The sequence below is a fragment of the Spirosoma terrae genome (assembly GCF_010435915.1).
Lineage (GTDB): Bacteria > Bacteroidota > Bacteroidia > Cytophagales > Spirosomataceae > Spirosoma > Spirosoma terrae.
In genome coordinates this window covers 115,343-173,013 of the sequence record NZ_JAAFZH010000014.1, presented here as the reverse complement: position 1 = coordinate 173,013, position 57,671 = coordinate 115,343, and the positions used below count along the sequence as shown (strand labels likewise).

Here is a 57,671-nt window from a genome sequence, read left to right as displayed (position 1 = left end):
CGTATCTGATTTCACGCCAGCCGTCGGGCAGGGCAGCATTGCTATCGAAGCGGCCGATTCGCTGGCAATCGACAAAATCAATGCCATTCGGCAATTAACCAATCATTCTTTAACCGAATCCTGTCTGCTGGCCGAGCGCGCTTTTCTGGCCAGACTGGAAGGGGGCTGCAGCATTCCTTCTTTTGCGCTGGCCCAATGGACCGACGAAAAAACAATTGAGCTGACAGGCGGATTGGTTAGTCTGGACGGTAGCCAGCTTCTGCGGGAGAACTTTACGGGTGCGCCCGAAGAAGCCTCATCACTGGGGCACCAGTTGGCGGAACGTATTTTAGCGCAGGGAGGAGACGTATTACTGGCTGATATTCGCGCAAAACTATGACCGTAACAATTGCCCAATCTGACGAGGCTATTCGTCGTTGCATTCCCGCCATGCTGGCATTACGTACTCATTTGACGCCTGAACAGGCGTTTGAGCAGATCCGCTTCCAGCAGGAAAACGACCGGTTTGAACTAGCTTTTATTGAAGAAGGTGACAACACCAGGCCATCGCCCGCGGTTGTTGGCTACCGGACCATGAATCTGCTATACAGTGGCAAAACGCTCTATATCGATGATTTATCGACGCTGGCGGAAGCGCGGGGCAAAGGGTATGCCAACGCTTTACTCGATTTTGTTATCGACAAAGCCCGTCATGAAGGCTACCAGTGCGTATCGCTCGATTCGGGTCAGAACCCAGCTCGTTACGATGCCCACCGACTGTATCTGAACAAACGATTCAACATCGCCAGCCACCATTTTAAGCTGGATTTATACTAGTTTTCATTCGTAGAGTACGCTTGCCTTTTTCTGATCAAATAGCATTCATCAGCCACCATGAATTTATTCCGAATTAGTTGGAGCAACCTGAAAGACAAACCCCTGAGCAGTTTCCTGAGCGGCCTATTGATGACCTTTGGCATCACCATTATCTCGCTGCTTTTGCTGCTCAACAAACAGTTAGACGACCAGTTTCGGAAGAATATTAAAGGCATCGACATGGTGCTGGGCGCGAAAGGTAGCCCGCTCCAGCTCATTCTGTCGAGTATTTATCAGATCGATTCACCAACGGGTAACATTCCGCTCGAAGAGGCCGAGAAGCTGACTCGTAACCCTATGATCAAGAACGCCATTCCGCTGTCGATGGGCGACAATTATCGCTCATTCCGGATTGTTGGTACGAATAAAAAATACCTCGATCATTTTGGCGCAACAGTTGGTCAGGGACGACTATTTCAGGGAGATCTGGAAACGGTTATTGGTCCCCGTGTTGCCGAAGTTGCCGGTCTGAAAATTGGCGATACCTTTTCAGGCTCTCACGGCTTAGATGCCGAAGGCGAAGTACACGCTGATACGAAATATAAAGTAGTCGGTATTCTGAATCCCAGCAATACGGTTGCCGATCAGCTTATTCTCACGCCCCTATCCAGTGTATGGGCCATCCATGAACACCATGAGGAGCACGGCGAAGAACACCATGAAGAAGGAGAAGTCCACGAAGGCGAAGACCATGAGGAAGCCCCCCGCGAAATCACCAGTATGCTGATTCAGTTTCGGAATCCGCTGGGTATGATGATCGCTCGGGGCATCAATACCAACTCCAAACTTCAGGCTGCGTTACCCAACATTGAAATCAACCGGCTGTTTTCGCTGCTGGGCGTTGGCGTTGAAACACTACGTGGTCTGGCGGTTGTGATTATGCTCATTTCGGGTATCAGCGTATTTGTGTCGCTCTACAATTCGTTAAAAGAACGTAAATACGAAATGGCCTTAATGTTGTCGATGGGTGCCACGCGAGTCCAATTATTCAGTATGCTGCTGCTAGAGGGTCTAGTATTGGCACTGATTGGTTTTGGATTAGGTATTCTGCTCAGTCGGGTTGGCCTGTGGTTGTTCTCCAATAGTGTCTCCTCCGAATACCATTATAACCTGGCCGCGTTCAGTATTTTACCCGAAGAGTGGATATTGCTGGGCATAGCTGTACTCATTGGACTCCTGGCAGCAGCCCTACCGGCATTAGGCGTTTACCGCATGAATATTTCCCGGACGCTGGCCGAGGAATAAGCTTATCTATACCCGGTGGACTAGATCGCTCAACGCTACGTTCTACATAAATACCAATATGATTCAAGTGCGTTTCATTTTCTGTTTTCTTTTCCTGCTACTGACCCAAGGTGCGTTTGCTCAACTGCCCAGTTATGCAGCTCGCTATATGCAACCTGGCGTCGACGTACAGAACTACGCTTTTTCCATTACGTTAAGTGACTCAACCAACGAGATAAAAGGAGAAACCATTATTCGGTTCACCCGCGCCGACGACCGCCAAAGCGTCTGGTTCGACCTGATAGGTGGTAAGAGCGATTCAACGCAAACGGGTATGAAAGTTCGGGAAGTACGTCTGGCCGATGGCAAAGCCGCTCCGTTCAGCCAACGTAACGACCGTGTTTTTATTAATCTGCCAGCCGCTCAGCCCGGACAGGCAACGGAGGTAACGATTCGGTATGATGGTACGCCGGCCAGAGGCCTTATTATCAGTCGAAACAAATTTGGCGAGCGTACCTTTTTTGGGGATAACTGGCCCAACAATGCCCGTAACTACTTGCCCGTTATCGATCATCCTTCCGACAAAGCCACTTGTTCATTCGCTGTCAATGCCCCTTCTACGTATCGCGTCATAGCAAACGGGAAGTTTATGGGTGAAACTAACGTGCCAAATGGCCGTAAACTGACGCGCTGGCAGGAAAATACACCTATTCCAACGAAGGTGATGGTTATTGGAGCTGCCCGGTTTGCAGTCGATGAGGTGGGTTCCGTGAGTGGCATTCCCGTCCAAAGCTGGCTTTATCCGAAAGACAGCCAGAAAGGCTTTATCGATTACCGGCCTGCCAAAGAAATCTTGCAGTATTTTATTGATAAAGTAGGGCCGTATTCCTACGAGAAACTGGCAAACGTAGAGTCGACTACCATTTTCGGTGGAATGGAAAATGCCAGCTGTGTTTTTTACAACGAAAAGATTATTGTCGGTCATAAAGATTCGGATGTAGAAGCCTTGTTGGCGCACGAAATTGCGCACCAGTGGTTCGGCAACTCAGCAACCGAAGCCGACTGGTCGCAACTCTGGCTCAGTGAAGGTTTTGCTACGTACTTCTCAGCACTTTATCTCGAACATGCTTACGGCAAAGACACGTTAAATGCGGTCTTGAACCAGAACAAAGGGCAGATTTTCCGCTACACAGCGCTCAAACCAAAAGGAACGATCATCGATTCCACAGCATCGAATCTGATGGATTTGCTGAATCCGAACTCCTATCAGAAAGCGGGCTGGGTTCTGCATATGCTACGTCATGAACTAGGCGACGACGTATTCTGGAAAGGTATCCGGGCTTACTACGCTAAATTTCGGAATGCCAATGCCCAAACCAACGATTTGCAAGCCATCATGGAGAACGTATCGGGCAAGAAATTGGGAACGTTTTTTAACCAATGGCTCCACCAACCCGGCTACCCTGAAATCGTCTGGGGTTCGAGTTATGATGCCACTAAAAAAGCACTGATCATTGACGTCAGACAGGCACAACGTAGCGGTACCATTTTCACGATACCACTCACTTTCAGCATTCGTGACCGTAGCAACGGACCGACCCGTGGCCGCGAGTTGTCCCGTACGAACCGCCTTATTCTGAACGAACAAAATCAAACGTTCACTATTCCGCTAGCAACCAAACCCGCCCAGGTCGTCATCGACCCCGATAATACCGTATTGATGCGAGCCGTAGAAATGGGTAAATGAGTAGTCTATTCTACAGACAGCTTAGAAGTCGAACAGCCACGGTAACGTACCGTGGCTGTTCCAGTTCTAAGCTGTCTGCGAATTAATTCAGTGTTATCGTACGTGTTGTCTCTTGGGCAGACTGAGTTTTCAACGTAACGGGATATAACGCTACGTCATTCCCGCTGATTACTTCAACACTGTAGTTTCCGTCCTGCAGCGCCGACAGGTCAAACTGAAACCGGAACGTGCCCTGCTTTTTATCGACTAGCTGCTGCCCCAGACGGTGGCCATTACTGTCTTTCATTGATACAACCATCATTTGCCCAGGCTGACGTTCTACGATTACGTTCAGTTTGTTAGGCGTAATGGCGGGATAAACGACGACTTTATAAGAGTTTGTCGTAACGGTTGGATTGGTCGATGCTGGAATAACATCGGAGGCCAGCGTAGCTGTACTAAAGAGCAGAGCGGCTACTAATGATTGAACAATTGTTTTCATGTTTTCTTCGTATTTGTTGTTTTTGGCTAAAAGCTTGGGTCAAAAGTAGACCACGCTTCAACCAGACAGAAAACGTAATTGCATGAACTGTTCAAAATGCATACTGAATAGGGAAAAGCCGCTTACCAAATGCGCACGCCACTCCAGGACACCCTATAAAAGACTGACTTACAATAACATACAAACAAAAAGACAAATCACTCATATAATATTTGGCTAAATAGGCCTGCAATCAGGTGAATTAGGCAGGTAAAAGGCAAACGAAGTCCTTACTCGTTGGTTTACTAAATAGACAACAACCACATATAGCCTAACACGCACATGAACTACCATAACTCCATCATCGACACGATTGGCAATACGCCATTGGTCAAGCTCAATAAAGTGACTAAAGGCATTCGAGGAACCGTATTAGCTAAAGTCGAGTACTTCAATCCTGGCAATTCAGTTAAGGATCGGATTGCGATCCGTATGATTGAAGACGCCGAAGCGCGCGGTATTCTGAAACCCGGCGGAACCATCATTGAAGGAACCAGCGGCAACACGGGTATGGGTCTAGCTCTGGCCGCTATTGGCAAGGGATATAAGTGCATTTTCACGATGGCCGACAAGCAATCGAAAGAAAAGATTGATATTCTCCGGGCAGTCGGTGCGGAGGTGGTTGTATGCCCTACCAACGTAGCGCCCGATGATCCACGCTCCTATTATTCCGTAGCAAAGAAACTCAACCGCGATATTCCCAATTCACTCTATCCAAACCAGTACGATAACCTGGCCAATACGGCCGCCCACTACGAAACGACAGGTCCCGAAATCTGGCGCGATACCGATGGAAATATTACCCACTTCGCGGCTGGGGTCGGAACGGGTGGGACGATTTGTGGTACGTCGAAATTTTTGAAAGAGCAGAACCCCGCTATTGTTTCCATCGGTCTGGATACCTATGGATCTGTTTTCAAAAAGTATAAAGAAACGGGACAGTTCGACGAAGGTGAAATTTATCCGTATCTGACCGAAGGCATCGGTGAAGACATCCTCCCTCAGAACGTCGATTTCAGCCTGATCGATTATTTTGTGAAAGTAACGGATAAGGATGCCGCCATCATGGCGCGTCGGCTAGCGCGCGAAGAAGGGCTGTTTGTTGGCTGGTCTTGCGGTACAGCGGTTCATGGCGCATTGGAATGGGCCAAAGATCATCTCAATGACGACGACGTACTGGTTATCCTGCTTCCCGATCATGGTACTCGTTACCTGGCTAAGATATATAGCGATACGTGGATGAAAGATCACGGTTTTCTGGAAGATCGCGCCTTTAAAACGGCACGGGATATTATTCACAACAAAAATGGAAACGCTACGTATCGCCAGTCGCAGTTAACAACTATTGGTTCAGGGGTTTCGGTAGGGCAAGCCATTCAAGTGCTCAATCGCCATAGCATTTCGCAGATTCCGGTCGTAGATGACAACAGCCACATTATTGGTAGTCTTACCGACTCTACCATTCTGACCAGGCTAATTGAAGATCCATCGATAAAAGATAAACCAGTAAGCGATGTTATGGACAAACCGTTCAAGTTCGTTGGCCTCGACAACACCATCGACTCGCTATCGTCGTTAATCGACCGGGACAATAAAGCCTTACTCGTTCGCGACGAAAAAGAGCAGATTCATATCATTACCCAGGCCGATTTACTGGCCGCTATGACTAGTTGATCTGTCCGCCCCGTAGAGACGCCCCCCTGCGTCTCTACAATCAATTCTCTGGAAATTTTTGTATCATTGTAGTAAACCGCAAGGCTATGGCAACAGAAGCAGCAACTCCGGCGCTTGAAGCCGTTCAGCAAATACCTTCCTATCTGATTTACGAAACGCTCAACGGCCGTCCGCTGTACCGGAAAGGCTACAAGGATGTATTGGCGAAACGGAAAACTCCCGGCGAAGTTATGGGTTGCAGCGACCTACAGGCGATCATTGTATCTGCACTACATGCATATTTATATAGCCATGCTAATCGCAAGGCTTATTGGGTTGTTACGAACGAACCCGGATTGCATATTCAGTTAGGTGACAATCTCTCTAACGATATTGCTCTGTACGAGAAAGAAAAGGTTACGCTCAAAGGCAAGTTTTTCGACGTAGCGCCTAAAATTGTTGTAGAAGTAGACAGTAAGATAGACCTGGATGCTTTTCCAGCTATGCAGCAGGACTACGTGCATCAGAAAACGCAGACTATGCTCGATTTTGGCACGGAGCGCGTCATCTGGATTACGACACAATCCCGTAAAGTAGTGGTTGCGACAAAAAACGAAAACTGGATTACTGTCGATTGGGACGTAAGGATTCCTGTACTGGATAACGTAACACTAAACGTAGCTGGTCTCCTGACCGAAGAAGGCATTCTGTAGAGACGCAATACCTTTCGTCTCTTTTCCTTACCGACGATTATCCTCGCCTTCCATCATGCTCAGATAACTCATATACCGCGACTCTGCAATGTCTCCTTCCGCAACGGCATCTTTTATGGCGCAACCCGGTTCGTTGATATGCAGACAGTTATGAAAACGACACTGATTCAGTCGCTCGCGCATCTCAGGAAAATAATGACCAATTTCTTCCTTCTCAGTATCGATTAACCCAAGTTCTTTAATACCGGGCGTGTCGATAATGAACGTATCGGGTGCTAATTCGAACATTTCAGCGAACGTAGTCGTATGCACGCCTTTGTTCGCAAACGTCGACACTTCATTGGTACGTAGATTCAACTCCGGCGATATGGCATTGACAAGCGACGATTTCCCTACGCCCGAATGCCCCGACAACAATGTAACCTTGTGGTCCAGCAGTTGCCGAAACGCATCGATCCCATCTCCTTCCGTAGCCGATGTTGATAAACACTGGTAGCCTATCGATTCGTACATATCCATAATTTCCTGCTGATAGGCCAGCCCTTCATCGTTCAAAATATCGGTCTTATTGAAAACAATAGTGGTAGGAATCCGAAATGACTCCGCCGATACCAGAAAACGATCAATAAAACCCAGCGATGTTCGGGGTAAGGTCAACGTAGCCAGCAGCACCGCCTGATCGAGGTTGGCGGCCAGAATATGTCCGTGTGCCGTTTTATGAACCGACTGACGGATAATATAATTCTCGCGGGGATCAATATCGGTAATGACAGCCGTATTCTCAGCTTCATCCTCAATCTCGAACGTAACGTGGTCGCCCACGGCAATCGGATTGGTAACCTTCAGCCCTTTAATTTTAAACTTGCCCTTCAGTCTACCCTGAAAAATATGACCATCCTCATTCCGGATGTCATACCATGAGCCTGTAGATCGTATGATTAAACCTTTTTTCAATGCTGAAGGATCAAATTTATCAATACAAACGTATCGTTTATTTGTCTATTAATTGCTTTACAACTTCCATAACCTGCGCCGTTGCACCAACGTTCCGCTGAACGTAACGGCGACTAACACTGGACGACACGGATCGGTCCTGATATTCCTTATCGAACGCTGCATTTAACTCCGACGTATTCCCAATAGGAAAGGCAGCGCCTTCTTTGACCAAATCAACGGCTTCCTGAAATTTCTGGTATTCGGGGCCGAAAAACAAGGGCATTCCGAACGTAGCAGCTTCCAGAATGTTATGTAAGCCTTGTTTAAAAGCTCCCCCGATGTAAGCAAACTCGCCATATTGGTAAAGCGACGAAAGCATGCCAACGTTATCGATGAAAAGTACATCGAACTCCGCCAGGGTGAATAAATCAAATGCACTATCCTGCGTTTGCGAAAAGCGAATAGAGCTTTTTATCAACTCACGGCGCCATTTTTCGATATCGTGATCCTGAATCTCGTGCGGAGCAATTATGACCTTTAACGGTTGGCTGAACTGATTGATAAATGGAATCAGTACGTCCATGTCGTCTGGCCAGGCGCTACCCACCACAAGAACAGGTTTTTGCTCTTTAAAAAGACGAGCAACCGGAATATCTTTTTTAGCTGACGCCACCTGAGCCACTCGATCGAAGCGAGTATCGCCAGCCAACGTAACGGAGTTGACACCGATACTTTTCAGTAAGTCAACCGACTCCTGGTTCTGCACCAGAATGTGACTAAAATAAGTCAGTAGTTTCCTATAAAAGCCGCCATACGGCTTAAAAAACAACTGATCGGGACGAAAGATCGCCGAGAATGAAATAACTGGTATATTCGTTACAGTCAACTCTCGAAGATAATTAAACCAAAACTCATATTTAATGAAAAAGACAAGTACTGGCTTCACCGTAGCTACAAATGTTCTGGCATTATGAGGTGTGTCGGCGGGTAAATACATGACCCAATCCGCGCCATCATAATTCTTGCGAACTTCGTAGCCGGAAGGAGAAAAAAACGTGAGAAGGATTTTATGGTCAGGATAGTTCAGCCGAAAAGCCTCTATAACCGGACGCCCCTGCTCAAACTCTCCCAGCGATGCAGCATGAAACCAGACAATAGGGTTCTTATTATTAGCCAGTTTCTGCGACAGATTATCAGACCAGTTGCGCCGACCATCTATCCACTGTCGGGCCTTTTTGTTAAATGGAGCCGCTGCCCGCACCAAAACCTGGTAAATAGCTATGCCAGCGTTGTAAAATCCCGGAAACAAGCGAATAAATGATTTGTTAATACTACAAAGCTAAACACTTACTCTCAAACCATTCAAAACTATGCAATCGTACGACACACTCACTGAAGCCTTAAACGGACTACGCGACCAAGGATTCACTCGCGATTATAACCTGAAGAACGATCGATTAACCTGCCAGCAGGATGACCTGGAACTACATCCGGGCGATTTCGACATTGTGAATGTATTTCGCTTTGAAGGCGAAACCGACCCCGGCGATGAAGCAGTTCTATACGCTGTGGAATCTAAAGATGGCCAAAAAGGCACCCTTGTTGATGCGTATGGCCCCTACTCGGAAGCTATTACGCCCGAAATGGCCGAGAAACTGGCTATTCGTCAACAGGATTAACGAACTTTTTGTCTAAAAGATTGATTTTACGCCAACAGAATGCGTGTTGATACAATGAACTGGAATAAACTAACTAGCGACGCCCAACTCGACGTCATTAAAGAAGAGTCAGCGAAGCAGCCGGTGCTAATTTTCAAGCACAGCACGACCTGTTCCATCAGCGCTATGGCTCTTAGCCGTATGGAACGCAATTGGAACGACCAACTGGGCGTAAAGCCTTATTACCTCGACCTTCTGGCAAACCGGCCAATTTCCAATAAAATCGAAAATGAATTTGGTATAGAACACGAATCACCCCAGGTACTTTTGATTCGTAATGGAGAATGTGTTTATGACGCATCTCACATGTCCATTTCATTTGCCGGTTTACAGCAAGCGGTGTAAATAAAAAAGGAGAGACGATGTTCTCTCCTTTTTTATTCTTTTAACGTAATCCTGGCCCGGTGGCAAACGCCACCAATTGGCGGATTGAATTTCGATACGCTGACTTCAACGGATAGTAAGTCAACGTACTTCAACCGTATTTCCTGAATAATACAATGAGCAATATGCTCCAGTAAACGAGCGGGTTGCTGCATCACCCGCGCCGTGATCTGATATAAGTCTTCGTAATTAACGGTGGCACTTAAACGATCGCGCCGGGCGGCTTCCGAAAAATCGGCCGTTACAATTATATCAACGGAATATTTATTACCTATTTTCTGCTCCTCATCATAAAACCCATGATAGGAGAAAAACTCCAGTCCTTCTAACGCAATTGTTCCCATAGTACGTAGCAGCGCCTGCTACCTGCCGGCAAGCGGATAGATATAGTGCTACTTAAATCTGATCAAAAAATGATCCGCCTTTTTTCGGTTGCTCTTCCGACTCTGTAGCCACATCTGTTGACTCTGGCGTATTCACTTCGGCCAATACCGACTCCGAGGTCGACTCGTCAATAGCTACGTCTGATTCTGCTGCAGGCGAAGCTACTTCCGGTGAGCTATCAGCCGACTGCGTTTCATGATGAATTGCTTCGTTTAGCTTCTCAATAACAGGCTCATCGACTGGAATAGCTTCTGGTATCGATGTTTCCCGCTCACTTAGTAGAGGCAATTCAGCCGCTGGATTAGCCGAATTGCCGTTCGCGGCATTCGTATGTTCCTCGGCTTCATTAATATCTTCCTGAATTTGGTTAGATACTTCGTCCAGTTTTCCTTTCAGATTCTGCCGGGCAAACTTCTTCTCAAAACGGTCGACGCTATCAACGGCATTACTAGCCAACGTACGAATCTGATTAGCCAGATTTTCTTTGTAGTCTTCAAGGGCCTTAAAGTCGTGCTCCAGCGTTTTCAGATCGTTAATAATATTATCTTTCAGGAAACGAGCCTGATTTTCAGCGTCCTGAACCATTAACGTCGACTTTTTACGAGCCTCGGCCAGCATGTCTTCAGCTTTCTGACGAGCTTCGGCTAAGTACTGCTCAGCCGCTTTGTTAGCCTGATCGGTAATCTGCGTACTGGTGTCTTCCGCTGTTTTCAGGGTACGAAACAACGTCATTTCAACTTCCTTCAGCTTACCCAGTTCCTTCTCGGCCAGTTCTAGCTGCATTTTCAGCATTTTCTGGTCACCGGTTACGCGTTCCCATTCCTGAGAGAGCGATACCAGAAATGCGTCAACATCTTCGGGTTTATAGCCACGTAGCACACGGTCAAATGTATGCTGCCGGATCTCGATGGGAGTAATTTTCATCGGTGCGCTTCGGTTAAGGTAGTTTTATACATACCTAATAAAGGTGAAGTAACATTCATTATACGTATTTACCAATAAATACAAGGAGAAATCCGCTTTTTCGGTCAAAAAACTACGTATCAGGCTACTTTCCAGACAGAAATTGTTCGGTCGTCGCTGGCCGAGATCAACTGGCTTTCGTAATCAGTCCACAATAATTTATTAATAGAAGTACCGTGTCCTGCGTGCCGGGCCCGATCAACTACTTTTAACAACTTGTATGTTTCGGCATCCCAGATTTTAATAGCTTTATCCATACTAGCCGTGGCAAACAACGTACCATCTGGACTAAACACTACGCTGTTTATAGCAAACATATGAGCTACTATGCTCTGATAAGCCTCGTATTGCCTTTCCACCTCCCAAACTTTTAGGTGGGCATCCCGACCAGCCGTCAATAAAAACCGAAAATCGGGCGAATAGGCCACGGTGAAAACCGAGTTCGTATGGCCCGTTACGATCCGTTTCAACTCATAAGTCGTTAGATCAAAAATACGTACTACGTTATCGCTATACCCGACAGCAAACTCCCGCTCCACGGGATTTATAGCAATACTTCGCGCGGATTGCTCAGATGCTTTCAGGTGCTTTTTGACAGCCAGTTGTTCTATATCAACCACAGCAACGATCCCATCGGACAGTGCTACAAAAGCATCGTTCTTATAAAATTTAATATCAAAAATAGCGGCCGATGTTAGCTTTAAGGAGCTGACTTCCTGCTTCTTGTCAGGATCGATCAGATGTAATCCCTCGTAGTTCTGACCTACCCATAATAAACCACTTGACCAATGGAATGCCAAAGCATAAACAGAAGCCGGAACTTTGGCAATCAGATCACCTAGGTCAGGACGGCCCAGATTCCAGCGTACAACTAATCCATCGGCACCAGTTGAAAAAAACTGGTTGCTTTGTGGTCCTTTTTCCAGGGAGTATACACAATCCCGATGCCCACCAAACGTATCTATTTTTTCAACAATCACGTGCTATCAATCAAAAGTCGAGATCAAAGGTCGTCAATCCTTTCTTTTTCTCGAACGACTTCCGAATTTTGACTTGTGACTTTATCGATACCTATAACTAGTGAGTGCGTAGCCGTACTCCACCCAATTACCGAAGATGAATCCACGCTTCGTGCCAACCTCCCTTTAACGATACCTGAGCAGGCCGATTTAGCGGGCATTAGTCATCCAGCCCAACGGGTCGAATGGTTGGCCTGCAGGGCGGCTATTCGGCAACTGGTGGAAGAACAGGGCGTAGTCTATACCGGACTTTATAAAGATGAGTTTGGCAAACCCCATTTACTTAATTCGTCCTGGCATATTTCCCTTTCGCATACAGGCGGTTGGGCGGCTGCGGTTTTGCACAGAACGCGCCCCGTCGGGATTGATATTGAACCGATCAGAGATCAATTCCGACGGGTGGTTCCCCGTGTTTTATCGGAAAGTGAAATTGCTCATGCCGAAGGCAAACCAAGTCGTCTGGCGGTTTACTGGTGCGCCAAAGAAGCGTTATATAAACTTTATGGTAAACGGCAACTTACTTTTCGGGAGCACCTACATGTTGAGCCATTTGCTGACGGCGCAGAAAACTTAACGGGCTACGTCCGTTTGCCCGATCAGGAAGCCAAATTGACAATTCGTTGTTTTCAGGCAGGCCCCGGCTTACTGGCGATTGCCTTTTAGTTTACCGTTGCGTATAGTCTGACAATGGCAATCCATCGCCATCATCTTTAACCATATCAAGAATACGATCAACCTCACGAACTCGGTCAGTATCGCCGTTTTTCTCAAACGCCAATGTTAAATTACGTAACACCCGCCGTACAATATCAACATTCGTACAAGGCTGGTAGAACGTATCAAGGCGTTTCAAATTCAACTGGTCGATATACTGATCAATGTCTTTTTTAGTAAAAACCAATCCTCGGTTAAATACATTAATGTAGAACTGCACGCCATTATCGTTCTTGTAGGTCAGCACAAAAAGGTTTGGCAGATTAACCCCATAAACTGGCAGATTCAAGCGCCGGGCGATGAGCATATAAAGCACACAAAGCGTAATCGGATTTCCCCGGCGGCTCTCCAACACCTGATTAATCATTGAATTGGAGGGCGAATGAAAATGCTTCGTGTTGGGAGCAAATTTCAGTTTCGTAAAAAAAGCATTGTTCATGGCCCGGATTTGCTCGTCGGGATGCATATCCGCCTTGATATCTATCCAGACTTCATAATAGAGCTGTTCAACATCCTGCCTGAGTTTGTCCAGTGCCAGATCCGGGTATTGGTAGGTAGCCACGATCCATAGCCCTTCGAGCAAATCCATAGCACCTCCATTTTTCCAATCTCTCATTCGTTCCAATACAGATTCGTACTGTAAGTCATGAATGATTTCCTCTATCTTTTTTTGAAGCGCTGGGTTAAAAGCTCCCTCCCATTCTGTTTCCAAAAGTGGGATCATTTGTCCGCCAATTTGCCGGATTTGCTGTTCAACATGCTCAACCACTTCCATGTCCTCGTCGTCCAGCAAGGAGATCAAAGCCTTTAATTCGTTGTCGCTCATGCTATTTTCTTTCTTTTTTGTGAACCCTTAGAATAAAAACTCCTTTTGGAAACCTCCTGAATATACTACTTTTGTCTGGGTTTAAGGGCTTATTTCTAAAAATAACAACAAAAATTTTATAAAAAACGGTTTGAATCCTACAGGCAATTCCCCAAAGATTCTTGTAACTGGTGGAGCAGGCTTCATTGGCTCCCATACAGTTGTTTCCCTGGTTGAAGCTGGTTTCGAGCCGGTTATTGTGGATGATTTTTCCAACTCCGAGCGCTCTGTTCTCGATGGGCTCCGAAAAATTTTAGGTCGCGACGTAACATACTACCCAGCCAACTGCAACGATGCATCGGCTATGGAAGCGATTTTCCAAAATGAATCATTCACGGGAATCATTCATTTTGCCGCCTACAAAGCCGTAGGCGAATCGGTTCAGCAACCGCTGAAGTATTATCGTAACAACCTCGATTCGTTAATGCTGCTGCTCGAGCTGATGCCTAAATATGGCGTTCAGAACCTCGTATTTTCGTCATCGTGTACGGTTTATGGCCAACCTGAACACTTGCCCGTTACGGAATCAACACCTCGGTTACCAGCTCAGTCGCCATATGGTAATACCAAGGCCATTAGCGAAGATATTATACGCGATACGGTTACGGCCAACCAGCCCATTAAGGCGCTGGCACTACGCTATTTTAATCCCGTAGGTGCCCATCCATCAGCCGAAATTGGCGAACTGCCTCTAGGAGTTCCGGCAAATTTAGTCCCCTTCATTACACAGACAGCAGCTGGCATTCGTCCAAGCCTTACTGTTTACGGTAACGATTACAACACACCAGACGGTACGTGTATTCGTGATTATATACACGTAGTAGATCTCGCCGAAGCCCATGTTCAGGCGCTACGTAAGCTAAGCGAATCGTCAGCCAATGCCAGTTATGATGTCATCAATATTGGTACGGGCCGAGGAGAAACGGTTCTGAATATTATTAAGACATTTGAGCAGGAAACCGGCGTTACGTTAAATTATACAATTGGCCCTCGTCGCCCCGGCGATGTCGAACAAGTCTATGCCGATGTAAGCAAAGCGAACCAAATGCTCGACTGGACAGCCAGCCGTTCTCTGGCCGAATCGTTACGTGATGCATGGCGCTGGCAACAAAAAATCAGTTAAACATAAAATTCGGTTTTCAGTCCTTGCATCCTCTGCTTTAAGCACTAATGCCTGAAAACTGACATTTGACAACTTTCAGACAATGAAACTTCTTATTACAGGCGGTGCTGGCTTTATAGGATCACACGTAGTTCGCCTATTCGTTACGAAATACCCCGAATATCAGATTTATAATCTCGATAAACTAACCTACGCTGGTAATCTGGCCAATCTGTCCGACATTGAAAACGCTCCCAATTATACGTTTATCAAAGGCGATATTACGGATGCGAAATTTCTAGAAGATATGTTCGCAGAAATTCCGTTCGATGGCGTAATACACCTGGCAGCAGAGTCGCACGTTGACCGGTCTATTTCCGATCCAATGGCTTTTGTTTTGACGAATGTTGTTGGAACTGTTAACCTTCTCAATGCAGCAAAAAACAGTTGGAGCGGGAATTTTGAGGGTAAGCGTTTCTATCATGTGTCGACAGATGAGGTCTACGGTTCGCTCCATAATCCGGAGGATTTCTTCACCGAAGAAACTTCCTATGATCCTCAATCGCCCTATTCTGCGTCAAAAGCGGCTTCCGATCATTTTGTTCGGGCTTACGGTAATACCTATAAATTACCAGTTGTCTTGTCAAACTGCTCGAACAACTATGGCCCAAATCATTTCCCAGAAAAGCTGATCCCATTAATGATCCATAATATTCAGACCAACAAGCCTTTACCTGTGTATGGCAAAGGTGAAAATGTTCGCGACTGGTTATTTGTGGTTGATCATGCACGAGCTATCGACACTGTTTTCCATAAGGGTGTACTGGGAGAGACCTATAATATCGGTGGCTTCAATGAATGGAAGAATATCGACCTTGTGAACCTACTTTGTTCTGTAATGGACAAAAAACTAGGTCGCCCAGAGGGTACTTCAGCCAAACTCATTACGTATGTTACTGATCGGGCTGGCCACGATTTGCGATATGCCATCGATGCTAACAAGATTATGAATGAGCTAGGCTGGCAACCCTCCCTTCAGTTCGAAGAAGGACTTGAAAAAACGGTTGACTGGTTCCTGGCCAATCAGGAGTGGCTCGACAATGTTACGTCTGGAGCTTACCAATCTTACTACCAGGAAATGTATTCAAATAGATAAAATTCCGAATAAGCGAATGCCTGGCTAGCTTAGTCAGGCATTCGCTTATTCGCATAATTAAGAACATGAAAGGAATTATTCTTGCCGGTGGGTCTGGTACCCGGCTTCATCCGCTCACATTGGCCGTTAGTAAGCAGCTTATGCCTGTTTACGACAAACCAATGATTTACTACCCACTTTCTATTCTGATGCTAGCGGGAATTCGTGAGATCCTCATTATTTCTACCCCTCACGATTTACCTCATTTCGAAAAGTTACTGGGTGATGGCAGTCGAATTGGCTGTAGTTTCAGCTATGCCGTACAGCCTAGTCCAGATGGCTTAGCTCAGGCATTTATCATTGGCGAAGAGTTTATTGGCAACGACAAGGTAGCTCTAGTGCTGGGTGATAACATTTTTTATGGATCCGGTCTTTCGAAACTATTGCAAGCCAATAATGATCCCGATGGTGGGGTTGTTTACGCCTATCAGGTAAATGATCCAGAACGTTACGGCGTTGTCGAGTTCGATGACAGTTTTAATGTGCTTTCAATTGAAGAAAAACCAGAAAAACCGAAGTCAAATTACGCTGTTCCCGGTCTATACTTCTACGACAATGACGTAGTGGAAATAGCCAAGAACATTAAGCCATCGCCTAGAGGAGAGCTTGAGATCACTGACGTAAACCGTGTTTACCTAGAACAAGGTAAACTGAAAGTGGGTGTACTTGACCGGGGAACAGCTTGGCTTGATACCGGTACATTTGCATCCCTAATGCAGGCCGGGCAGTTTGTACAGGTAATCGAAGAAAGACAGGGCCTGAAGATTGGCTGTATTGAAGAGATTGCCTATCGTATGAAATTTATTACTGCCAGCCAACTGGCTGATATTTCGAAACCTCTGGTTAAAAGCGGCTACGGCCAATATCTGTTAAATTTATTGAAATAAGCGTCATTTTCTTTTAATCTAAAAAAGCGCCAAGGTAATCCTGGCGCTTTTTTAGTGAATTTAAGGTACTGAAACTACCGTTTAATAAATGATAAAATATACATAAATTACTAGTAAAAGCTATTAAGTCATTCAAAAAAATAGCTAAGAAAATCATAACTAATTCATTGTCAGAAAATAACACAAAAACAAAAAATAAACATATTACTAATATATGTATACCAACTATACTATGTGTATAAATAATTGAATAATATATACATCGATACTAATCATTATGTAAGTCGTCATAAGCATCAAGCTTAGTCAAGCTACCAATAGGTAACAATTATCAATTCCACAATCAACCCAATACTATCACCGTAATGAGATCTATTCCATCATTGCAAGACGCAACTACGCTTACCAACGAACTTCAGGCATTTCAGGAGAAAGCAAAAACTGTTATCATCCAACTATACCAGAAAAACGTTAGAGATCATAAAGGCAACGTACTACCAGAAGTTTTCCTAACAGAAGAATGGGAATGGGAAGGAGCCACTTTTAATGCATTGACCGAACAAGGTTTAGCATATATTAGTAATGGCGAAACGCTTGAGTTATTTACCTGGGATGAACTGGACGCAGAATCTCTCGTCGAAGTAGTACATATTCTGGAAGACAAAGATTTTGATTAAATCAAAAAAACACCTGTCAATCAATACGTTGACAGGTGTTCCTTAACCTAACCTATGAGATGAGAAAATAACGTTGCTGTCGATGCTCAACAGCTACACAACAAAGGTAGGCAGTAACGTAGCGTTTCTGTAAGCGCAAAAACCCGGATTTTAGCGGCAAAACTCAAATTAAGCAGAAGCCCGTACTTTACTACGTAAAACTACCTGATTGTATCCCTTTTGTAACCATATAGGCTACAACTCCCATCCTACACGTTGAAAAACCCAAAGTTTGGTTATAGTTTTCGCAGACAAAACTTCACAATGTAGTATGGCTTCTATATTCACAGAAAACGCAGGACGCTTTTTATCTGCAGACGAAACAAAGTCAATGACCAGTGCTTACCGCGATCGTAAGCTAGCTGCCGGATTAACAGCAGATGACTACGTTCGGTCTGAATATTTCGGGATCAATCAGCTCAACGAACTTATTAACCAGCCTGGTTGCGTAGGGCTACGCGTTCATCATGCCAAACGTTGGGAAGATAAAGATGGCAATCCAACCAAAGCAGGCGAAGGAGAGCTTCGGCCACGTGTTCTGTTAACAGCTGTCGATGCCCGCGGACGAGACATAAGTTCACACAATGGCGGTCTGAAAGATATGCCGAGTGGTAATGATGGTGGAACCTTAGGTGAGGGTTGGCAGTGTCCAAGACACTGTGCAGAAGATCAATAACTGATCTAGCCTGTCGTCCATATGACCGACCTACTCGGCTTTATAAGAAAGTACCCTCTTGATGCATTTAGTCATCTTATTATTCTTTTGCCAATTGTAACGGGTTTTATTCACTATACTCTTTTACAAAAAGGCCCCAAAATCTTTATTTTTTATTTTCTGACCGTATTCATAAAAGAATCTGTCGGCCTATATACTGCCTTGCATGGAACGGCTAATCTTTACTTACAAAATAGCCAGTCTGTAATTGATATTGGCCTTATTGGATTAGCCTTCTATAGCTCGCTATATAACAGCAAATTAAAAAGTAACCTACTGTATACGTTAGTAGCGTGTTTATTGGTCAGTCTTGCCTCATTTAAAATAGATGTCATTTCGCCAATAAATCAGATAGCTGGGAAGCTATTTTGTATTATCACTGCACTATTCTTTTTTACCGATACACTACGAGGCTTGAGGATCGTTAATTTAACGATTTATCCAGCATTCTGGCTAGGCTCAGGTACATTACTCTACGGGGCCGGCACCTTTCTGATCACGTTATTCGGCCAGGTGCTTGTTTCATCATCTACTTCCGAAGATACATTTGAATTTTTCTGGAATACACAACAGATTATTTATTGTATGTTCTGCGTGTTTGCCACCGTCGGCTTCTGGGTTAGCTGCTATGAAAAACAGCAGGCGGCCGAATAAAAGTAACCGCTTACTATCTCAATAGACAAGAATTAGGGGATTTAAGACCATCTTTACTTTCTATTGTCAAAGGAATATTAGACGAGCTAATTGGTCTTGTGGAAACGAATGGAATGAGCTTGTATATTGCTGTCGGTACTGCGGCATTGTTGATGATGGCTGTGTTCATCATCATCTTCGTAGCCTATTATCAGCAAAAACAGGCGAAACAACTATTGGCTCTAAAAGAACTGCAGGAAAGTCACCGAAGAGAGCTTATGACAGCTACGTTCCGCGGACAGGAAGAAGAACGCAGGCGACTGGCCGAAGACTTACATGATGGTATTGGTACTATGCTGTCCGTAACCAAAATGAGTTTGAATCAGCTAGAACGCCAATTAGATGACGATAACATCCGGGTAAGTTTTCAAATCCAGAAAACCCGCTCTATGATTGACGAAACGATGACCAATGTTCGTCGGATTAGTCGCGATCTGGTTCCAACTACCCTTGAACGTTTTGGTTTCCTGCCTGCCCTCGAAGAATTAGCCGACCGAGCTAATGATGGCGATATTCAGGTTCAGCTCGACTGCCCTGAAACAACAACCCAGTTGTCCTCTCCAATTGATTTAACGCTTTATCGGATCACGCAGGAATTGCTTAACAATGCCATCCGCCATTCCCGAGCCAAACTCATCATTATTCAAATGCAATGCATCGACAATGCCATTCGCCTGTCTGTGCTCGACGATGGCATAGGTTTCGACTTCGATGCTGTCACTGAAGACAAAAAAGGAGGGCTTGGATTACGTAACATCGAAAGTCGGTTGAGCGTTATAGACGGCTTTGTTACGTTCGATGTGGCCCCAGGCCGAGGGTCGCAAATTCATGTTCAAATACGCTTACCTACAGTTCAAGCAGTGTCTTTGCCAGCTTAACCATTTTTCGTTTCGGTTGTTCGGATGTTTACGTACTTTTACTACGTATACTGTTTGCCTTATTGGTAAACCTTCCGACTAATCTACCAGCGAAATACACTAAACTTTACCTTCCCACTCTCATGCGAAAAATTAAGCTAGCACTCTGCGACGATCATACCTTGTTTCGAGTTGGAATGTCTACTATTCTAGGTCAAATTCATGACTTTGAGTTAATTCTGGAAGCAGGTCACGGTCAGGAACTTATAGACAAACTACCTCGCAAAACGCCTGATGTTGTTCTTCTTGATCTCCAGATGCCCGTCATGGATGGTACAGCAACGGCCGATTTTTTGAGAGAGCACTATCCACTAATCAAGATTGTTGTACTCACTATGCACGATGAAGATCGAATGGTCCTGCATCTTCTCGAAAAAGGCGTTAGTGGTTATTTACTAAAAGATGCTGAAGCAGGAGAAGTTGAAAAGGCAATCCGGAAAGTAATGGACGAAGGCGTATATCTGAACGAGTTTGTGTCCAAGGCTATGCTCCGAAAGATGACCAATAAAACAACTGTCACTAAGCCAGTAAATGCTTTTTATAATAGCAAAGTACTACTCTCCGAACGCGAAAAAGAAGTGCTGATGCTCATCTGCGAAGGGCTTTCGACTAATGAAATCAGCGAAAAAATCTTCCTTAGCCCCCGCACAGTCGAAGGCCATCGCTTACGTATTCTGGAAAAGACTGGTACGAAAAACACTGCCGGGATGGTCGCTTATGCGTTTAAAAATAGCCTCGTTTAATAGACGAAGAATCAGTCTTTTATAAGCTTCCCGTTTTCCCTCCATCTACAGGCACATTAATTCCATTGATGGAGGCTGCAGCTGGTGTACATAAGAACGCCACAGCCGCTGCAACTTCTTCGGCCGTAGCAAATCGCCCTGTCGGTATCTCACTTTGCATCTGAACAATAATTTCTTCTTCACTTTTACCAGATGCTTTTGCGCGCATATCCAGCATGGTATCTAATCGGGCAGTACGTGTATAACCGGGTAATACGTTATTCACCGTAATACCGTATCGGGCAATCTCCAGAGACAATGTTTTTGCCCATTGGGCAACGGCTCCTCGAATCGTATTCGATACTCCCAAACCAACAATAGGCTGTTTAACCGAAGTCGAAATAATATTGACGATACGTCCGTAGCCAGCCCTTTTCATAGCCGGAACTACTGCCTGTACCAAGGTTTGATTGTTGAGCAAATGATTGTGAAAGGTCTGTACAAACTCATCCAGCTTCGCATCAATTAGTGGACCGCCCGCCGGCCCTCCCGTATTATTGACCAGTATATGAACGTCTGGTGCATCACTCAAATACTCCTCAATAGCAGCCAACACTACGCCTGGTTTACTAAAATCAGCAACGATGAATTGATGAGTCTGTCCCCGCTCGGTATCCAGGCTAGCGACAGTAGTTTTCAATGCCTCTTCATTACGGGCCATCAGGACTACATTGGCACCTAATAGCGCTAATTCCACAGCACAAGCACGGCCAATCCCCTGCGTACTTCCTCCGACAATTGCCGTTTTCCCAGTTAAATCAAGATTCATTTAGTTCGTGTAATTAGACCGACGAAAGAGCAAAGCCATTAAGCTTGATCAAATGTCTGTAAACAAATAAATTTTCATGACAAGCCCTACCATAAGCAGTGTAATTTATCGGCAGACGCTCATTATTGATGCGTGAACAAGTTTGTAAAAGTAGTACATATAGTTACCTATCATCTTTGACAAAGTTCTAAACCGCCCAACGGCCCGGTTTGTCAAAGATTCGTCTTTACAGATTCATTCACGGCCATTAACTATGTTTTTGCCTAGTGTTACTCCCTTCAAAATACGAATTATTACGAATCTTTAGACCGTCAATAGATCAACAGTCAGGAACTGTATTGCACCACGATTGTTTTGTCCAAAATCACCCAATGATAGTATGCCTAAACGTATTCTCTACTGGTTCCGTAATGACCTTCGCCTACACGACAATGAAGGATTTCTCCGGGCTGTTGAAGCCGCCGATGAAGTTTTACCCGTATTTGTATTCGAGCCGCGTTGGTTTGATGAGCTTCCAGAGCTAGGCTTTCATAAAACGGGTATACATCGTGCTACGTTTCTGCTGGAATCTGTAGCTGATTTACGACGATCTCTGCAACAAAAAGGTGGAGATCTCATTATTCGCGTAGGGCATTCGGAAAAAATTCTGGCTCAGCTAGCCGAAGATATTGAGGCCGAAGCCGTTTATTCCAGTAAAGAAGTCACTCAGGAAGAAACAGATACAGAATCTGACTTAAGCAAGCGCCTGAAACCGCTTAATATTGATCTCGAACTTTTTTGGGTATCGACTCTGTACCATGCCCGCGATTTACCATTCTGGGTATCTCGTCTGCCGACGAGTTTCGCTCAGTATCGTACGCAGGTAGAATCTCAGTCTGATGTCAGAAAGCCTTTACCAGCTCCAGACCAAGTTCGTCTTGTTCATGGAATCGACTCGGGCAATCTGCCTCAGCTTACTGCATTTGGCTTTTCAGATGACGAAATCGCCCAAGCAGAGCAACCCGATAGCCGAGCCAGCATTTCGGTGAAGGGAGGAGAAAGCGAAGGGCTCTCCCGCCTTAATCGCTACATCTGGCAAGAAGAGCTTGTTAAGAGCTATCAGGAAACACGTAATGGTTTTTCGGCAGACGGCAATACGTCCAAATTTTCAACCTGGTTAGCCACAGGCTGCTTATCACCCCGGCTTATTTACCAGGAACTCAAACGCTTCGAGCACGAACGGCTACAAAACGAATCGATCAGCGAAATCATTATTGACCTTATCTGGCGCGATTTCTTTCGTTTCACAGCGCTACGTTATGGGACACGAATTTTCAAACCAAGTGGTATTCGGCATGATCTAAATCGCGCATGGCTTCGTGATACAGCTCTTTTTCACCGATGGGCGCAAGGCCAAACAGGTATTCCACTGGTCGATGCCAACATGCGTAAACTGAACGTAACGGGGTTTATGTCAGATCGGGGCCGACAAGTTGTTAGCAGCTTCCTTCTGAATGACTTAGGTGTTAATTGGACATGGGGGGCCGCTTATTTTGAAAGTCAGCTTATCGACTACGACCCTTGCAGTAATTGGGGTAACTGGAACTACATGGCCGATCTGAGTAATGATCCAGACAAGAAGCAACACGTAAGTATCAATGATCACGCCATAAAGCATGATGCCGATGGAAACTTCGTTAGAACATGGCTTCCTGAACTATCAGCTTTACCTGCTCAGGCCATTCATTCGGTATATAACCTCTCCCCTGACCAACAAAGGCAATCAGGTGTGGTTTTAGGGGAAACGTACCCTTTACCAATCATCAATCTTAATGCTTAGCCAAGGATAAAAAAAACCGTTGGCCTAGTTTTACGTTTACAAATTGATGAGTTTTAGGCAACTTTGTTTTAAGTAACACTTTTCACAATTTAACAGACCATGTCAAGAACATTAATTATTGTAGTTGTTATCGCCCTGATTCTGGGCATGTACGGCTGTAGCTCATATAATGGATTAGTACAGGAAGACACCAACGTACAGGAGAAATGGTCGCAGGTGCAGACCCAGTACCAACGTCGTGCCGATCTTATCCCCAATCTTGTCCGTACGGTACAAGGGGCTGCCAATTTCGAAAAAAGTACCTTAACTGCCGTTATTCAGGCGCGGGCCAACGCTACGGGTATGAAGCTTGATGCGAATCAGCTAACTCCTGAAAATATTCAGAAATTTCAGGCAGCTCAGGATCAGTTGAGCGGTTCCTTATCGCGTCTTTTAGCCGTAGCAGAAAGCTATCCAAACTTGAAGGCGAATCAGAACTTTTCAGAATTGCAGTCCCAACTGGAAGGTACCGAAAACCGGATTGCAGTTTCCCGGAACGATTTTAACGGAGCAGTTAAAGTCTATAATCAGTCGGTACGTTCCTTTCCCAACAATATTTTCGCCGGAATTTTCGGGTTTCCTGTAAAAGGGTTCTTCGAAGCCTCTCAGGCTGCCCAAAGCGCTCCAACGGTACAGTTCTAATTCCAATTAGCTACGTAGCGTAGTGAGCATCTTGTGGTACGCTACGTAGCTAATGTATTCTGTCCTATGTCAACAAATCCATTTACGCCCGAAGAGCAGCAACGTATCGTCAACTCGATCCGCAAGGCCGAAAAAGCTACGTCTGGCGAAATCAGAGTGCATGTTGAACCTCATTGCCCGGCTCCCGATCCAGTCCAGCGAGCCATAGAGGTATTTGCTCAGCTTGGTATGGACCAAACAAAACAGCAAAATGGCGTACTGTTTTATTTAGCTCATGCCGACCGGAAATTTGCGATCATAGGCGATAAGGGTATCAATACAAAAGTTGCTCCCAATTTCTGGGAAAGCACTAAAACCCTACTACGTAGCTATTTTTCGGCTGGTCATTATGCTGAAGGCCTGGTACAGGGCATACTTCAGGCAGGTCAACAGCTACAGCAGTATTTCCCCTACGACGGGGCAACCGACACCAACGAACTTCCCAACGACATTTCGTTTCAATAAGACTTCTGTGAACGTATCGGCTTTTCCATATCGTATTATCCGAAGCATCGGTTTAGCCGTATTGCTTTTCTTAATGACGCTTCCAGGGGTATTACAAGCCCAGGACTCGTCAACCAGCGACCCTAGTGCCATAATCCCCGACAAACCGAATCCTCCTCGCCTGGTCAATGACTTTGTGGGTATTTTAAGTAGCAGTGAACGTAGTCAGCTCGAACAAAAATTAAGAGCTTACAATGATTCCACGTCAACGCAAATTACCGTCGTTATTGTCAAAACAACTGAACCCTACCCTATTGGTGATTTTGCCTTTCAGGTTGGGAGAAAATGGGGAATCGGACAAAAGGGCAAAAACAACGGATTAGTGCTTGCGTGGGCTACTCAAACCCGTAAAGTATTTATAGCGACGGGTTATGGTTTAGAAGGCGCCATTCCAGACGCTATAGCGAAACGAATTATCAGCAATACGATTGTTCCAGCTTTCAAGCAAGAGCAATGGTATCAGGGCTTAAATGACGCTACTACCGAAATAATCAAACGAGCTAGTGGTGAATATAAAGCGGAACCACGTCAGCAATCGGATGGAGACGGATTTGGTGAGATTTTGATCTGGGTTTTTATAGCGTTTATTGTCCTATATTTTCTTTCAAGACGTAGCGGAGGTGGAGGCAACAACCGTAATCGGGGTGGTGGTTTCTTTCCACCCGTCTTTTTCCCGCCATCCACTTATTCGGGTTGGGGTAGTCGTGGCGGTGGTGGCTGGAGCGGTGGCGGTGGTAGCGACTTCGGCGGTTTTGGTGGCGGTAGCTTTGGTGGCGGTGGAGCCGGTGGCGATTATTGATACGTTCCTTATTTCTGTAAACTTCCCTTCTTTCCTAGAGGGCTAGCCAGATACGTAGCGCCTACCAGTGCGGCCAACAACAGGATTCCTACTATCTCGAATGGCAGGACATATTCTGTCATGAGTTGCTTCCCAATAGTATTGACGGTTGACTGCCAGCCAGCTGGTCTGGAAAAAAGCGTAAACCTTGCTTTAGAGAGTAGCTTATATAGAGCAAAAAATAAACCTCCAGATACAGCAATAGCAATTAAACCAGAATAGGCCCCCGCCCTATTCAAGGCAGGAATTTTGTTGGGAGAGAGATTACTGGCCTCAGCCGGTGTTGTTGTTTTGCTCGTCAACATTACGCCAAAGACTACTAATACCAAAACCCCTCCTACATAAATCATAATTTGGGCAATTGCCAGGAAATCGGCGCTGGCTAATACAAAAAGGCCAGCTACACACAGTAACGTCAACAGCAGAAAAAAAGCAGCATAAAGTACGTTACGTGTCAATAACACAGCCAGAGCACTACCAACCGTCAGCAAAGCAAAGCTGTAAAAGGCTATCTGAATCACGAAATTTTAGCGTTAAGAATTAAGCCAATTTAGCTACTCGTCCGTTTCTGATTTTGGAGGAGCTGGTTTTGGCTTCATTGTTGGACGAAATACGGGTTTAGGAGCACCTCCTACTTGTGTTTCCTGGCTCTGTGCCGATGAGTTGGGGATTTCCTTTTGTTCATCAGGTATTACAGTCTCATTTTTCGGCTTCATGGTTGGCCGAAAAGCGGGCTTTGGTTTTACAGGCTCCACAACCGGATCTGTAGCCTTTTCGACTGGCGTAACGGATTCTTTTGATTCCTGTTCTGGCTCAGGCTTATTGGCAGCCGAGTCCACCTTCGGTTTCATAGTTGGCCGGAATGCCCCTTTGGGCTTAGAAGCTTCTGCTACGTCTCCCTTCTTGGTTTCGGCTACTACGTCTGCTGTGGGCTTATTGGATTCCGTATCTGACGGCTGAGCCGCTTTTGGCTTCATCGTCGGACGAAACCCTGGCTTAGGGTTTGGAGCCGCCAATTTTCCAGGTGCTTCATCGGTTTTTATTACCTCATCCCTTATACCCTGCTTTTGAATCTCTTCAAGAGCAGTAGCACTCTCGGGTTCAGCAGTTTTCGGCTTCATGGTTGGCCGGAATGCAGCTGGTATTTTTGGAGCAGACGTACTAGTTTCTGTTTCTAAAGATGCTACGTCGCTATCAGGGGTCGGTTCTTTTTCAGGCGAGTTCTCCTGATGGCTAACTGGAGCATCAGGAACAATCGTTGACGGCTTCTTCGTGGGTCTAAATACAGGGTGCTTTTTCGCTTCCAAACCACCCTGAGCAATTTGCTGCATTTCATCGGGCGTAGCATCCGTCAGGGGGTGCTCCACCGAAGATTCACTGCTAGCAGGTTTATTGACCGGTAACGATGGTTTAGCTCCTGGCCTAAATACAGGCTTTGGCTTCCCCGCTGGTGTAGTAGGCTGTGCCGTTGATTGAGCATCAGCCTTGGCCGCAATTTGAGCCGCTTTCTGCTCTTCTTTCTCGCGAAGAAATTGCTCGTATGCCGATCTTTTTTCGTCTGCTTGTTCCGGCGTAAGATTAGAAAACTGATACGTTAGTTCACCCAGCTCGAATTCGCTATAATCGAACTTCTTGTCCATAGTCAGACATTCCGTTGGGCAAACGACAGTGCAGAGTCCACAATAGCAGCACTTTGCCATATCAATGTCGAACGTAGCAGCATATAGGCGAATAGGCGATCCATCTGATGCACGGCCAACTTCTTCCGTCGCTTTGATAGCATCAATTGTAATACAATCGACGGGGCAAACTTTAGCACATTTATCGCAAACGATGCAATCATCGATTTCATTACGTAATCGATATCGGCCGTTATCAGGAATAGGTAACTGCTCGTGCGGGTATTGAAGTGTTACCAGGCCATTTTGCTGGTCGAAATAAGTTGCATCGGCGATTCCCTGGGGCGTTCGGCGGTGAGTTGCGTTTTTCAGATGACGCAACGTTATACTTAGCCCTTTTAGAGTTGTCCGTATGCCGGCTCGAATATCTTTAAAATAAGACATTGTTTAGATGAAAGGCCCAAAGAGTCAAGGATTTAACTCTTCATAGTTTCGCTATAAAGGCGGAAAGCGATCTGGCTCGCACTCACTCATGATTGCATAAGCCACATCTACTACGTCGTCAACACTTGGCTTTGAAAAATAATCCCCGTCAGAACCATAAGGAGGCCGGTGTGCTTTAGCAGATATTGTTTTAGGCGGTGAATCTAAATAACGATACGCCTGCTGCTCTTCCACAACTTGCTGCATCATGTAGGCTGAAGCTCCTCCTGGCACATCCTCATCGGCAAAAATGACCCGGTTCGTTTTCTTGATCGACTCTACAATCAAGTGATGAACGTCAAATGGGAGTAACGATTGTACATCTATTACGTCAAGATGAATGCCTAGTTCCGCCAGTTGATAAGCCGCTTCCATAACAATGCGACACATCGACCCATAGGTTACTACGGTAATATCTGAACCAACCCGAATTAGTTCAGGTACCCCAAGCGGCACACAGAATTCATCAAGGTTATCGGGAAGCCTCTCTTTTAATCGATACCCATTCAGACATTCGATCACCAATCCTGGATCATCGCCCTTTATAAGCGTATTATAAAAGCCAGCGGCCTGAGTCATGTTACGTGGTACAAGGATATGCAAGCCACGTAAACTGCCTAACATGGCACTCAATGGAGAGCCAGAATGCCAGATTCCTTCAAGACGATGTCCACGCGTACGAATAATAACGGGTGCTTTTTGTCCGCCTTTCGTTCGATAGAGGAGCGTGGCTAAATCGTCTGTGAGCGTTGCTAATGCGTAGTAGATATAATCGAAGTACTGAATCTCTACAATAGGTTTCAGGCCACGCATGGCCAGACCAATTCCCTGGCCAATAATGGTCGTCTCACGAATACCGGTATCGGTAATTCGAATTTCACCGTATTTGTCCTGAAGTCCGGCAAAACCCTGATTAACATCACCAATTTTACCAACATCTTCACCTAAGGCAACAACACGGGCATCGCGAGCAAACAAATTATCGAAATATCGCTGCATGATTAGATATCCATCCATAACAGCAGATTCTTCCGTGTAATGGGCAGGAGTACCTTTTATCAACATCGGCGATTCTGGCGAATGGCTATACAGATACGAATTATACCGATCCTCATTTTCGTAGTTAGTTCGCTCGAGCCATTCTTTCAGCAGTTGCCGTCCGTTGCCCGTATCATGTCGAAGCACCCGTATGGCTCCTCGAATGGCCGTTGTTGCATCTCGACGTAATGGATAATACGTTTTGCGCAACTCCTCTCGAATAGCCATTAACTCTGAGGCTTTCGAATTATGCCGAGCAACCTGCTGAAGTAAAGCTACAGCCTCTTCGAAATCATCTTTCATCGATTGCTCAAAAGCGCTCCATGCTTCTGTGCGCGCTTTTTTTGCCGTTTGTTTCGCTCCTGCCTCTATACTATCCAGTTCGTCATCAGTAGCGTACCCGTTTTCTAATATCCACTTTCGGAAAGTAAGATTGCAATCATGAGCCGCTTCCCACGCCAAACGTTCTTTTGACTTATATCGCTCATGGGAGCCCGATGAAGAATGGCCTTGCGGCTGGGTCAGTTCCTGAACGTGAACGAGGACCGGGACATGCTCTTCACGGCAAATGCGAGCGGCCTGCTGATACGTTTCTAGTAACGCAACGTAGTCCCACCCTTTTACAGTAAAAATTTCAATTCCTTTATCGTCCTGGTTTTCCCGCTGTAATCCGGCCAGCGCTTTTGAGATGCTTCCTTTGGCTGTCTGGTATTCAACAGGAACAGAAATACCATACCCATCGTCCCAAACAGACATCAGTAATGGAACCTGTAGTACAGCAGCCGCATTCATCGTTTCCCAGAACATCCCCTGAGACGTCGATGCATCGCCAATAGTAGCAAATATTATTTCATTACCATGATCAGAGAAGCTGGTCATACCCTGCAATTGCTCATTCTGCCGGAAAAGCTTTGAGGCATAAGCTAGTCCTAGTGAGCGAGGTATTTGCCCGGCGGTTGGCGAAATGTCACAGACAGAGTTAAACATTTCTGTTTGGTTACGCCATAATCCATTTTCGTCGAGCCACCTTGTCGCATAGTGTCCATTCATTGACCGGCCAGCCGTATTGGGATCGGCAGCCAAATCCGTATGGGCATACAACTGCGCGAAAAATTCTCGCCAACGTAGTTCGCCAAGGGCGGCAACAAAGGTTTGATCGCGATAATATCCAGACCGAAAATCCCCCCGACGGAAAGCAGTCGCAGCCGCAATCTGGACAAGTTCTTTACCATCACCGAATATGCCGAACTTAGCCCGCCCACCCATAACATCGCGCCTTCCTAACAAGCTAACCTGTCGGCTTTCGGAAGCCATTTGGTAATCTGATAGGATTTTTTCGCGAGTCAGAATATCGGTTAAGCGGAGTTGATCGTTTGCTATCACAGCAGAGCTTCGGGTTGAAAGATTCTACATTTAGTTTCGTTGATGAGTTTGTTTAACGTCATTCATACAGACGTTAAGCAAAAGTAAATTTAAAGCAAAACAACCCAGCTTTCAAAAAAACGATTTTTTCTGTTTCTTTGTTAAGCCAACAACCGACGAGTACTATTTGGCAAACTCTTTGCATGGGTACGTAATTGTAAGGTGTCTCAATAAAACAACCAAACCATAATTCCGTTTAGTCCAATGAAAAAGTTTTTTTCACTTTTCGTAGCTTTATTTGTGTTCGTCGCAGTTGGCTACGCCCAGAAAGGAGTCATGAAGTTCTCGACCGAAACGCATGACTTCGGTAAAGTTGAGCAAGGTAAGCCAGTTACTCACGTATTTGAATTCAAAAATACGGGCGCTGACCCAGTTGTTATCAACGATGCTGTTGCTTCCTGTGGTTGCACCAAACCAAACTGGACCCGCGAACCGATAATGCCGGGCAAAACGGGTACTGTATCAGCTACGTATAACGCAGCTGCCGCTGGCCCATTCAACAAATCGGTAACGGTTACTTCCAATGCTGAAGCCGGTCAGGTTGTTTTATATCTAAAAGGCGAAGTTGTTACGCAAAAAGAAGCGGCTGCTGTGGCTTCTCCAGCTTCTACTGATAAAAACAAAGACAAGAAAAAATCACGTTAACACGCTGAAGGGTTAATAGTGTGGTCAAGAAAGGCATCAGGTAGTTTACCGGATGCTTTTTTTTGTTTAGGCCAAATGCTCAATTAGAAAGTACCAATAGCTATAAAAAGCCTGATTCAAGGAGGGCTTTTTTATAGCTATTAATGCTCCCAGTATATTTCCTAGTTTGTCGCTGTAATTGATTTTAGCCAGGCTCTGCACGCTTCCGGCCATGTATTCAGTGAACCAAATTTTGCCGTACGTAGCCCGTACCCATGCCCCCCCTGCGGATACAAATGCATTTCGGCCGAAACATTATTTTTCAGACAGGCTAAATAAAAGCTTATACTATTTTCTACGGGAACAGCCTTGTCATCTTCAGAGTGTACTAAAAAAGTCGGTGGCGTCTGATTACTAACCTGCAATTCGTTAGAATAATAAGCAACCATGTCGGGAGACGTATTGAGTTTGCCCAGTAATTTATCTCGAGAACCTGTATGCGCTTTCTCTCCAAACGTTATAACAGGATATAGTAAAATCGCGAAATTCGGCTTGGCCAGATCACTGGCTTTGGCGCCACGATGATAATGTGTAGCCAGAGTTGAAGCTAAATGACCACCCGCCGAAAATCCCATCACCCCTATTTTTTCAGGATTAATACGATACTTGGCCGCATTCTGCCTAATAATGGTCATTCCCTGCATGGCATCCAATAATGGTACCTCCTGCTGATTAGTCATTATTTTATCGTTCGGAAGCCTGTATTTTAGAACAAAGGCTGTTACGCCAATCTCATTAAACCATTTTGCAACATCTTCTCCTTCGTGTCCTGAGGCTAAAATAGAATAACCGCCACCGGGACAAATCATTACACAAACGCCATTAGCTTTGTCTTTAGGTGGTAAATAGGCCGTGAGAGTAGGCACCGATACGTTACTAATTCGCATAATCCCGTCGCTGCCAGGATCAGCCTTTTCATCAAGTTTGACACCAGCAATGGCATTAGGAATAGCATTGTCAGGCCATAATTTTACAACTTCCTGCGACTGAGCAGTTTCTGTTAGTAACATAATTGTAGAAATCGCGATAAGGACAGACTTCATATATATAAATCAATTGAACAGATTTAAACGTAAAAAAGAAAAGCCGACCCTAGGGCCGGCTCTACTCATATTTCTACGTCGGTATCTTCTGCCGAGTTATCTCTGTTCTGTCCTCCATGTAAAATATCGACAAGTTCTTTTACTCTGTAGACCGTTTTATTATACTTATTGCCTAACATGATAATTACGTATTCGTCTTTGGGACTAAACCAGAACATCGTATTATAGCCTTTCCACCAGCCAGAGTGGTAAATAAATTCCGGCTGATTGTTTTCGTCCAACATCATACGAAAGCCATAACCGTAATTTTTGGCTCCTTTCTTCTCAAAGCTACGTGGTATGAACGCTTCCTGCAATGTTTTCTGCTGAAGGACACAATTACCATTTAGTGCACGATACCATCGGAACAAGTCACCGATGGTTGAATAAATGCCTTTATCGCCTACTACATCATCATAGTAATCTTTAGGAATACGTCTGTTCCATTGGTAGCCAGCTGTTTTATTACGATTGAATAAATCATTCTTAGTAGTCGCAACAAACGTATTATTCATTCCCAGCGGCTTGAAAATAGCCGATTGAATATATGACTCGTAGCTTTTACCCGTTACCTTTTCAATAACGGAGGCCAGCACCATATAATTGGTATTGCTGTAACTGAAGCCTTTTCCGGGAATATTATAGGCGTGGGGAGTTGGCTTTACTGTGGCAAACCAGTGCATAATTGTTGCATTGGTTGGATAAGGTTTTTCTTTCTTATAAAAATTCACCTTCATACTATCATCGAAGGCATATTGATAATTCGGTAATCCACTCCGATGGCTTAAAAGCTGGCGAATTGTAATTCCGTGATAAGGAAAATCAGGGTAGAATTTCTGTATCGTATCCTCAAAAGAAAGTTTACCGATTTCGATTAGCTTCAGCGTGCCAACCGCAGTGAATGTCTTAGATAACGATGCCAGCTGAAATTTTGAATCCTCTACCAACGTATCGCGTTCGCTACGTTCAAAATGGCCTAAGCCAAAACAATGCTTGTAAAGGATCATTCCTTTCTGAGCAACAAGCACATTCCCATTAAATCCTTCCCGGACTTTTTGCTGGAAAATACGTTCAATTTGTTCGCTTTTACGCTCAGCATTGATCTGCTGTCGAATGGCGGTTTGTTCGTCTGGAGTAAGAACTTGTTCATCGGCACAGTTACGTAACGCTTTGGCCGATTTATTTAATTGTCTATCCGTGTTTTGCCCACACGAAATAATGAAGTACAAAAGCGTAAATACACTAACCAGACTGCCCACTCGCTTCATCCGCACCATCCTAACTCAAAACTTATTTACTCAGTTATCTTAACTTCTGTCAAAATTAAAAATTAGCCGCTTACACAACATATGGATTACCAGAAAACTGAGGGCACGGTTATAAATTGTAGAAATAAAAGCCCTACCAACGATGATTAGCTTTCTTTGGTACAGTAGGCTTCTTTTGAGTTGACCCTTGCTGACCACCTAAAACACCTGCTTTTCGTAAGCTTATATAACCTCCAACGCTATTAGGCAGCAATTCGCCTGAGTCAACAGCCAAAGATCCTGTCAACGTAGTACCACCAAGCATATTGACAGGTACAGCAAGCGTTAATAAGCCCGAAAACTGACGCGGTAATGTTATCAAGGGAGTATCATACGTACCGGCATTGATACTGTACGAAAGCCGAGTCGTTAAATCCACTTTGTCAAACAGTAAAGCAGCCATGCCAATATGGAAAGCACTAACGCGATTATTAGCAATAGCGGGATTATAGTTTAATAACTTAGGATTTAATTCTGTAACTGGCGTTAGAAAAGGAGTTCCAATTGTTCGGCCAAAATAGGTCCATCCATCAATAAATTGGCTGTGATTAAAATAATTATCGCGACCTCGTCTGGCAGGGTCATCAATCACAAAATCTGGCCCACCCTGGCTTCCTGTAAACAGGTACTCAAATGTAAATTGGCGCAGAAAGAAAGCTGCTCCTGAAGGAGAGTTTGTGTTTTTTATCCGTACCCCGTTTAGGCCGTCTTCGATATTGGTCCCATAGAATAACGAACCATCATCATATAGAAACTGCCGATAAAGGTACAAGTTCCAAGTATCAAAGCTAACATCAGCCGCAATATCAAGAGAGCCCAAGTGATTGCCAATGCGGTTATCTTCGAAAGAGGTTAGGTTGCTATCGGTTAAGTAATCATTACCACGCGTTCCTAAAACCACGTTTGGATAATAACGAAGACTCGAAGGCAGCTTTCCATCAGCCGCTACAGCTGGTCCAATCACACCAGGTTCTGCATATCCCCCCCAAATTACTTGGTGATTAAACCCACCATAAAAACGTATTCTCCAATTTGGCTTACCTAAGCGTAGATAAAAGTATTTTTGGTGCAGGTACGATCCTTTTATCAAACGATCTGAATTTTCGAACCAACCGTGTGCCCAGGCCCCTACCACCGATACAACTCCTTTTGTAAACGGGATTGGCGTAAAAGTTGGCAGACCAATTTGTATTTTGGGGATTGGAAGCGCATTGCCTGACCAGGCATAGGCTCCGGTAGTGAGTAACGTATCAACAAGTCCTACGATCTCTTTACGTCGTCCACCATATAGTTCGAAAGCTCCGAGCCTTCCTTTAACGTAAGCCTCTGACAATAATAATTGATTGGTTTGGCATGCGTTCGCTACTACGTTTACGCCATAGCCCCAATCTGCCTTTGGCCGATAGCCAGTACTATCAGATCGATAATCGGAGTTGAGATTTAGATTAAAACGTGCTCCCGAAGAATGTAACGGAACGGTTCCGTACTGATTAGCTCGTAACCAAAAAGGAGTTCGATCAGAAGAAGAGATCCCTCCTGCTTCTACTGCATATTGGTTTGTCCGCTGGCCGTAAGAAGGAGAAATAGCAATCCATAAGAAGAACAGGCAACTACAAACGAAAGTAATTCTCATAGATTGATAACAAATCGATGGGCACTAATGTACTGTCATTTACCACGGCCTTGCATCATCACACGCACGGTTTGAGCAATAATCCACATATCAAACATGAATGATCGACGTTCTGGATACATCAAATCATAACGTAAACGCTGTACCATTTCTTCAATACTAGAAGCATAGCCAAACTTAATTTGTCCGATTGATGTAATGCCTGGTTTGACCTTTAGAAGATTTTTATACTCCGGGGCTACTTCAACGATTTGGTCAATAAAAAACTGACGCTCAGGACGTGGTCCAACCACAGACATATCACCCCGAAGAACATTGTAGAACTGAGGTAACTCATCTAGACGCGTCTGACGCATAAAACGCCCCCAGGGCGTAATGCGGCTGTCACGATCTCCTGCCGATAAAGCTGGGCCACTTTGTTCCGAATTAATATACATACTCCGGAACTTGTAGATTAGGAACGGCTTGCCATCTCTTCCAATACGTTCTTGGGCATATAGAATTGGGCCTTTCGAGCTTAAACGAGTGAACAGCGCCACAAGAAGAAAGAATGGGGCGCCAAGGCTTAACACACTAAACGAAAAAAGAATATCGAATCCACGTTTTAGCGTATTAACACGAAAGTCTGCCAGCACCTGTGGTGACAAATTCAATACTGGCAGAAAATCATGGTATTCAACCGAAGCTCCTTTAGCTAAAAAGCCCCTAAAATCAACAAGTAGCTTCACCTGATAGTCGACATTTTCGGCTCCGTCAACAATGTGGCGCAATCTATTGTTGTCAATATAAGGCATACAACAATAAACGCAATCAATATGATTAACTTTGACATATTCTAGCAGATCGCTATAGCTCCCTCTTAATAAATCGGATGTTTCATCATTCGGCTCATCAAAATAGCCATAAAAATGAAATCCCATTTCAGGATGGGCGTCGTAAAAACCTCGAATCGTTGTTGCCAGTTTTCCGTATCCTACAACAATATAACGTCGATTATTATAGCCACGGGCCCGATATTCTTTCAGAAATATCAGCCCTCCTACTCGAAAAGCAATGCCTAAAACCGCAAACAATCCATAGGCAATAACCAGATGCTCACGCGAATAATAATACCCTTTAACGGCAACCCAATAAACGGCAATGATGGCTATATGAAGGGCCATTAAAAGCAACATTTTCTTGATTAAATGATCTGCTTTAAATAGTTGCCGAGGGAATATATAAGGCTTGAATAGTATAATTTCTGCCAACCAAACCAAATTAAAAACCCACCACAGCGTTGCATAAGGTGTCTCAAAAACAGGGTCGATGGTTCCAAATTTTATTCCATAAGCGCCCACGAAGCCAATATTCAGGCTCAAAAAATCAACAAAAATATGAAGAGGGAATAGTAATATGGAATAACGATGCCTCATATTTCAATTGGCTTCACAGTGTGGCTTTCTAGCAATACGAACCGAATTGATACGACTAAGATAGTGCCAAATACAAGCCCCACATCTTAAAATTATCCTACGGTTGGCTTATTTGCCTTGCAATGTAATAATTTTTATCCTATTTGTTGACATACCATTCTAAAAGAAGCTTTATTTAATCTTGCCAGCTTTTCTTTAAGCTAATATAGGCTCCTACACCGTTTTGGTAAAGTGTTCCAATATCGGTAGCGATGTTACCACTTAATTGAATACCGCCTAAAATATCTAAAGGCGCCACCAAGCTAGCATACCCAGAAAATTGGTTCCGGACTGGTGAATATGGGTTATCATACGTACCTAAATTACGGCTAAACGATAATTTGACCTGGTACGAAATTGGAGCATCTAATAAGCTTCCCTGAATGGGCAAACTCCCAGCCAGCCCTACATGAAAAACATAAACTCGATTATTGGCAGTAAACGTACCATACGGATATTGATTTTGCGGTCCCAAGGCAGGGGGGATAAAAGGAGTTCCTATTCCATGCTGACGGTATGCCCAACCATCGCGATATTGTTGATGATTAAAATAATCATCTTTCCCGCGTTTATCGGGATCATCAAAAACGAACACAGGCCCGCCCTGACTGGTTGTATTTAAAAATTCAAATAGAATATCACGTACTATTGCCCTCTGGTCGTTACGTCTTATCCGAATCCCGTTTAAGCCATCAGCGATATTAATCAGATAAAATAAGGACCCATCTTCGTACAGATTCTGTCTGTATAGATAGAGTGTATGGCGAACAAGATCAATCTCAGCGGCTACGTCAACCGACCCTAAATGATTACCAACCCGATTTGTCAAATCAAAAAAAGTATATTGCTGAGGGTCAGTACGGCCTTTATTAATAGTTGTTACAACGTAAAAGTAATTCAATAACCCATTTGGTAACTTACCGCCCACGGGGAGCACCCCTGGAATCCCTGTTCGGTCTGTTGCCTGGCCTCCCCAAACAGCCTGATGATTTAATCCACCGTACAAACGTAGAAAATCACGCTCACGACCAAAACGAAGGTACAAGGACTTCTGATGAAGCATGGTATTTTGTATATACCCTTTAGCATCTAAATAACCATGAGCAAACGTTCCCTGTACAGCTACCCATCCTTTCGTAAAACCAATAGGCGTGAATACTGGTATCGAAATTTGTATTTTAGGGATAGGCATTGCATTGCCTGACCAAGCATAAGAACCTGTTGATAAGGTTGAGTCGGCCAAACCAAACTTCTCCCGTTGGCGGCCAATATACGCTTCAAAAATACCTCTACGTATCTTTATGTATGCTTCTGGCAACAATACGCTCTTTTCATATGGCAAGCGGTTTGATGTGGCATTAGCGACCACATTCATCCCGTAACTCACATCATACTCTGAATTCCTCCATTTACCTGTACTTTTTCGGGTAGTATCATAACCACTATAAATTCCTACCCTGAAGGTTAAAACTGGCGATTGGTTTGGAACAATACCATACTGATTGGCCCGTAACCAAAAAGGTGTTTCTGTCGATGAAGATAGATAGGTACCTATTTCTGCATTGTATTCGCTGGGGTGCCTTATAACCTGAGCCTGTACAGATCTAGTTAAACCAACACAAATACTTATAATGAAGTATAAAAAATTGTGAGAAAAACGCATCGCGTATTGATAATAGAGCAAAAGACATTTACAATAATAATGCCCCCTACTCTATTTTATTGCTACCATTTTAGTTTTCCGATGTTGTGCATACTTTTCTAGCACAAATGCCCGAATCTGAGCAATAAATTTTGTTTCATCAAATTTTCGAGCATGAGCCTGTATAAATTCGGGATCGAATTGTTCCTCTATGCTCTCGAACTCTTTTACTGCTTCTATAAGATCATTGACTGTCTGCCCCCTGAAAAATACTGCCGTTGCCTTCTCAGGTTTATTTTTCAGAGGAATTTGCGTTGCCAAGACTCCTCCTGCTCCATAAGCAATCACCGGCCGACCGGCTGCATTGGCTTCTAATGGTGTAATCCCGTAATCTTCGTGTTGCGGAAAAATAAAGGCTTTACAATTGGCATATACTCCTGCAAGTTCCTGTGTTGACAAACCGCTCAAAAATTTCACATTACTTTTAGCTCGTACTTTTATTTCATCTGCCTGTAGACCTTTACCAACAACGACTAGCGGATACCCCAACTCGTTAAAAGCATCTATGACTAAATCGACTTTTTTATAGTACTCTAATCGAGAAACTACCAGATAGTAGGATTTAGGCTCGTTGCTCACAAAGAAATTAGCAGTATTAACGGGAGGGTTTATAATATTTATCTCATTTTTTACCTGATAGGCTACCCGTAATCTTTCCCTTGTTTCTTCGGTCATAGCGACAAAATAATCAGGGCGCTGTGCCGCCCTAAAATCAATTGCACGCATTTTTTCTACTACGTAATCAAAGACTTGCCGGCGAATACCTTGGGAGTTCTGATACTGGGCATAAGACATGGGGTCCCAGGCCAGCCGAAATGGCGTAAAACTGTAACTAATGACTAAAGTATCAGGTCTTAATTTAACGTATTTTGCACAATGCGTACCAGACATCAACACAACATCAAACTCCGTCAAGTCATGTGACTGCATAGCCCAAATGCCCAGTGGAAAAAACAGTTTTTTCATCGTATCATCTGTTTTTGCAATCTGTTGCAGCCAGGTTGTACGAATATCGCACGACTTAAATTCTGGAAAGGTTAATTCTGGTCTATAGCACTGAGTATATATAGGTGCATCTGGAAAAGCCTTATGAAAACAAAGGGCCACTTGCTCACCGCCTGCCCTACACATTAGCCCATCCTGTACTAAAGCAATCTTCATAATTATAATAATCCCAAAAATTTGATAGGCAAAATTAGATAAGCATTCCTTTAACATCAAAAGGCCTGCATGAAGCAGGCCTTTTGATGTTTATTTTTTGATAATCCGATTACTAATTTGCTGGCGGTCGGTACTCAAGACTGGGATATAAGTTCCTGGCGAATGATGATCAGCTTTCCACTCTATAGCATGTTTACCAGCTTCTTGCTGACTATTTTCCAGCAATCGTTCAACAATTTGCCCTTTTACATCCACTACATATAAATTGACCCTTCCAGCTTCAGGCAGTATGAAATCAATTGTGGTCGATTGTTCAAAGGGATTCGGAAAGGCAGTCAGTTGCAAATCGCTTTCAGCTACATTTCGAATATGTGCAGTAAATACGGAACCTTGTTTTGCCTGAAAACCTGGCAACAGCTCCACAGACTGCCCAGCCCGGTATTCGACTGTAGTTTTTGCCAATACAGTACTAACAGCTTCAATCCGCTCAATAGCCTTTTCAACATAAGCCTGATTAGGCTCGTATACTATTTTGATGTAACGCTGTCGATTCGCATCCTGCCCGAAAACAGTAATAGTTACAAAGAAACCAAGTATGGTAAATATATATCGCATGTTATTTTCGGTTTGAGTGCTTTAAAGCATTGATTTGTTTTTCCATGCGTACAGCCTTACGCTTAAGCAACTCATTCTCTTTTTTTAACTGGATCATGTAAAGGGTAAGCTCCTCAACCTTTTCCAACAACTTGGCATCCATTTTACCTACATCTACACCTTCTTTAACGACTTCCTCAGCCGATGGAACTCCTGGTAAATGTTGATTAGATTTTATATACGACTCAACCTCAGACAAGCTTCGGAGTTTATAGTTGGCGTCGAATACTTTATCTGACCAATCATTGGTCGACTTAATCGCAACCTTGACTTTCTCGGTTAAAATACCATCTGCTACGTAAAGACGGTATCCAGCAGGAGTTTGCGTTATTCCAGATCCGATAACAACACCGCCATCATTTGCATTTTGTAAGTTTTCTCCTTCCTGTACCCATAAATCATTTGCTCCCTCACGCGCACCACTAGGACCAGTAGCACCAAGTACTACGTCACCCTGATCATTTACTGTCAGGAATTTAGTCTGATTAAGAAGTGTGGCGGTATTTGTACGCTTTAGATTAGTAAAACGAAGACCACTATTTCCATCCGTCCCGTGTGTGATTTCCAGCTTGGCATTAGGGGCAGTGTTACCGATTCCTACATTGACAGAATTTCCGAGGATAAGTGCATTACTAGATGTTACTTTCGCATTTGCTCCTAATGCAGTGGCATTATTTAAATTAGACGCTGAAGATGGTACTCCAGCTCCATTTCCAATAAAAGTATTAAGACTGCCTGTTTGATTTTCAAAGCCTGCACTTGGCCCTAAAAAAACATTATTACTTCCTTGTGTATTATAATACCCAGTCTGTTCACCAATAAAAAGATTAGTACTGCCTGAGCTATTGGACATACCGGCACGATTACCTAAAAATGTATTATTATTACCATTCACATTATAATACCCGGTTTGCGTACCTAAAAATAAATTATTACCTCCAGATTGGTTTTGATTTCCTGCTTGTGTACCAATAAACACATTTAAAGCTCCTGTAGTATTACTAACCCCAGAATTAGATCCAATAAATGTATTATTACTCCCTTGCGTATTTGCTAAACCAGTACCGACGCCTAAAAAGGTATTTCCAACACCAGAACTGTTAGCAGATCCTGCCAAAAAGCCAATAAATAGATTAGATTGACCAGAAGTATTACTATAGCCCGCCCGTGTTCCAATAAAGGTATTCTGATAACCTGTTACGTTCTGATAACCAGTCAGATACCCAACAAATGTATTGCTCGATGCTGAAATATTGGCCTGACCAGAATAGGTACCTAAAAATGTATTTTCAACTCCACTAGTGTTTACTTGTCCAGCTTTCGCTCCTATAAACGTATTTCCACTACCTGCTGTATTAGCAGCACCAGAAAGAGAACCGATGAATACATTTAAATTTCCAGAAATATTTCCACCACCAGCATCTGCACCTAAAAAGGTATTGTCAGTCCCTTCTTTATTAGCATAACCAGCCCCAGAGCCATAAAAAGAATTATTATTACCTATTGTATTGAAATAACCCGATCGGTAACCAATAAATGAATTGTTGTAGCCAACAGTATTAGTATATCCAGAGCCAGAACCGATAAATGTATTATTATTGCCTGAGGTATTTCCATATCCAGCACTGTAACCCATAAATGCATTATTTTGACCAGAATTATTCTGATTGCCAGCAGAAGCGCCCAAAAAAGCATTTTGAGTACCAGACATATTTCCTATCCCGGTTCCTCTACCAACAAAAAGGTTACTTGCTCCACTCATATTAAGATTACCTGCACCTACTCCTATAAGTGTGTTGTCAGATCCGGGAGTTATGGAAGAGGGTGAAGTAGCTACATAGTTGGTCTGAGCTTTAACCTGAGATTCAAATGCTAGTGGAACTAATAAAGCAAAATATAGTAGATTTCTTTTCATGTTACAAAAGTCTAACTTATAAGCTAAATACAAAATAATCTACAAACTCAAAAAAGTTTATGACTATATGGCCTTGCCAATGTATAAATTATTTTTATACATTACAAAGCTTTGATATTATCTATCTATTGATGTTACATTACGGTCAGAAAAAGCACCAGGAGATAGTATTTGTACACACAAAAGATAATAAAGTACACTAATTATTAAATGCAATAGCATAAAAAACACCTAGACAACATACTCATGTATACCAAAAGGATATTTCACAAACAAAACTAACTTATAGTTAACAGAATTATAATTTACGGAAAACATCTTATGTCAGCTGGAGTTTCTTTGTAAATTAAGAAAATAACAGCTATTTAATAAGACCAGACTTACCATGCCAATAGTCTTAATTCACGATAGTACGATAAACAAGAATAAATCATTATCTACTGAAAATAGATACGAAGAAAATTTTGATATTAGAAATTTATTTACCTTCAAAGAAATTTCTAATGAGAAAAAAAAATCTCCTGATCAATCACAAGGAATCAATGTAAAAAATTATGGGGCAAAGGGAAATGGAATAGCCGATGATAGTTATGCCATCCAAAAGGCTATAGATCATGCATATATTTCTGGGAAAAAGATTGTTATAGTACCAAAAGGTAATTACAGAATTACCAAGACTATTACTGTAAAAAAGGGAGTAACCCTACAAGGAAGCCCTAAAATTCCATTTAAAGCTGCATTCGGATTAGACTTTGCTTTACTATCAATCGATTTCAATAAAAATAATTTAAACGCCCCTGCAATAAAAATAGAAATGAGCGCCGGTATAAAAGGTTTTTCATTTTATTGGCCTCAACAATCAAAAAGTTCTTTAACTCCTATTAAATATGGATGGGCAATAACAACCTCAAATGAATCATCTGGGGCAGATAACATCCAAATTGAAGATATAATGCTAACAAACTGTTATAACGGTATTAATATTGATAATGGTGGTCAATTAAATATAAGAAATATTTTTGGCCAAGCATTCAATATTGGTATCCGTGCTGATAAATTATACGATGTCAGTCGGTTAGAAAATATACATTTTTGGGATTTTTGGGCAACTGAAGGCACGAACGCTAAAAAGTATATACAAAAAAATGGTGAAGCGTTATTGATTGGACGTGTCGATGGGCTACAAGCAACAAATATATTCGCTTATGGCCATAAAAGCGTTTTACATTTTACTGACTTTGGTAATGGCTCTGCATGGGCACAACTAAATAATATTACAGCAGATGTCTGTGATATACCAATACAAATAGACAAAGTGAATATATTACAGTTGAATAACGTTAATGGAACAGTATATGACAAAAAAACAGGAAATAGTTTTATAGAAACAAGTGAGAATATAATTGGTGAAGTTAGTATTACTAATTTAAATGCGTACTTACCTCAAACTGTTATAAACATAAAATCAAAAACAGGAATATTTAAATTAACAAATATAACAGCAAGAAAAAGAGGAATTGATCATTTTGATGTATTTCAGTATAAAATAATTAACCAATCAAGTGCAAAAGTTTTTATAGATGAAGCTGACTATAATGAGATTTCAGGTAATATTCAAATTGGAACAAATATAAAATTTTCTAAAGATAAAGATATTACTAAATCTATAGAAAATTTTCAGTTTCCTCATAAATGGGCTAATAATTCAGGAAGGGTTATTCCAATAGTTAATGGTAGTAAATTTAATCTTAAAGGAGGAATCGAAGTAGTAAGACTACCAATCCCCCAGTTTATAAGTGAACAAGCGGGAATATATATTATTGAGTGTGACATTAGGCTAAATAACCCAAACAACTTAAATGCTGACGGCCAATTTTATCTTCGTATAACTGACTATACTATTAATGACGTTATTTTACCTGGTAGCCCAATTAATGGTTTTTTTAATCAGAAAACTAAATTAAGTATAGCTTTTATTGTAAGAAAGCCTGGTCTATATTTCGATTTTGTTTACGGGAATAATAGTAATCCAAATCCTTGTAGTATTGAAATTACTAACTTGAAAATGTACCTTATGGAAAAGCACAACACAACTAGAACGATAATTGACTGGTTGCAAATTAAGCAGCCTAATGAGCTAAAATTAGCTCTTCCAGATAATTTAAAATAAACATTTAAACAGCGGCAACAACAGCATATTGTTGATATTCCATATCTTCCAAAAAATTAAACAACAATGTATTCAGAATTTTGAAATTCCTATATCCTTTAATATTTATTTCTTTAATTGAATTAATACCATCAAGTGCTTTAATTTGGTAACCAGATTCTATAAACATACGCTGTGTACTTTTTTTAGTAAAAAACCTCAAATGAGTCTTATCAAAAATACCTGCATTTGTATACTGGAAATCTTTTTGAAGAATTATATGATACATAGCATCAAAGAATCTTATATTTGGGATAGAGGCTACAATAACGCCATTTTTTTTCAAAAAACTCTTGCAAAGATTCAATGCTTCAAATGGATTAGGTAGATGCTCTAGGACGTCATTAAATATTATACAGTCGAATTTTTGACCAAAAAAGTTAACACCATCTTCAAAAAAACCGTTAAAAACTTTATCTAGTACTAAATCGGCTCTTTCGGAGGATTGTTTATCTGGCTCTATCCCCCAGACAATACAATTCAATTTCTTTTTTATAGCATTACCAAATTCACCACTACTACAACCGACATCAAGTATAATAGTTGCATCACTAGGAATATATTTTAACATTTCGAGCCGTGCATGCAAATAGTAGCTAGTCTCCTTCTCATTATATTCTTTCTCTAACATGGAAAAGTTTTATTTATTGGTTTGTAACTAAATCAATTATGTTAATAATTTCAAGAATTGGCATTTATATGGCTTATTAAATACAATATCACTAATAGAAATATTGTAATATAAAATCCCCAAAACCCTGCAGAGACAGTAAAATAAGAAATGAAACTAGAATATATTAGTACACTACCGGCTCTAATTACATTACCATTTGATGAAAATCGTTTTGTTAGAACGTCTAATCTTCTTTGAATATATCCCCACATTATACCAAAAGCTATTACGCCTATTAGTCCAAAATTTATATACATCTCTCCAAACATACCCATTCTAAGACCTGGATGAGTAGATGCATCTAAACCAGCAGTATTAACTGTTATTTTACCTATTCCATAAAGATCACGAATAGGGTATAGGGAAGAAGGGATAAAAGATACTATTGCAGCAAAATAACTAAGCCCCCAATACAAGTCCCCATTCCAATAACCTAAAACCCAACTAAAATCACGTATATCAGAAAAAGTATTTCCATAAAATATTTCAGGCAAAAAAGCTTGCGCAGCGATTTCAAAGTTTAGATCATACCCTTTATTACTATTTCTAATAAAAGAAAGGCCCATAACAATAATTAAAGTAAAAAATATGGTTAACAAAACCTTAGAAATAGGTAAATAACCATTCTTTTTATATATTACATACAATACACCAAAGCTTAAGCTATTTAATATTAATGGTGCGCGGACTCCCAAAAAAAATCCGAATAAAATTAATGTTGAAAATAAAAATAAATCATTTCTCTTTCCATATTGCAATACTCTGGTCGATAAGATATAAAATACTACATCAAACGTAGATAATATAAAAGTATATATTGGAGCATATTTTGTATTAAGCATAAAAAATTCTCTTGGGTTTGTTATCAATCCAGCTGTTGCTATAAAAACCACAAAAGAAAATAAGACAAATATATATATGCAGGCAAAATACCTAGATATTCTCTGGCTCTGAGCTATTTTCAAAAAAAAACGACCTAAAGTATTTGCAAAAAAAGCGATAATAATCTCAAATGCCTTTATTGGACGTTTAATATCATACGCAAATTTACCAATATAAACGCCTGAAAATCCTAATAGAGTTATAATATAAGCTTCATTAACTTTGCTCTCAATTGTATATAGGTTAGAAAGCCCCCATACAGTCCAAATATTTAGTATAGAACTGCTAAAAGGATACATCACTAATACAGGTATAAAGAAAACTAAGAATAGATTGAAATGCCAAAAATCAATATACCTACCAGTTCTTTTATATTCAATATACCATTGCCCTAAGAAAAAGAATATAAGTATAGCATCTAATATCAGTAACCATATATTAAATTTTAATATTCCATCAAACGCTTCTGTCATATTCTGAATATAATTTTGACATTTAAATAGCTCTTCTCGAATCTTCGGATAAAGAAGAGATAATGTTATTTAAGTGCATAGCTGATTGATACCAATTAAATTTTAGTATTTGTTTGTATCCCTCATTTATTAAATAAGCTCTTAATTCATCATTATTAAAAATACTTTCCAAACCTTCTTTTATACTATTAATATCATTAGGATCTACATATAGACTCGCGTCCCCACAGACTTCGGGCAAACTAGTTGTGTTAGAAACGAGTGTTGGACATCCGCATGCCATAGCTTCTAAGGGGGGAATGCCAAAGCCCTCAAAAAAAGAAGGATATGCAAATACTAAGGCATTTTGATAAAGATTAACTAACTCTTCATCATTTATATATCCTGTAAAAATAATATTTTTATCATTAGCAACTTCTGTCTTTATTTCACTATTAGCAAACACCTTATGCTCTGAACCAACAATCAATAATTTTGTATCAGTAAATTTACAAGCTTTATATGCTTTAATTAGACCAATAAAATTTTTCCTAGGATCTATAGAAGAAACCGCTAATATATATTTACCGTACGTATTAGCAACTTTAATTACAGGTGGATTTATAAATTGATTTGATACACTTGGATAAACGATATCTACTTTTTTTTCTTCAACTTTAAAGTATTTAATTATATCGTTTTTTGAACTTTTACTTATTGTAATAACGTGTTTTGCTTTCGAAACAGCCTTAGGAATAAAAAAATTGTATAAAAAAGAAAAAGTGTATGAAAACCATTCAGGATGTAAATGAAAAGACAAATCTAAAACTGATACAATATTATTTCTATATAAAATAGGTGCTAAATTACATAAATTAATAAGAAGTGGATTTTTATATTTACGTAAAAGTATAGGTAATTCAATTTGCTCCCAAATAATACCTTTTTTAATTCTTCCAATAATTTTAACGTCCAGCTCTTGCGCAATATCGTTATGCAAAATTTTATTGGGAGCAACTAAAACTATGTCTGGCCGAATTTTTTTTAATTCTCGGCATAACTCAATAGCAAAGCGTTGAGTACCTGTTATAGGTTGTGTAAGAAATCGGGCATTAACAAAAACTGTATTATCCATGATTTAAAATACAATTACTTTCACACAAAATTCTTCTTACGAATCCATTTAAGCCAAAGCCGAACATGATCCATTACGTATCTGTAAATATACTTGTTACGAGACATAAGACCTAATTTTAGCCATAAACTGTAGTTCTCTAATACCGCTTTAAAATTATGAGAAGCTCCCCCCTCTCGAAAATTCGCCAGAACTTTTTCTATAGCTATGAACTTTACATTATTCTTCTTTAAACGCAACATGAGTTCATAATCTCCAACATATTTAAGTGATTCGTCAAACTTTCCATAATTACAATAAAATGATTTTGGCAAGAAACAGGTAGGATGCTCTATCATCTTGTGGCTAAGTTGATTTGCCATATTACATTGTAAACCTATAATCTCATCTTGATGAAAAGTTCTTTGAATACCATGGAATACAGCATCCCCATGCGCCATGAAAGCCTCTATCGCAAATTCTACAGTTCTTTCTTCATACCAATCATCACTATTTATTATTCCTATTAACTCTCCTTTAGCTAAAAAAAGGCCTTTATTCATGGCATTGTAAATACCTTTATCTGGCTCAGATATATAGCTTATAGTATTAGGATATTGTGAGGCATATTCTTTTATTATTTTTAACGTATTGTCTGTAGAATTTCCATCTATAATTAAATATTCAATATTTGGATATGTCTGCCTTAGTACAGATTCTATTGTTTGGATAATAGTTTTTTCACTATTGTAACACACCGTAATTATAGAAACTAATTTCATAAATTGTTTTTTATCAATCAGTTGATTATATCCAGGGCAAATTACCTAAGCCAAAACTTTTATACTTAATATAGTATTTATACTTATAGCGTAACCAATGGAAATAATTACTTTTATATTTAGCTCCAGTAGATCCACTATAACCTTCGATTCTTGGCAAAGTAACAAAAGGCCTATAAATATGACCGTTCGCAATGTAATTTAATACAGCTTTTGAAAGGGCATGCTCAAAATATATGCCTTCACTATCATTAATCACATTTTTATAATTTATTAGGTAATCATAAATAAAGACTTTTGAAAATCCAAAAAAGCGAGAGTCTACGAAAGAGAGATTCCATTTAAAATCAGCCATGATATTTATTGTAGGCTCTGCTAGATAGGTTTCAAAGAAAATTTTAAAGTTTAAAACTTTATATCTACCCGTTACTTTAAATATAAAATCACACTGATTAATAAACTTTGAAAAAGAATAGGCATATTCTAGACATAGTAGCTCTCCGTAACCCTTTCCTAATTGCCTATCATAATTGTTTCCATCAAAAGTAATCATTTCTAATCTACCACCCATCACTTCATCAATGAAATGAGTACTAATATCAGTATTTGAGTTTTCTATAAATATTATAGGTATATCAGTATATTTTAACCAAAACCTTAATGCACTAATATATTCATTTTTACGAACTTCGATATCTTGAAGTTCTGTCATTATCATATTATTGGGATTAACCGTACCAGTAAGTAAAAGCACAATATTCTTATTCATTATTATCTAAATTTTGTGTTCTATTTTCGGCAAGACGATTGTATTATAAATAAATTGAATAGACTTCCGAAATAAAATACCAGTTAAACTAACAAATACAATGAAAGAGAGAATAGCTATTAATAATATATTTACAATATCTGTCATATTCTCATTTATAAGTTGGTATATAACGTTTGTCATATAATATGTAGCATATGTAATTAGTAATATAGGTAATAATATTTGTTTTATATACGATGAAAAAAGTACATTCAATCGCTTAAGCGTATAATACATTACATACCAGTTCAAAGTAATTAACCTTGAGATTAGAGTAGCAAGCGCTATTCCAAATAAGCCGTTATATTTACCTAAGAAGTATCCTAATCCAACCGTTAAAAGGCCTGCAATTAACGTCCATTTATTAAATGGCCATGAACCTGTATTCCAAACGAAGTTACCAGCTATTGAATGCTGAACTTCTAAGAATGTAATAATTCCAAATACAATACTAAAGGAGTTTCCTAGGAAGTGATCTGAACCAACCCATAAAGACATAATATTTGGCGCACAATTGATTTCAATAATTATGAGGATAGATACTATTGATAAACATAGTATCATAGTACTATTGAATAATAACTTTATTGCTTCCTTTTCATTTTTAGAATGGTACCTAGCGATGAATGGACCTAAGGACTGATTTATTACTAGTGAAATAGATGTTATATATAAAAATATTTGCTGATTAATAGCGTAGTCAGAAATTGCGTTAGCCCCAACAATAATTGATGCAACAAAAATATTCCCTTGAGAAATAAGCCACGCTCCTAACTGAGTTAGTGCTAATGGTAAAGATTGTTTATATATTTGATTTGCAATATCAATTTTAATATTATCTAATTTGAAAAGACTTTTTCCATCGACTTGATGCTTATACTTCTTACATAAAAACTTATGTATAGAATAAAATTGGAGAAAATTCTGCAGGGCAAAGCAGGAAGTAACAAATATTATTGATTGATAATGTGGTAATAAAAAAAATAGAAGAATAAAATATATGATTTGACTTATACTACGTATTCCACTATCTATACCGACGTCTCTATATCCAATTAATATAGCAGCGGGTATATTTGATATTAGGCTAAAAATTACTCCTATTATATAAATTAGGAAACTTATTTCTAAATTTATAGAATGTTTAGAAAGGTCATAAATGTGTACATATATTATAAGGCTTACAGTACCTATTAATACAAGTATTATACTGAATGAAATTAAAGAAGTCGCATAAATTTGCTTAACTGAATAATATGCTAATTTACTTATTAAATCGTTATCAAATCTATCATCCTTCGTAGTATCAATGTAAGCGATTAGTCTTGAAATAGTTTGAACTAATCCTAGATCTGCCATTTGCAAAAAAGCTCCTAAAGCATAAAATATATACCAAAAGCTAATCTCTTCCTTGTTTAAATACTTAAATAACAGAGGTGTTTGAAAAATACCGATGCCTATAGTAAGAACAAATCTTATCCATGAATATGATACGCCTTTTAACAGTCTATATATGTCGGATTTTCTTTTTAACATTATTTATTATTATACACTTATGACACTTATTCTTTTTAGAATAAGAAATTTTAGATATAGATAACACAAATTTTATTTCATACTTTTTAGAGTTGCCATTTTCTGGCTTACCATTAGTTCAGCAACTTGTTTCATTGTATGTTTGGCAGACCAATTTAATTTTAATTTTGCTTTCTGCGGGTTAGCGTAGCCTTCCTTTATATCAGTTGGCCGAAAAAATCTAGCATCGCTTATTATATAATTTTCCCAATTTAAATTAAGGCAGTCAAATGTTGCCTTGATGAAATCCTTTAATGCATAAGTGTAACCAGTAGCAATAACGTAGTCATCCGCTATTGATTGCTGTAACATCAACCACATTGCTTCAACATAATCTGGAGCCCAGCCCCAATCCCGCGCTATATCAATGTTTCCCAGAGTAAGCATTTCTTTACTACCACATGCTATACGGCATGCGGTTGTAACAATTTTTTGAGTCACAAACCTTTCAGGTCTTAGTGGTGATTCGTGATTAAATAGAATCCCAGTGCTTGCATGTAATTCATAAGCCTCCCTATAGTTTGCTACCTGCCAAAACGCGGCTGCTTTAGCAACACCATATGGGCTACGAGGCCGAAAAGGGGTTACTTCATCCGCTGCGTAATTCCCAGTGTCACCAAAACATTCACTTGATCCAGCATTGTAAAAACGAATTGGATTTCCCACAAATCGTATCGCTTCTAGTAAGTTAAGTGTTCCAACACTTATACTTTCTAGGGTTTCAACAGGTTGATCAAATGAAAGTCCTACAGAACTTTGACCTGCTAAATTGTATACTTCATCAGGCTTAGTTCGTTGTAGGGTTTGTAATACTGAACGAAAATCATTTATACTGATAGAAACCGCTTCTACTTCTTTCCGAATTCCTAAATGCACTAGACTAGTAAATGACGACATCTGGGCGTCGCGAGATCCACCAAAAACTTTATATCCTTTTTTCAGCAGTAGACTCGCTAAATACGCACCATCCTGACCCGAAACACCACATATAAGCGCAGTTTTCACAAAATTAATTATTTAAATTTGAAAGAAAATTCACGTATTCCATAGAAAATAAGGCCTATTATAGTAGCCGCTATAGTAAACCCTAATATTATTAAACTGCGTTTAGGGGCATATTTTTTCAATGGAACTTGAGCTGGTTCTAGTATTTTAAAGATTGGTGACTCTTCTTCTACTTTGATTTTAGCTTGTTCTAATTGTTTAGATAAATCATTATAGACTGTTTGAGAGAGTAAAAACTCGGCCTGTAACCTTTGCTCTTCTATTTTTGCAGTATTTAAGAATAAACTACGATTCTTATCACGATAGTTTGATAAGTTGTACTCTGCAACTTCGTACTTGCTTTTAGCCTCTGATACTTGTTTAGACAAAAAAGCCACTTGATTTCTGGCTTTTTCAGTTCGATAGCTAGTAATATACTCCGTTAAGTATTCCAAAGATAAGCGCGCTACTATAGCTGCCACTATTTGGTCAGGTAGAATAACAGAAATCTTAATCATACCTGTTTTCTTATCAAATGTGGCTACTACAGATGTCTGTATCTGTTTTACCAAATTTTCTTGTTCATCTGTAAGTTGAATCGTAGGGCCTATATTTTTAGTATTATACTTTTCTATTGACTTGTCATCATAACTTTTAAAAAACAATTTACTAATTATACCTTTTTGACTTTGCTGTTTGAAAAACTCTTTTAAGGATACTTCTTTTTTTAATACTGAATAATAAACTGGCTGCTCTAAAATATATAGGGCAAATGGCACACTGCTCAAAACATCCGGGTAAATATCTGGCCTTATTGCATCTACACTTCCTCCAGACATACTATTTATATCAATACCTGCAAGTCCAGCTAAAGAGCCTAACCCACTTAATCCTGCATTTTTTGTTTGAATCTCTGGTAATACTATAATTTGAGAGATATATTGATTAGGTTTACTAAAGGCAAATAGCGCACCTATTAATATACCTATAATAGAAAAAGCGATAATATTCCATCGTTTATTCCTCAAAAACAGCAAAATCTCACTTAATCGAATCTCGATTTCGTCCTCATCAACGCTTTCCTTCTTTTTTGTTTCAATAACTGACATAAGTATTTAGAAAGTCATTAACGAACTAATACATTAATTAAAGCAATAGACACAGTCGCAAGTAAAGAGAATATCCCTATTCGTTCTGCTGGAGTTAATTTGTTATTATCCAATGGCTTAAAAGGTACTACTACTGTTGAACCAGGTTCAACTTCTGGCCTTGATGTAAAGAATAGAAACTTGTGGGTCCGATCTTTGCGTCCATTTGGATAGATTACATAAGCCTTACTTTTCCGTGCATTATCAGTATAACCGCCAGCTTCACTGATGTAATCACCAAATTTATAATCAGACTTAAAACTGACAGCGGATGGATTAAGAACACCACCCTGTATGGAGACTATTTCGGACCGGCGAGCTATAACCAATGTATCGCCATCCTGAAGTAATAGATTTTCTTCCGCCCCTGGGTCAGTAAGTACATTTCGCAAATCGTTACCGATTACTTCTCCTTTTCTAAGAATACGGGCACCTGCTAAATAGGCTTCAGGTTTTAGTCCACCAGCTCGTTTAATAATATCACTAATGCGCTCTTCGCGGCTAAATATTGCATAGTTCCCGGGCTGCATCACTTCACCTGATACGTTTACCTGCCGTTGTGCTTCATAATTGGCTGATGTACGGACGTAGACAATGTCAAATGGCTGTAGCTGAAATCCAGCAGAATTCCGTGAGCTACTATCCAGCGGGCTAATCTGCAAATTACGATCTATGGCAAAGCGATATATATCTAATACCGTTGGGCGGATTCCCGATGAATCCTGCCGAATACGTCGTGATACCTCAATCAAGCTTGGCTTAGCTCCTTCCTGAAAACCACCTGCCTGCGCAATTAGATCAGCAACACTCAAATTATTAACAAAAGGAATTGTGTCTGGCTTATTGACTGCCCCTTCAACAATGACATAGTACTCTTCACGTAAATCCCGAATAGATAGAACCGTTAAACTGTCTTGCCGCTGAAGTGTAATATCCGAAATTTCTCCACGCAATAGCTTGCCCAAATCAAATGATAAATTCTCGCGGTCCATATCAGCTCGTTCCCGTAGGATCGTAGCCCGATTCGTAAATGCATCTTTACGCAATCCCTCTGCCCGTTCGACCAACTGCTTCACTGTTTCCAACCCAGGCTCTAGTGCGTAATCCCCTGGACGCATTACCGCACCAGCTATCTGAACTCGGTTTTCGTAACGTTCAAGAATTTTACCGACAAAATACTTGTCTCCACGTTGAGGCATAAAGTTAGCTAGCTGATCTTCAGTGATCGTAACGATTCTACGTTCCCTAGAGGTATTGCGTCGAAGGGTGATAGAGGCTCGGTAAGCATCATCGCCAAAGCCACCCGCGTAACTAAGCAAATTTTTCAGCGTTTCACCAGGTAACATTTCAAAAATAGCAGGGCGACGTACTTCTCCCGTTAATTCAACCCGAGTTTCGTAATCAGCTACCCGTATTACGTCTTGATCCTGCAAACGGATATTATCCCGCTGATCGGCTCGCAAGATAAAATCATACAAATCGATAGTACGTATGACCCGGTTGCCACGGATGATATTAATCTTACGAAAAGATCCGGTTTCTGGATTTGGCCCCCCCGCCAGATAAAGCGCATTGAAAGCAGTACCCAACGATGATATAGTATACGTGCCTGGATGAACAACTTCGCCAACCAATGTTACACGTATACTACGGATATTTGTCAATGTTACGTTCGCTGTAGTCCCGCTACCAGGCTGCCCAAGTCCCTGGTAGCCGCCTTGCCGTAAACGAGTAATTATTCGCTGTTCGGCCTGCTCTACAGTAAGCCCTGCTACAAAAATAGGAGGCAGATTAGGCACTTTTACTGTTCCATCTGGTGTCACTTTCAAATCAAAGTCACCTGTGGAAGCGCCTGCAATATCGACTCGAATCTCATCATCGGGACCAACTATATAGCTACGGGGTGTAGCAATACGTAAATTTGGTTCAAATGACAGATTGGCATTTTCAAAAAGCGATGCCCCAAAAACTTTTAGCTTTTTGGTTGTGTCTCTACGTCCTTCTGTTGTAGGTAAGGAGTCAATACGTCGGGATATGTCATCAGGCAGCGTTCGGCCTCGATAACCACTCGTTTGCGTTTGGCTTTGGGGAATTGTTTGACGAGTGCGAAGATCGTTAATGCGTTTCCGCATCTTGGCAATATCATCCAGTGTATATCCCTGCGACATAGCCGCCTGTTCAATTTGAGCTTCTGTTAGACCACTGGATTGCCCTCTTTTATAAAAATTCATTACGTCTTCATCACTTAGTTGGTCAACACGTTGACGAGGAGCTTGAGCGAATACCTGATGTGTGGATGTCAGTGCTAATAGTACTAAACCAATATAAAATGGCTTTATACAACGAGTAAAACGTGACAATTTGTCGGTGGTAAGCATAAACAGTGGCTATTGGGCCAATATTTGATCCGCAAAAGTAATAGATTCCTTGTAAAAGCAAGTTCCCACTTAGTAAGCTGTGTCTATCAAGGGCTATCTTACCTTGTAGTCCCATCTTAATGCACTAAATTTGTAGAAAAATAATAGCTGCTAAAAAAGTAAGTACAGGCATATTTACAAACAGCTACAAAAAAACATAATTCTTAGAGCTGCTAATTATTTCCCGAAAATATGATTAATCTGATAGCTAAGTTTTTCGGTACTAAATCGCAACGAGACATTAAGGAATTGCTTCCTTATGTTGAAAAGGTGAATGCCGAGTTTGCCCGGTTAAAAGACCTTTCCAACGATGAGCTTCGTCGCGTATCAGCCGAACTTAAAGCACAGATCGCTGAGGAGTTAGGCGATATCGACAATCAATTGGTCGAACTCAGTGAAGCTGCCAATCATCCCGATGTGGATGTCAATGAAAAAGAACGTCTCTTTAACCAGATCGATAAACTGGAGGCCGATCGGAATACAGAGCTGGAGCGGGTCCTGATGGTGATTTTACCAAAAGCGTTTGCTGTTGTTAAAGAAACCGCCCGTCGGTTTACCGAAAATGAGCAGATTACGGTTACAGCCAACGATTTTGATCGTGAGATCGCGATCCGTAAACGAAATGTAGTAATCGATGGCGAGCTGGCTCACTGGGCTAATCGCTGGGATGCTGCCGGTACATCTGTCAAGTGGGATATGGTCCATTATGATGTACAGATTATTGGTGGTGTTGTTCTTCACCAGGGTAAAATTGCGGAAATGGCCACCGGTGAAGGTAAAACCCTGGTTGCTACGTTCCCCGCTTTCCTGAATGGTCTGGCGGGTCGTGGTGTACATATCGTAACGGTGAACGATTACCTGGCGAAACGTGACTCCGAATGGATGGCTCCGTTGTTCGAGTTCCACGGTCTTCGCGTCGACTGCATCGATAAACATCAGCCCAATTCGGTTGCCCGTAAGCAGGCTTATCTTGCCGATATTACGTATGGTACCAATAACGAATTCGGTTTTGATTATCTGCGCGATAACATGGCCCGCGAAACGGGCGAGCTGGTTCAGCGGAAACACCATTACGCGATGGTTGATGAGGTTGACTCCGTTTTAATTGATGACGCCCGAACACCATTAATTATCAGCGGTCCAGTACCTCGCGGTGATGAGCAGGATTACATTGAGCTGAAACCGCGTGTATCTCGCGTTGTGGAAGCACAGCGTAAGCTAGTCTATGACTATCTGAACGACGCGAAGAAGAAAATTGCCGCTGGTGATGAAAAAGAAGGAGGTTTATCATTGTTCCGGGCTTTCCGTGGTTTGCCGAAACATAAACCGCTGATCAAGTTTTTGAGTGAAACGGGTAATAAAGCGCTTCTACAAAAAACAGAAGCCATCTACTTGGCAGAGAATCAGAAATTAATGCCGGAAGCCGATGCTCCACTTTATTTCACGATTGATGAGCGGCACAACAGCATTGATCTGACCGAAAAAGGGATCGATTTCATTACGGGTTCAGGTGAAGATCCTAATTTCTTCATTCTTCCCGATCTGTCCATTGATTTGAACGCCATTGATAAGGATAGCGATTTCTCTGAGCAGGAAAAAATTCTGCATAAAGAAGCTGTTGTCCGCGACTACGCTGTAAAAACGCAGCGGATCAACACCGTCAATCAGCTATTGAAAGCATACTGTCTGTTTGAACGTGATACGGAATACGTTATCATGGACGGTAAGGTAAAAATAGTTGATGAGCAAACGGGACGTATCATGGAAGGTCGTCGTTGGTCGGACGGTTTGCACCAGGCGGTTGAAGCTAAGGAGAACGTAAAGGTTGAGGATGCGACTCAGACCTATGCGACTGTGACGCTTCAAAACTACTTCCGGATGTATCACAAACGGGCCGGTATGACCGGTACAGCTGAAACAGAAGCGTCTGAATTCTGGCAAATCTATAAAATGGACGTAGTGGTTATTCCAACCAACCGCACCATCAGCCGAAAAGACCAGGAAGACAAAGTATATCGTTCGGTCCGGGAAAAATACAATGCTGTGGCAGACGAAATCACCAGCCTGGTTGAAAAAGGCCGCCCAGTACTGGTTGGTACAACTTCAGTAGAAAACTCTGAGTTGCTAAGCCGGATGCTGACAATGCGTAAGATTCAGCACCAGGTTCTAAATGCGAAATACCACCAACGAGAAGCTGAAATTGTAGCATCGGCAGGTATGCCAGGCACCGTAACGATTGCTACGAACATGGCGGGTCGTGGTACGGACATTAAACTGACGCCAGAATCTAAAGCTGCGGGTGGTCTGGCTATTATCGGTACGGAACGCCACGAATCGCGCCGAGTTGACCGGCAGTTACGTGGTCGGGCTGGTCGTCAGGGTGACCCTGGTACGTCGCAGTTCTTTGTTTCGCTGGAAGATAGTCTGATGCGCTTGTTCGGCTCAGAACGTATTGCCAAAGTAATGGACCGCATGGGGCTGGAAGAAGGCGAAGTTATCCAGCACTCTATGATTACCAAGTCGATTGAGCGGGCGCAGAAAAAAGTCGAGGAAAACAACTTCGGCATTCGGAAGCGTTTGCTGGAATATGACGACGTAATGAACTACCAGCGTGAGGCCATCTACAAACGTCGTCGGAATGCGTTGTTTGGCGATCGGTTACCGCTCGACATTGCCAATACGATGTACGACGTAGTAGAAGAAACCGTCAATAATTCGGAAGGCAACTACGACGAAGTAAAACTTCAGTTGTTGACTACGCTTGGTTTTCAGCCACAACTAACTGGCGATGAATTCAACCGTCTGAAAAAAGCTGATCAGGTTCGTCGACTCTATGAAGAAACGGAAGAACAATATCAGGCAAAGAACCTCGCTATAGCCGACAAAGCACTACCTGTTCTGAATCAGGTATTCAATGAACAGGGGCATCAGATTAAAAATATTGTTGTTCCTTTCTCCGATGGTTTACACGAACTTACAGTTGTTGCTGATCTTCGTAAAGCCGTAGAAACAAGTGGACGGGAACTCGTTACGGAGATGGAAAAAGCCGTTACGCTTTCTGTCATTGACCAGGAGTGGAAAGAACACCTCCGCGAAATGGACGACCTGAAACAGTCCG

Annotated in this window: 52 protein-coding genes (2 of these 52 running past the window's edge); 24 read left to right on the top strand and 28 right to left on the bottom strand. The window is 41.8% G+C overall.

All coding sequences use genetic code 11. The annotated features are described in order from the left end of the window. The 4 genes in view from hemC to GK108_RS24300 are tightly spaced (at most 58 nt apart) and all read left to right on the top strand, a layout consistent with a single transcriptional unit that may run on beyond the window. Positions 1-379 carry the end of a hydroxymethylbilane synthase gene (hemC, locus tag GK108_RS24315; protein ID WP_163954088.1) on the top strand. Its footprint begins 548 nt before the window's first position, so only the last 379 of its 927 coding nucleotides appear in the window; its start codon lies off the left edge, out of view; the stop codon is at positions 377-379. After that, on the top strand, positions 376-816 hold the full coding sequence (locus tag GK108_RS24310; RefSeq protein ID WP_163954086.1) for a GNAT family N-acetyltransferase: 441 nt from the start codon (positions 376-378) through the stop codon (positions 814-816). Before hemC ends, GK108_RS24310 begins: the two co-directional genes overlap by 4 nt. Positions 817-873: 57 nt before the next feature. Further along, positions 874-2,100 (top strand): ABC transporter permease, encoded by a 1,227-nt coding sequence (locus GK108_RS24305; RefSeq protein WP_163954084.1) that lies wholly within the window; start codon positions 874-876, stop codon positions 2,098-2,100. 58 nt (positions 2,101-2,158) lie between these two features. Then, a complete protein-coding gene (locus GK108_RS24300; RefSeq protein ID WP_163954082.1) occupies positions 2,159-3,826 on the top strand; it encodes a M1 family metallopeptidase in 1,668 nt (555 codons plus the stop codon). A gap of 82 nt (positions 3,827-3,908) precedes the next feature. On the opposite strand, the gene GK108_RS24295 is transcribed toward GK108_RS24300, so the two are convergent. Next, positions 3,909-4,307: a hypothetical protein gene (locus GK108_RS24295; protein WP_163954080.1), complete on the bottom strand. Its 399-nt coding sequence runs from the start codon at positions 4,305-4,307 to the stop codon at positions 3,909-3,911. A 321-nt stretch (positions 4,308-4,628) separates the two neighbouring features. Here GK108_RS24295 and GK108_RS24290 point away from each other — a divergent pair, with 321 nt between their 5' ends. Continuing rightward, a complete protein-coding gene (locus tag GK108_RS24290; protein WP_163954077.1) occupies positions 4,629-6,020 on the top strand; it encodes a cystathionine beta-synthase in 1,392 nt (463 codons plus the stop codon). 86 nt (positions 6,021-6,106) lie between these two features. Next, on the top strand, positions 6,107-6,712 hold the full coding sequence (locus GK108_RS24285; RefSeq protein ID WP_163954075.1) for a PDDEXK family nuclease: 606 nt from the start codon (positions 6,107-6,109) through the stop codon (positions 6,710-6,712). 27 nt (positions 6,713-6,739) lie between these two features. Here the strand turns inward: GK108_RS24285 and rsgA are convergent, their stop codons facing one another. Then, a complete protein-coding gene (gene rsgA / locus GK108_RS24280) occupies positions 6,740-7,666 on the bottom strand; it encodes a ribosome small subunit-dependent GTPase A (protein WP_163954073.1) in 927 nt (308 codons plus the stop codon). A gap of 37 nt (positions 7,667-7,703) precedes the next feature. Continuing rightward, on the bottom strand, positions 7,704-8,957 hold the full coding sequence (locus GK108_RS24275; RefSeq protein WP_163954072.1) for a 3-deoxy-D-manno-octulosonic acid transferase: 1,254 nt from the start codon (positions 8,955-8,957) through the stop codon (positions 7,704-7,706). 61 nt (positions 8,958-9,018) lie between these two features. Here GK108_RS24275 and GK108_RS24270 point away from each other — a divergent pair, with 61 nt between their 5' ends. Together GK108_RS24270 and ytxJ are read left to right on the top strand one after the other, a co-directional pair. Further along, the gene (locus GK108_RS24270) at positions 9,019-9,327 is read left to right on the top strand and encodes a phosphoribosylpyrophosphate synthetase (protein ID WP_163954070.1); all 309 of its coding nucleotides are present in this window, start codon (positions 9,019-9,021) and stop codon (positions 9,325-9,327) included. A gap of 54 nt (positions 9,328-9,381) precedes the next feature. Beyond that, positions 9,382-9,711, top strand: a complete 330-nt coding sequence (gene ytxJ / locus GK108_RS24265; RefSeq protein ID WP_163954144.1) for a bacillithiol system redox-active protein YtxJ — start codon at positions 9,382-9,384, stop codon at positions 9,709-9,711. 32 nt (positions 9,712-9,743) lie between these two features. On the opposite strand, the gene folB is transcribed toward ytxJ, so the two are convergent. The 3 genes from folB to GK108_RS24250 all read right to left on the bottom strand — a co-directional run bounded on the left by folB (position 9,744) and on the right by GK108_RS24250 (position 12,077). Beyond that, on the bottom strand, positions 9,744-10,094 hold the full coding sequence (folB, locus tag GK108_RS24260; protein ID WP_163954068.1) for a dihydroneopterin aldolase: 351 nt from the start codon (positions 10,092-10,094) through the stop codon (positions 9,744-9,746). A 52-nt stretch (positions 10,095-10,146) separates the two neighbouring features. After that, entirely contained in the window at positions 10,147-11,058 is a 912-nt protein-coding gene (locus GK108_RS24255) for a DivIVA domain-containing protein (protein ID WP_163954066.1), read from the bottom strand. Between the two features lie 119 nt (positions 11,059-11,177). Beyond that, on the bottom strand, positions 11,178-12,077 hold the full coding sequence (locus GK108_RS24250; protein WP_163954064.1) for a WD40 repeat domain-containing protein: 900 nt from the start codon (positions 12,075-12,077) through the stop codon (positions 11,178-11,180). A gap of 75 nt (positions 12,078-12,152) precedes the next feature. Here GK108_RS24250 and GK108_RS24245 point away from each other — a divergent pair, with 75 nt between their 5' ends. Further along, positions 12,153-12,779 carry a 4'-phosphopantetheinyl transferase family protein gene (locus GK108_RS24245; RefSeq protein ID WP_163954062.1) on the top strand — a complete coding sequence of 209 codons (627 nt, stop codon included), beginning with the start codon at positions 12,153-12,155 and terminating at the stop codon, positions 12,777-12,779. Position 12,780: 1 nt separating this feature from the next. Here the strand turns inward: GK108_RS24245 and GK108_RS24240 are convergent, their stop codons facing one another. After that, positions 12,781-13,656: a transglutaminase-like domain-containing protein gene (locus GK108_RS24240; RefSeq protein WP_163954060.1), complete on the bottom strand. Its 876-nt coding sequence runs from the start codon at positions 13,654-13,656 to the stop codon at positions 12,781-12,783. A 130-nt stretch (positions 13,657-13,786) separates the two neighbouring features. On the opposite strand from GK108_RS24240, the gene galE reads away from it, so the two are divergent. The 8 genes from galE to GK108_RS24200 all read left to right on the top strand — a co-directional run bounded on the left by galE (position 13,787) and on the right by GK108_RS24200 (position 20,663). Then, positions 13,787-14,818 (top strand): UDP-glucose 4-epimerase GalE, encoded by a 1,032-nt coding sequence (gene galE / locus GK108_RS24235; RefSeq protein WP_163954058.1) that lies wholly within the window; start codon positions 13,787-13,789, stop codon positions 14,816-14,818. A gap of 82 nt (positions 14,819-14,900) precedes the next feature. After that, entirely contained in the window at positions 14,901-15,953 is a 1,053-nt protein-coding gene (gene rfbB, locus GK108_RS24230; protein WP_163954056.1) for a dTDP-glucose 4,6-dehydratase, read from the top strand. A gap of 65 nt (positions 15,954-16,018) precedes the next feature. Beyond that, positions 16,019-16,879: a glucose-1-phosphate thymidylyltransferase RfbA gene (gene rfbA, locus GK108_RS24225; RefSeq protein ID WP_163954054.1), complete on the top strand. Its 861-nt coding sequence runs from the start codon at positions 16,019-16,021 to the stop codon at positions 16,877-16,879. Between the two features lie 365 nt (positions 16,880-17,244). After that, complete coding sequence (locus tag GK108_RS24220; RefSeq protein ID WP_163954052.1) at positions 17,245-17,556, top strand: hypothetical protein; 312 nt, start codon at positions 17,245-17,247, stop codon at positions 17,554-17,556. Between the two features lie 310 nt (positions 17,557-17,866). Then, positions 17,867-18,271 carry a hypothetical protein gene (locus GK108_RS24215; RefSeq protein WP_163954050.1) on the top strand — a complete coding sequence of 135 codons (405 nt, stop codon included), beginning with the start codon at positions 17,867-17,869 and terminating at the stop codon, positions 18,269-18,271. 21 nt (positions 18,272-18,292) lie between these two features. Next, on the top strand, positions 18,293-18,964 hold the full coding sequence (locus GK108_RS24210) for a hypothetical protein (protein WP_163954048.1): 672 nt from the start codon (positions 18,293-18,295) through the stop codon (positions 18,962-18,964). Positions 18,965-19,077: 113 nt separating this feature from the next. Beyond that, on the top strand, positions 19,078-19,881 hold the full coding sequence (locus tag GK108_RS24205) for a sensor histidine kinase (RefSeq protein ID WP_163954046.1): 804 nt from the start codon (positions 19,078-19,080) through the stop codon (positions 19,879-19,881). Between the two features lie 122 nt (positions 19,882-20,003). Further along, a complete protein-coding gene (locus GK108_RS24200; protein WP_163954043.1) occupies positions 20,004-20,663 on the top strand; it encodes a response regulator transcription factor in 660 nt (219 codons plus the stop codon). A 19-nt stretch (positions 20,664-20,682) separates the two neighbouring features. Here GK108_RS24200 and GK108_RS24195 read toward each other — a convergent pair whose 3' ends face one another. Next, complete coding sequence (locus GK108_RS24195) at positions 20,683-21,471, bottom strand: SDR family oxidoreductase (protein WP_163954040.1); 789 nt, start codon at positions 21,469-21,471, stop codon at positions 20,683-20,685. Between the two features lie 379 nt (positions 21,472-21,850). On the opposite strand from GK108_RS24195, the gene GK108_RS24190 reads away from it, so the two are divergent. The 4 genes from GK108_RS24190 to GK108_RS24175 all read left to right on the top strand — a co-directional run bounded on the left by GK108_RS24190 (position 21,851) and on the right by GK108_RS24175 (position 25,313). Then, positions 21,851-23,290 (top strand): DASH family cryptochrome, encoded by a 1,440-nt coding sequence (locus tag GK108_RS24190; RefSeq protein WP_163954038.1) that lies wholly within the window; start codon positions 21,851-21,853, stop codon positions 23,288-23,290. A 99-nt stretch (positions 23,291-23,389) separates the two neighbouring features. Beyond that, positions 23,390-23,971 carry a LemA family protein gene (locus tag GK108_RS24185; RefSeq protein ID WP_163954035.1) on the top strand — a complete coding sequence of 194 codons (582 nt, stop codon included), beginning with the start codon at positions 23,390-23,392 and terminating at the stop codon, positions 23,969-23,971. 66 nt (positions 23,972-24,037) lie between these two features. Beyond that, positions 24,038-24,475 (top strand): TPM domain-containing protein, encoded by a 438-nt coding sequence (locus tag GK108_RS24180; protein ID WP_163954033.1) that lies wholly within the window; start codon positions 24,038-24,040, stop codon positions 24,473-24,475. Between the two features lie 73 nt (positions 24,476-24,548). Beyond that, the gene (locus GK108_RS24175; protein ID WP_212592872.1) at positions 24,549-25,313 is read left to right on the top strand and encodes a TPM domain-containing protein; all 765 of its coding nucleotides are present in this window, start codon (positions 24,549-24,551) and stop codon (positions 25,311-25,313) included. Between the two features lie 8 nt (positions 25,314-25,321). On the opposite strand, the gene GK108_RS24170 is transcribed toward GK108_RS24175, so the two are convergent. Genes GK108_RS24170 through GK108_RS24160 form a run of 3 tightly spaced genes read right to left on the bottom strand, consistent with a single transcriptional unit; the run spans position 25,322 to position 29,875 of the window. Next, on the bottom strand, positions 25,322-25,873 hold the full coding sequence (locus GK108_RS24170; RefSeq protein WP_163954029.1) for an NADH-quinone oxidoreductase subunit J family protein: 552 nt from the start codon (positions 25,871-25,873) through the stop codon (positions 25,322-25,324). Positions 25,874-25,906: 33 nt separating this feature from the next. Then, positions 25,907-27,415 carry a 4Fe-4S dicluster domain-containing protein gene (locus GK108_RS24165; protein WP_163954027.1) on the bottom strand — a complete coding sequence of 503 codons (1,509 nt, stop codon included), beginning with the start codon at positions 27,413-27,415 and terminating at the stop codon, positions 25,907-25,909. A gap of 51 nt (positions 27,416-27,466) precedes the next feature. Next, positions 27,467-29,875 (bottom strand): alpha-ketoacid dehydrogenase subunit alpha/beta, encoded by a 2,409-nt coding sequence (locus GK108_RS24160; RefSeq protein ID WP_163954025.1) that lies wholly within the window; start codon positions 29,873-29,875, stop codon positions 27,467-27,469. A gap of 243 nt (positions 29,876-30,118) precedes the next feature. Here GK108_RS24160 and GK108_RS24155 point away from each other — a divergent pair, with 243 nt between their 5' ends. Further along, positions 30,119-30,559 carry a DUF1573 domain-containing protein gene (locus tag GK108_RS24155; protein ID WP_163954023.1) on the top strand — a complete coding sequence of 147 codons (441 nt, stop codon included), beginning with the start codon at positions 30,119-30,121 and terminating at the stop codon, positions 30,557-30,559. A gap of 161 nt (positions 30,560-30,720) precedes the next feature. Here GK108_RS24155 and GK108_RS24150 read toward each other — a convergent pair whose 3' ends face one another. The 8 genes from GK108_RS24150 to GK108_RS24115 all read right to left on the bottom strand — a co-directional run bounded on the left by GK108_RS24150 (position 30,721) and on the right by GK108_RS24115 (position 41,506). Next, positions 30,721-31,608: an alpha/beta hydrolase gene (locus tag GK108_RS24150; protein WP_246225150.1), complete on the bottom strand. Its 888-nt coding sequence runs from the start codon at positions 31,606-31,608 to the stop codon at positions 30,721-30,723. Positions 31,609-31,706: 98 nt separating this feature from the next. Next, positions 31,707-32,957 carry a serine hydrolase domain-containing protein gene (locus tag GK108_RS24145; protein WP_394366286.1) on the bottom strand — a complete coding sequence of 417 codons (1,251 nt, stop codon included), beginning with the start codon at positions 32,955-32,957 and terminating at the stop codon, positions 31,707-31,709. Positions 32,958-33,081: 124 nt separating this feature from the next. Beyond that, positions 33,082-34,620, bottom strand: coding sequence for a capsule assembly Wzi family protein (locus GK108_RS24140; protein ID WP_163954019.1), 1,539 nt, complete (start codon positions 34,618-34,620; stop codon positions 33,082-33,084). Positions 34,621-34,655: 35 nt separating this feature from the next. Then, positions 34,656-36,035 carry a sugar transferase gene (locus GK108_RS24135; RefSeq protein WP_163954016.1) on the bottom strand — a complete coding sequence of 460 codons (1,380 nt, stop codon included), beginning with the start codon at positions 36,033-36,035 and terminating at the stop codon, positions 34,656-34,658. Positions 36,036-36,210: 175 nt separating this feature from the next. Continuing rightward, positions 36,211-37,737: a capsule assembly Wzi family protein gene (locus tag GK108_RS24130; protein WP_163954015.1), complete on the bottom strand. Its 1,527-nt coding sequence runs from the start codon at positions 37,735-37,737 to the stop codon at positions 36,211-36,213. Between the two features lie 51 nt (positions 37,738-37,788). Next, positions 37,789-38,937, bottom strand: coding sequence for a glycosyltransferase (locus GK108_RS24125; RefSeq protein WP_246225148.1), 1,149 nt, complete (start codon positions 38,935-38,937; stop codon positions 37,789-37,791). A gap of 90 nt (positions 38,938-39,027) precedes the next feature. Then, a complete protein-coding gene (locus GK108_RS24120) occupies positions 39,028-39,552 on the bottom strand; it encodes a T9SS type A sorting domain-containing protein (protein WP_163954013.1) in 525 nt (174 codons plus the stop codon). 1 nt (position 39,553) lies between these two features. Further along, complete coding sequence (locus GK108_RS24115; protein ID WP_246225146.1) at positions 39,554-41,506, bottom strand: beta strand repeat-containing protein; 1,953 nt, start codon at positions 41,504-41,506, stop codon at positions 39,554-39,556. Positions 41,507-41,891: 385 nt separating this feature from the next. Between GK108_RS24115 and GK108_RS24110 the strand changes: the two genes are divergently transcribed. After that, positions 41,892-43,676 (top strand): glycosyl hydrolase family 28-related protein, encoded by a 1,785-nt coding sequence (locus GK108_RS24110; protein ID WP_163954011.1) that lies wholly within the window; start codon positions 41,892-41,894, stop codon positions 43,674-43,676. Between the two features lie 4 nt (positions 43,677-43,680). On the opposite strand, the gene GK108_RS24105 is transcribed toward GK108_RS24110, so the two are convergent. The 9 genes from GK108_RS24105 to GK108_RS24065 form a co-directional block, all read right to left on the bottom strand. Further along, positions 43,681-44,346, bottom strand: coding sequence for a class I SAM-dependent methyltransferase (locus GK108_RS24105; RefSeq protein WP_163954010.1), 666 nt, complete (start codon positions 44,344-44,346; stop codon positions 43,681-43,683). Between the two features lie 50 nt (positions 44,347-44,396). After that, complete coding sequence (locus GK108_RS24100; RefSeq protein ID WP_163954008.1) at positions 44,397-45,743, bottom strand: O-antigen polymerase; 1,347 nt, start codon at positions 45,741-45,743, stop codon at positions 44,397-44,399. A 22-nt stretch (positions 45,744-45,765) separates the two neighbouring features. Further along, positions 45,766-46,857 (bottom strand): glycosyltransferase family 4 protein, encoded by a 1,092-nt coding sequence (locus tag GK108_RS24095; RefSeq protein ID WP_163954006.1) that lies wholly within the window; start codon positions 46,855-46,857, stop codon positions 45,766-45,768. A 20-nt stretch (positions 46,858-46,877) separates the two neighbouring features. Beyond that, a complete protein-coding gene (locus tag GK108_RS24090; protein ID WP_163954004.1) occupies positions 46,878-47,618 on the bottom strand; it encodes a glycosyltransferase family 2 protein in 741 nt (246 codons plus the stop codon). Between the two features lie 25 nt (positions 47,619-47,643). Next, positions 47,644-48,387, bottom strand: coding sequence for a hypothetical protein (locus tag GK108_RS24085; protein ID WP_163954002.1), 744 nt, complete (start codon positions 48,385-48,387; stop codon positions 47,644-47,646). 6 nt (positions 48,388-48,393) lie between these two features. Next, the gene (locus GK108_RS24080; RefSeq protein ID WP_163953999.1) at positions 48,394-49,965 is read right to left on the bottom strand and encodes a lipopolysaccharide biosynthesis protein; all 1,572 of its coding nucleotides are present in this window, start codon (positions 49,963-49,965) and stop codon (positions 48,394-48,396) included. A gap of 72 nt (positions 49,966-50,037) precedes the next feature. After that, positions 50,038-51,009 carry a GDP-mannose 4,6-dehydratase gene (locus tag GK108_RS24075; RefSeq protein ID WP_163953997.1) on the bottom strand — a complete coding sequence of 324 codons (972 nt, stop codon included), beginning with the start codon at positions 51,007-51,009 and terminating at the stop codon, positions 50,038-50,040. Positions 51,010-51,017: 8 nt separating this feature from the next. Continuing rightward, positions 51,018-52,097: a Wzz/FepE/Etk N-terminal domain-containing protein gene (locus tag GK108_RS24070; protein WP_163953995.1), complete on the bottom strand. Its 1,080-nt coding sequence runs from the start codon at positions 52,095-52,097 to the stop codon at positions 51,018-51,020. Between the two features lie 17 nt (positions 52,098-52,114). After that, a complete protein-coding gene (locus GK108_RS24065) occupies positions 52,115-54,514 on the bottom strand; it encodes an SLBB domain-containing protein (RefSeq protein ID WP_163953993.1) in 2,400 nt (799 codons plus the stop codon). Positions 54,515-54,745: 231 nt separating this feature from the next. Here GK108_RS24065 and secA point away from each other — a divergent pair, with 231 nt between their 5' ends. Further along, positions 54,746-57,671, top strand: partial view of a preprotein translocase subunit SecA gene (gene secA, locus GK108_RS24060; RefSeq protein ID WP_163953991.1) — the 5' portion only. 461 nt of this gene lie beyond the right edge of the window; the window shows 2,926 of its 3,387 coding nt (coding positions 1-2,926); the start codon lies at positions 54,746-54,748; its stop codon lies off the right edge, out of view.

Excerpts from the sequence above, each read along its gene's own strand:
- GK108_RS24105 (WP_163954010.1), bottom strand. The coding sequence starts at position 44,346 with ATGTTAGAGAAAGAATATAATGAGAAGGAGACTAGCTACTATTTGCAT.
- GK108_RS24210 (WP_163954048.1), top strand. The coding sequence starts at position 18,293 with ATGACCGACCTACTCGGCTTTATAAGAAAGTACCCTCTTGATGCATTT.
- GK108_RS24255 (WP_163954066.1), bottom strand. The coding sequence starts at position 11,058 with ATGAAAATTACTCCCATCGAGATCCGGCAGCATACATTTGACCGTGTG.
- GK108_RS24080 (WP_163953999.1), bottom strand. The coding sequence starts at position 49,965 with ATGTTAAAAAGAAAATCCGACATATATAGACTGTTAAAAGGCGTATCA.
- rfbB (WP_163954056.1), top strand. The coding sequence starts at position 14,901 with ATGAAACTTCTTATTACAGGCGGTGCTGGCTTTATAGGATCACACGTA.
- GK108_RS24145 (WP_394366286.1), bottom strand. The coding sequence starts at position 32,957 with ATGGTGCGGATGAAGCGAGTGGGCAGTCTGGTTAGTGTATTTACGCTT.
- GK108_RS24215 (WP_163954050.1), top strand. The coding sequence starts at position 17,867 with ATGGCTTCTATATTCACAGAAAACGCAGGACGCTTTTTATCTGCAGAC.
- GK108_RS24085 (WP_163954002.1), bottom strand. The coding sequence starts at position 48,387 with ATGAATAAGAATATTGTGCTTTTACTTACTGGTACGGTTAATCCCAAT.
- GK108_RS24110 (WP_163954011.1), top strand. The coding sequence starts at position 41,892 with ATGCCAATAGTCTTAATTCACGATAGTACGATAAACAAGAATAAATCA.
- GK108_RS24185 (WP_163954035.1), top strand. The coding sequence starts at position 23,390 with ATGTCAAGAACATTAATTATTGTAGTTGTTATCGCCCTGATTCTGGGC.
- GK108_RS24135 (WP_163954016.1), bottom strand. The coding sequence starts at position 36,035 with ATGAGGCATCGTTATTCCATATTACTATTCCCTCTTCATATTTTTGTT.
- GK108_RS24205 (WP_163954046.1), top strand. The coding sequence starts at position 19,078 with ATGAGCTTGTATATTGCTGTCGGTACTGCGGCATTGTTGATGATGGCT.
- GK108_RS24305 (WP_163954084.1), top strand. The coding sequence starts at position 874 with ATGAATTTATTCCGAATTAGTTGGAGCAACCTGAAAGACAAACCCCTG.
- GK108_RS24100 (WP_163954008.1), bottom strand. The coding sequence starts at position 45,743 with ATGACAGAAGCGTTTGATGGAATATTAAAATTTAATATATGGTTACTG.
- GK108_RS24300 (WP_163954082.1), top strand. The coding sequence starts at position 2,159 with ATGATTCAAGTGCGTTTCATTTTCTGTTTTCTTTTCCTGCTACTGACC.
- GK108_RS24310 (WP_163954086.1), top strand. The coding sequence starts at position 376 with ATGACCGTAACAATTGCCCAATCTGACGAGGCTATTCGTCGTTGCATT.
- rfbA (WP_163954054.1), top strand. The coding sequence starts at position 16,019 with ATGAAAGGAATTATTCTTGCCGGTGGGTCTGGTACCCGGCTTCATCCG.
- GK108_RS24065 (WP_163953993.1), bottom strand. The coding sequence starts at position 54,514 with ATGCTTACCACCGACAAATTGTCACGTTTTACTCGTTGTATAAAGCCA.
- folB (WP_163954068.1), bottom strand. The coding sequence starts at position 10,094 with ATGGGAACAATTGCGTTAGAAGGACTGGAGTTTTTCTCCTATCATGGG.
- GK108_RS24195 (WP_163954040.1), bottom strand. The coding sequence starts at position 21,471 with ATGAATCTTGATTTAACTGGGAAAACGGCAATTGTCGGAGGAAGTACG.
- GK108_RS24095 (WP_163954006.1), bottom strand. The coding sequence starts at position 46,857 with ATGGATAATACAGTTTTTGTTAATGCCCGATTTCTTACACAACCTATA.
- GK108_RS24180 (WP_163954033.1), top strand. The coding sequence starts at position 24,038 with ATGTCAACAAATCCATTTACGCCCGAAGAGCAGCAACGTATCGTCAAC.
- GK108_RS24175 (WP_212592872.1), top strand. The coding sequence starts at position 24,549 with ATGACGCTTCCAGGGGTATTACAAGCCCAGGACTCGTCAACCAGCGAC.
- GK108_RS24125 (WP_246225148.1), bottom strand. The coding sequence starts at position 38,937 with ATGAAGATTGCTTTAGTACAGGATGGGCTAATGTGTAGGGCAGGCGGT.
- GK108_RS24140 (WP_163954019.1), bottom strand. The coding sequence starts at position 34,620 with ATGAGAATTACTTTCGTTTGTAGTTGCCTGTTCTTCTTATGGATTGCT.
- ytxJ (WP_163954144.1), top strand. The coding sequence starts at position 9,382 with ATGAACTGGAATAAACTAACTAGCGACGCCCAACTCGACGTCATTAAA.
- GK108_RS24190 (WP_163954038.1), top strand. The coding sequence starts at position 21,851 with ATGCCTAAACGTATTCTCTACTGGTTCCGTAATGACCTTCGCCTACAC.
- GK108_RS24240 (WP_163954060.1), bottom strand. The coding sequence starts at position 13,656 with ATGAGCGACAACGAATTAAAGGCTTTGATCTCCTTGCTGGACGACGAG.
- GK108_RS24295 (WP_163954080.1), bottom strand. The coding sequence starts at position 4,307 with ATGAAAACAATTGTTCAATCATTAGTAGCCGCTCTGCTCTTTAGTACA.
- GK108_RS24120 (WP_163954013.1), bottom strand. The coding sequence starts at position 39,552 with ATGCGATATATATTTACCATACTTGGTTTCTTTGTAACTATTACTGTT.
- GK108_RS24200 (WP_163954043.1), top strand. The coding sequence starts at position 20,004 with ATGCGAAAAATTAAGCTAGCACTCTGCGACGATCATACCTTGTTTCGA.
- GK108_RS24115 (WP_246225146.1), bottom strand. The coding sequence starts at position 41,506 with ATGAAAAGAAATCTACTATATTTTGCTTTATTAGTTCCACTAGCATTT.
- GK108_RS24270 (WP_163954070.1), top strand. The coding sequence starts at position 9,019 with ATGCAATCGTACGACACACTCACTGAAGCCTTAAACGGACTACGCGAC.
- GK108_RS24090 (WP_163954004.1), bottom strand. The coding sequence starts at position 47,618 with ATGAAATTAGTTTCTATAATTACGGTGTGTTACAATAGTGAAAAAACT.
- GK108_RS24070 (WP_163953995.1), bottom strand. The coding sequence starts at position 52,097 with ATGTCAGTTATTGAAACAAAAAAGAAGGAAAGCGTTGATGAGGACGAA.
- GK108_RS24220 (WP_163954052.1), top strand. The coding sequence starts at position 17,245 with ATGAGATCTATTCCATCATTGCAAGACGCAACTACGCTTACCAACGAA.
- GK108_RS24130 (WP_163954015.1), bottom strand. The coding sequence starts at position 37,737 with ATGCGTTTTTCTCACAATTTTTTATACTTCATTATAAGTATTTGTGTT.
- GK108_RS24290 (WP_163954077.1), top strand. The coding sequence starts at position 4,629 with ATGAACTACCATAACTCCATCATCGACACGATTGGCAATACGCCATTG.
- GK108_RS24150 (WP_246225150.1), bottom strand. The coding sequence starts at position 31,608 with ATGTTACTAACAGAAACTGCTCAGTCGCAGGAAGTTGTAAAATTATGG.
- GK108_RS24165 (WP_163954027.1), bottom strand. The coding sequence starts at position 27,415 with ATGTCTTATTTTAAAGATATTCGAGCCGGCATACGGACAACTCTAAAA.
- GK108_RS24285 (WP_163954075.1), top strand. The coding sequence starts at position 6,107 with ATGGCAACAGAAGCAGCAACTCCGGCGCTTGAAGCCGTTCAGCAAATA.
- GK108_RS24155 (WP_163954023.1), top strand. The coding sequence starts at position 30,119 with ATGAAAAAGTTTTTTTCACTTTTCGTAGCTTTATTTGTGTTCGTCGCA.